The organism is Methylonatrum kenyense (assembly GCF_023195885.1).
Classification (GTDB): domain Bacteria; phylum Pseudomonadota; class Gammaproteobacteria; order Nitrococcales; family Aquisalimonadaceae; genus Methylonatrum; species Methylonatrum kenyense.
In genome coordinates this window covers 340217-396273 of the sequence record NZ_JALPKO010000001.1, presented here as the reverse complement: position 1 = coordinate 396273, position 56057 = coordinate 340217, and the positions used below count along the sequence as shown (strand labels likewise).

Annotated in this window: 54 protein-coding genes (2 of these 54 running past the window's edge); 24 read left to right on the top strand and 30 right to left on the bottom strand. The window is 63.1% G+C overall.

Features of this window, described 5'->3' with window-relative positions; genetic code table 11:
- The 3 genes from M0534_RS01835 to M0534_RS01825 all read right to left on the bottom strand — a co-directional run.
- Window positions 1-168, bottom strand: the start of a protein-coding gene (locus M0534_RS01835; RefSeq protein WP_248566697.1) for a hypothetical protein. It extends 1194 nt beyond the left edge of the window; 168 of the gene's 1362 nt are visible here — the first part of the coding sequence; its start codon is at window positions 166-168; the stop codon falls past the left edge of the window.
- A 978-nt stretch (window positions 169-1146) separates the two neighbouring features.
- Complete coding sequence (locus M0534_RS01830; RefSeq protein WP_248566696.1) at window positions 1147-1809, bottom strand: Fe2+-dependent dioxygenase; 663 nt, start codon at window positions 1807-1809, stop codon at window positions 1147-1149.
- Window positions 1810-1961: 152 nt separating this feature from the next.
- Window positions 1962-3656: an amidohydrolase gene (locus M0534_RS01825; RefSeq protein WP_248566695.1), complete on the bottom strand. Its 1695-nt coding sequence runs from the start codon at window positions 3654-3656 to the stop codon at window positions 1962-1964.
- A gap of 251 nt (window positions 3657-3907) precedes the next feature.
- On the opposite strand from M0534_RS01825, the gene M0534_RS01820 reads away from it, so the two are divergent.
- On the top strand, window positions 3908-4390 hold the full coding sequence (locus M0534_RS01820; protein WP_248566694.1) for a cupin domain-containing protein: 483 nt from the start codon (window positions 3908-3910) through the stop codon (window positions 4388-4390).
- 226 nt (window positions 4391-4616) lie between these two features.
- Here the strand turns inward: M0534_RS01820 and M0534_RS01815 are convergent, their stop codons facing one another.
- Window positions 4617-5924, bottom strand: coding sequence for an ATP-grasp domain-containing protein (locus tag M0534_RS01815; protein ID WP_248566693.1), 1308 nt, complete (start codon window positions 5922-5924; stop codon window positions 4617-4619).
- A gap of 231 nt (window positions 5925-6155) precedes the next feature.
- Entirely contained in the window at window positions 6156-7121 is a 966-nt protein-coding gene (locus M0534_RS01810) for a zinc-binding metallopeptidase family protein (RefSeq protein WP_248566692.1), read from the bottom strand.
- 376 nt (window positions 7122-7497) lie between these two features.
- On the opposite strand from M0534_RS01810, the gene M0534_RS01805 reads away from it, so the two are divergent.
- Both M0534_RS01805 and M0534_RS01800 read left to right on the top strand, forming a co-directional pair.
- Window positions 7498-8451 carry a DMT family transporter gene (locus tag M0534_RS01805; RefSeq protein WP_248566691.1) on the top strand — a complete coding sequence of 318 codons (954 nt, stop codon included), beginning with the start codon at window positions 7498-7500 and terminating at the stop codon, window positions 8449-8451.
- Between the two features lie 705 nt (window positions 8452-9156).
- On the top strand, window positions 9157-10143 hold the full coding sequence (locus M0534_RS01800) for a zinc-dependent alcohol dehydrogenase family protein (RefSeq protein ID WP_428348185.1): 987 nt from the start codon (window positions 9157-9159) through the stop codon (window positions 10141-10143).
- 30 nt (window positions 10144-10173) lie between these two features.
- Here M0534_RS01800 and M0534_RS01795 read toward each other — a convergent pair whose 3' ends face one another.
- The 7 genes from M0534_RS01795 to M0534_RS01765 all read right to left on the bottom strand — a co-directional run bounded on the left by M0534_RS01795 (window position 10174) and on the right by M0534_RS01765 (window position 15462).
- A complete protein-coding gene (locus M0534_RS01795) occupies window positions 10174-10596 on the bottom strand; it encodes a VOC family protein (protein WP_248566689.1) in 423 nt (140 codons plus the stop codon).
- 42 nt (window positions 10597-10638) lie between these two features.
- The gene (locus M0534_RS01790) at window positions 10639-11307 is read right to left on the bottom strand and encodes a dihydrofolate reductase family protein (RefSeq protein ID WP_248566776.1); all 669 of its coding nucleotides are present in this window, start codon (window positions 11305-11307) and stop codon (window positions 10639-10641) included.
- Window positions 11308-11354: 47 nt separating this feature from the next.
- Window positions 11355-11708 (bottom strand): DUF1428 domain-containing protein, encoded by a 354-nt coding sequence (locus tag M0534_RS01785; protein WP_248566688.1) that lies wholly within the window; start codon window positions 11706-11708, stop codon window positions 11355-11357.
- Between the two features lie 2 nt (window positions 11709-11710).
- Window positions 11711-12097: a YciI family protein gene (locus M0534_RS01780; RefSeq protein WP_248566687.1), complete on the bottom strand. Its 387-nt coding sequence runs from the start codon at window positions 12095-12097 to the stop codon at window positions 11711-11713.
- The gene (locus M0534_RS01775) at window positions 11997-12935 is read right to left on the bottom strand and encodes a YciI family protein (protein ID WP_248566686.1); all 939 of its coding nucleotides are present in this window, start codon (window positions 12933-12935) and stop codon (window positions 11997-11999) included. Before M0534_RS01775 ends, M0534_RS01780 begins: the two co-directional genes overlap by 101 nt.
- A gap of 77 nt (window positions 12936-13012) precedes the next feature.
- Complete coding sequence (locus tag M0534_RS01770; RefSeq protein ID WP_248566685.1) at window positions 13013-14245, bottom strand: RNA polymerase sigma factor; 1233 nt, start codon at window positions 14243-14245, stop codon at window positions 13013-13015.
- 164 nt (window positions 14246-14409) lie between these two features.
- Entirely contained in the window at window positions 14410-15462 is a 1053-nt protein-coding gene (locus M0534_RS01765) for an NAD(P)-dependent alcohol dehydrogenase (RefSeq protein WP_248566684.1), read from the bottom strand.
- Between the two features lie 40 nt (window positions 15463-15502).
- Between M0534_RS01765 and M0534_RS01760 the strand changes: the two genes are divergently transcribed.
- The 4 genes from M0534_RS01760 to M0534_RS01745 all read left to right on the top strand — a co-directional run bounded on the left by M0534_RS01760 (window position 15503) and on the right by M0534_RS01745 (window position 17925).
- Window positions 15503-15940: a GNAT family N-acetyltransferase gene (locus M0534_RS01760; RefSeq protein ID WP_248566683.1), complete on the top strand. Its 438-nt coding sequence runs from the start codon at window positions 15503-15505 to the stop codon at window positions 15938-15940.
- A gap of 222 nt (window positions 15941-16162) precedes the next feature.
- On the top strand, window positions 16163-17098 hold the full coding sequence (locus M0534_RS01755) for a pirin family protein (RefSeq protein ID WP_248566682.1): 936 nt from the start codon (window positions 16163-16165) through the stop codon (window positions 17096-17098).
- Window positions 17099-17164: 66 nt separating this feature from the next.
- Window positions 17165-17647, top strand: coding sequence for a GNAT family N-acetyltransferase (locus M0534_RS01750; RefSeq protein ID WP_248566681.1), 483 nt, complete (start codon window positions 17165-17167; stop codon window positions 17645-17647).
- Between the two features lie 38 nt (window positions 17648-17685).
- A complete protein-coding gene (locus tag M0534_RS01745) occupies window positions 17686-17925 on the top strand; it encodes a hypothetical protein (RefSeq protein WP_248566680.1) in 240 nt (79 codons plus the stop codon).
- A gap of 47 nt (window positions 17926-17972) precedes the next feature.
- Here the strand turns inward: M0534_RS01745 and M0534_RS01740 are convergent, their stop codons facing one another.
- The gene (locus M0534_RS01740) at window positions 17973-18398 is read right to left on the bottom strand and encodes a universal stress protein (protein WP_248566679.1); all 426 of its coding nucleotides are present in this window, start codon (window positions 18396-18398) and stop codon (window positions 17973-17975) included.
- A 71-nt stretch (window positions 18399-18469) separates the two neighbouring features.
- Window positions 18470-18790: a hypothetical protein gene (locus M0534_RS01735; protein WP_248566678.1), complete on the bottom strand. Its 321-nt coding sequence runs from the start codon at window positions 18788-18790 to the stop codon at window positions 18470-18472.
- A gap of 245 nt (window positions 18791-19035) precedes the next feature.
- On the opposite strand from M0534_RS01735, the gene M0534_RS01730 reads away from it, so the two are divergent.
- On the top strand, window positions 19036-20568 hold the full coding sequence (locus tag M0534_RS01730; protein WP_248566677.1) for an OmpA family protein: 1533 nt from the start codon (window positions 19036-19038) through the stop codon (window positions 20566-20568).
- A gap of 72 nt (window positions 20569-20640) precedes the next feature.
- Here the strand turns inward: M0534_RS01730 and M0534_RS01725 are convergent, their stop codons facing one another.
- Entirely contained in the window at window positions 20641-22014 is a 1374-nt protein-coding gene (locus M0534_RS01725) for an alanine/glycine:cation symporter family protein (protein ID WP_248566676.1), read from the bottom strand.
- A gap of 160 nt (window positions 22015-22174) precedes the next feature.
- Here M0534_RS01725 and M0534_RS01720 point away from each other — a divergent pair, with 160 nt between their 5' ends.
- The 8 genes from M0534_RS01720 (at window position 22175) to M0534_RS01685 (ending at window position 31658) form a co-directional block, all read left to right on the top strand.
- A complete protein-coding gene (locus M0534_RS01720; RefSeq protein ID WP_248566675.1) occupies window positions 22175-22690 on the top strand; it encodes a hypothetical protein in 516 nt (171 codons plus the stop codon).
- A gap of 83 nt (window positions 22691-22773) precedes the next feature.
- Window positions 22774-24312 carry a tetratricopeptide repeat protein gene (locus M0534_RS01715; protein ID WP_248566674.1) on the top strand — a complete coding sequence of 513 codons (1539 nt, stop codon included), beginning with the start codon at window positions 22774-22776 and terminating at the stop codon, window positions 24310-24312.
- 393 nt (window positions 24313-24705) lie between these two features.
- The gene (locus M0534_RS13755; protein WP_345894690.1) at window positions 24706-25269 is read left to right on the top strand and encodes a hypothetical protein; all 564 of its coding nucleotides are present in this window, start codon (window positions 24706-24708) and stop codon (window positions 25267-25269) included.
- A gap of 25 nt (window positions 25270-25294) precedes the next feature.
- Window positions 25295-26446 carry a hypothetical protein gene (locus tag M0534_RS01705; RefSeq protein WP_248566774.1) on the top strand — a complete coding sequence of 384 codons (1152 nt, stop codon included), beginning with the start codon at window positions 25295-25297 and terminating at the stop codon, window positions 26444-26446.
- A 12-nt stretch (window positions 26447-26458) separates the two neighbouring features.
- Window positions 26459-29320, top strand: a complete 2862-nt coding sequence (locus M0534_RS01700; RefSeq protein ID WP_248566673.1) for a bifunctional diguanylate cyclase/phosphodiesterase — start codon at window positions 26459-26461, stop codon at window positions 29318-29320.
- Window positions 29321-29731: 411 nt separating this feature from the next.
- The gene (locus M0534_RS01695) at window positions 29732-30559 is read left to right on the top strand and encodes a PEP-CTERM/exosortase system-associated acyltransferase (RefSeq protein ID WP_248566672.1); all 828 of its coding nucleotides are present in this window, start codon (window positions 29732-29734) and stop codon (window positions 30557-30559) included.
- A gap of 77 nt (window positions 30560-30636) precedes the next feature.
- Entirely contained in the window at window positions 30637-31140 is a 504-nt protein-coding gene (locus M0534_RS01690; RefSeq protein ID WP_248566671.1) for a hypothetical protein, read from the top strand.
- A gap of 131 nt (window positions 31141-31271) precedes the next feature.
- On the top strand, window positions 31272-31658 hold the full coding sequence (locus M0534_RS01685) for a CAP domain-containing protein (protein WP_248566670.1): 387 nt from the start codon (window positions 31272-31274) through the stop codon (window positions 31656-31658).
- Window positions 31659-31698: 40 nt separating this feature from the next.
- Here M0534_RS01685 and pip read toward each other — a convergent pair whose 3' ends face one another.
- Together pip and M0534_RS01675 are read right to left on the bottom strand one after the other, a co-directional pair.
- Window positions 31699-32643, bottom strand: coding sequence for a prolyl aminopeptidase (gene pip / locus M0534_RS01680; RefSeq protein WP_248566669.1), 945 nt, complete (start codon window positions 32641-32643; stop codon window positions 31699-31701).
- Between the two features lie 36 nt (window positions 32644-32679).
- On the bottom strand, window positions 32680-33402 hold the full coding sequence (locus tag M0534_RS01675; protein WP_248566668.1) for a Crp/Fnr family transcriptional regulator: 723 nt from the start codon (window positions 33400-33402) through the stop codon (window positions 32680-32682).
- 250 nt (window positions 33403-33652) lie between these two features.
- Here M0534_RS01675 and M0534_RS01670 point away from each other — a divergent pair, with 250 nt between their 5' ends.
- Window positions 33653-34183, top strand: a complete 531-nt coding sequence (locus M0534_RS01670) for a hypothetical protein (protein ID WP_248566667.1) — start codon at window positions 33653-33655, stop codon at window positions 34181-34183.
- 216 nt (window positions 34184-34399) lie between these two features.
- Here the strand turns inward: M0534_RS01670 and M0534_RS01665 are convergent, their stop codons facing one another.
- The 7 genes from M0534_RS01665 to M0534_RS01635 form a co-directional block, all read right to left on the bottom strand.
- Window positions 34400-35185 (bottom strand): GlcG/HbpS family heme-binding protein, encoded by a 786-nt coding sequence (locus tag M0534_RS01665; RefSeq protein ID WP_248566666.1) that lies wholly within the window; start codon window positions 35183-35185, stop codon window positions 34400-34402.
- Window positions 35186-35382: 197 nt separating this feature from the next.
- Entirely contained in the window at window positions 35383-36570 is a 1188-nt protein-coding gene (locus tag M0534_RS01660) for a UbiH/UbiF/VisC/COQ6 family ubiquinone biosynthesis hydroxylase (RefSeq protein WP_248566665.1), read from the bottom strand.
- Window positions 36571-36598: 28 nt separating this feature from the next.
- A complete protein-coding gene (locus tag M0534_RS01655; protein ID WP_248566664.1) occupies window positions 36599-37762 on the bottom strand; it encodes a PQQ-dependent sugar dehydrogenase in 1164 nt (387 codons plus the stop codon).
- Window positions 37763-37905: 143 nt separating this feature from the next.
- Window positions 37906-40089, bottom strand: coding sequence for a catalase/peroxidase HPI (katG, locus tag M0534_RS01650; protein ID WP_248566663.1), 2184 nt, complete (start codon window positions 40087-40089; stop codon window positions 37906-37908).
- A 365-nt stretch (window positions 40090-40454) separates the two neighbouring features.
- Window positions 40455-41672, bottom strand: coding sequence for a cytochrome c (locus M0534_RS01645; RefSeq protein ID WP_248566662.1), 1218 nt, complete (start codon window positions 41670-41672; stop codon window positions 40455-40457).
- Between the two features lies 1 nt (window position 41673).
- Complete coding sequence (locus M0534_RS01640) at window positions 41674-42405, bottom strand: c-type cytochrome (protein ID WP_248566661.1); 732 nt, start codon at window positions 42403-42405, stop codon at window positions 41674-41676.
- 153 nt (window positions 42406-42558) lie between these two features.
- Window positions 42559-42765: a hypothetical protein gene (locus M0534_RS01635; protein WP_248566660.1), complete on the bottom strand. Its 207-nt coding sequence runs from the start codon at window positions 42763-42765 to the stop codon at window positions 42559-42561.
- Window positions 42766-43000: 235 nt separating this feature from the next.
- On the opposite strand from M0534_RS01635, the gene M0534_RS01630 reads away from it, so the two are divergent.
- The 5 genes from M0534_RS01630 (at window position 43001) to M0534_RS01610 (ending at window position 45702) form a co-directional block, all read left to right on the top strand.
- Entirely contained in the window at window positions 43001-43408 is a 408-nt protein-coding gene (locus M0534_RS01630) for a CBS domain-containing protein (protein ID WP_248566659.1), read from the top strand.
- 72 nt (window positions 43409-43480) lie between these two features.
- The gene (locus M0534_RS01625) at window positions 43481-44227 is read left to right on the top strand and encodes an SDR family oxidoreductase (RefSeq protein WP_248566658.1); all 747 of its coding nucleotides are present in this window, start codon (window positions 43481-43483) and stop codon (window positions 44225-44227) included.
- A 70-nt stretch (window positions 44228-44297) separates the two neighbouring features.
- Window positions 44298-45167 (top strand): pirin family protein, encoded by an 870-nt coding sequence (locus tag M0534_RS01620; RefSeq protein WP_248566657.1) that lies wholly within the window; start codon window positions 44298-44300, stop codon window positions 45165-45167.
- Between the two features lie 86 nt (window positions 45168-45253).
- On the top strand, window positions 45254-45547 hold the full coding sequence (locus M0534_RS01615; RefSeq protein ID WP_248566656.1) for a hypothetical protein: 294 nt from the start codon (window positions 45254-45256) through the stop codon (window positions 45545-45547).
- Window positions 45547-45702, top strand: a complete 156-nt coding sequence (locus tag M0534_RS01610) for a hypothetical protein (protein ID WP_248566655.1) — start codon at window positions 45547-45549, stop codon at window positions 45700-45702. The genes M0534_RS01615 and M0534_RS01610 overlap by 1 nt, the downstream gene beginning before the upstream one ends.
- Before the next feature lie 499 nt (window positions 45703-46201).
- Here M0534_RS01610 and putA read toward each other — a convergent pair whose 3' ends face one another.
- Window positions 46202-49351, bottom strand: a complete 3150-nt coding sequence (putA, locus tag M0534_RS01605) for a bifunctional proline dehydrogenase/L-glutamate gamma-semialdehyde dehydrogenase PutA (RefSeq protein WP_248566773.1) — start codon at window positions 49349-49351, stop codon at window positions 46202-46204.
- Window positions 49351-50811, bottom strand: coding sequence for a sodium/proline symporter PutP (gene putP, locus M0534_RS01600; RefSeq protein WP_248566654.1), 1461 nt, complete (start codon window positions 50809-50811; stop codon window positions 49351-49353). The genes putA and putP overlap by 1 nt, the downstream gene beginning before the upstream one ends.
- Before the next feature lie 265 nt (window positions 50812-51076).
- On the opposite strand from putP, the gene M0534_RS01595 reads away from it, so the two are divergent.
- Both M0534_RS01595 and M0534_RS01590 read left to right on the top strand, forming a co-directional pair.
- On the top strand, window positions 51077-52027 hold the full coding sequence (locus M0534_RS01595; protein ID WP_248566653.1) for a sensor domain-containing diguanylate cyclase: 951 nt from the start codon (window positions 51077-51079) through the stop codon (window positions 52025-52027).
- A 31-nt stretch (window positions 52028-52058) separates the two neighbouring features.
- Window positions 52059-53042, top strand: coding sequence for an arsenic resistance protein (locus M0534_RS01590; RefSeq protein ID WP_248566652.1), 984 nt, complete (start codon window positions 52059-52061; stop codon window positions 53040-53042).
- A 12-nt stretch (window positions 53043-53054) separates the two neighbouring features.
- Here the strand turns inward: M0534_RS01590 and M0534_RS01585 are convergent, their stop codons facing one another.
- The 4 genes in view from M0534_RS01585 to M0534_RS01570 are tightly spaced (at most 20 nt apart) and all read right to left on the bottom strand, a layout consistent with a single transcriptional unit that may run on beyond the window.
- Window positions 53055-54005: an aldo/keto reductase gene (locus M0534_RS01585; RefSeq protein ID WP_248566651.1), complete on the bottom strand. Its 951-nt coding sequence runs from the start codon at window positions 54003-54005 to the stop codon at window positions 53055-53057.
- Entirely contained in the window at window positions 54002-55345 is a 1344-nt protein-coding gene (locus M0534_RS01580; RefSeq protein WP_248566650.1) for an NTP/NDP exchange transporter, read from the bottom strand. The genes M0534_RS01585 and M0534_RS01580 overlap by 4 nt, the downstream gene beginning before the upstream one ends.
- Window positions 55346-55957, bottom strand: coding sequence for a hypothetical protein (locus M0534_RS01575; RefSeq protein WP_248566649.1), 612 nt, complete (start codon window positions 55955-55957; stop codon window positions 55346-55348).
- A 20-nt stretch (window positions 55958-55977) separates the two neighbouring features.
- Window positions 55978-56057, bottom strand: partial view of a putative bifunctional diguanylate cyclase/phosphodiesterase gene (locus M0534_RS01570; protein WP_248566648.1) — the 3' portion only. 1573 nt of this gene lie beyond the right edge of the window; the window shows 80 of its 1653 coding nt (coding positions 1574-1653); its start codon lies beyond the right edge, outside the window; its stop codon occupies window positions 55978-55980.

Sequence of the window (56057 nt, the reverse complement as noted above, 5' to 3'; positions counted from 1 at the left end):
GCCGTGAAGCCAGTTCGCCGGTAGCGTTTTCGTCCCACCAATGGCGCGTTCAAGGGTCTCACGATCATGGGGCGTAAACAGATAGAGGGTGATCTCATACTCGCCCGCCTGCTGTAGATTTCGCTCGAGGTGGAGGGAGCGCTTTCCTTTGCGTCTTAGCGTGAACACCGCTTATATCCTCGTGGAATCTTGCCCCGTTCAGGGGAATAAAAAATCAAAAATCTAGAAAAAATCAAAAATCTAGGACACCCGCAGATTCTCGTTCGTGACCGGGTTGTCTCGATTGTCAGGATCTCACAGAGTTTATTCAGCCTTCCCCTGGAACTGCCGAACAATCATGGATACCTCTCGACTCGCCGTGCAAGGCACGAATTGGTCTTCACGTTGCTAGTTGCGGTGATGTTTGTAAGGGGCGTCCGTCGAGCGCAGTAGAAGAAGTGCAGGTGGTTATGCCGATTCTGAACCAATGTTGATGGAACTCGCCGGGGAAGCTGCCTTCGTGCGCGGCGTAGGCTATCTCCGCGACGCCCTGGTGAGCGTGTCGGAACAGTCGGAAACCGGCTTTGCGGCGCACGCTGGCGGCCCGGCTCGCTACCGGCTTTCGTGGGTTCTCCCCAGATTGGCGACCATGCACGGTGTTCAACTTTCGTCCTTTGAGCCGGAGCGGAACCTCCTACGCCTCGCCAATTGGCTGGCTCAATCTGATGTCGCCCGGTGGTGGGGCGATCGGGAACGGATACTCGAGGAATTTCGAATACACCTGGTTTCACTGAGGCGCTCATCAATCTCGATTAGCGGCCTGTCGGCTTCGTCTGCTGGCAGGTCCCGACACGACAAGAGCTGCACGAGGCAGGCCTCGTGACCTGCCTGCTGACCTCGTCGATATCGACACCAGGATCGGCGGGCCTGATGCGCTGGGTCTGGGCATCGGTCCGTCGGCGCTGGGCCAGGTCCTTGCCAGGCTCCAGGGTGAACGGGGTCGGATCGCGGGATTGGCCACGGCCACAGATAATGCCCGTGCGCTCAGGGCATTCGAAAAGGCCGGTTTTCGCCGCTTTCGTGATTTCCATGAAGTCGGTTGCGAGATGCGTTACCCCGTTCAGACGCTGGAAAATTTGAGAAACGGATGTAGTCGCGACCGCAGCGTCAGGTGTCTGACCACATCCGTAGCAGGTTCGCCAGCGCGTTGGAAACGGAGTCGAACTCACCGCTTTTTCCATCCCTCTTGAATAGGCTCCTGCGTGCCATATCCAGCTCGAAGATGAGTTCGCGGCGTGCCGCGTCACGAATGTAGCTTTGGCACCAGTTCACGGCACCGAGGCGGGTACCCCGTGTTACCGGTTCGACACGATGGAGCGTCGTTGACGGGTATATGACCATGTTTCCCGCCGCGAGCTTTGCTGAGCGCTCGTCTCCGCCCAGTTCAATAACCAGTTCACCGCCGTCGTATGAATCAGGGTCCGAGAGAAAAAGCGTCATCGAGATGTCGGAGCGAACACCTTGGCAGATTGGATCGTCCACGTGACGCCCGTAGCCCATCCCCGTTTCGTAACGGTTGAAGCGGAATGGTTGGAGAACCTTCGGCCAGGCCGCGATCTGAAAAAATGCATTGTCGAGCACGGCCTGGCGAATGCATTCGGCGAGTTCGGCGTGCAGTGCGCTCTGTTCGTCAAGTTGCAGATTGTTCTTTACGCTACCCACTTGCTCGCTTGCCGTCAGCCTGCCATCGACAAAAGGCGCGCTGGCGAGAGACTCCCGAATGCTCGCCAGGGATTCGGAAGACAGAACGTTGGGTATAGATAGGATCATGATCCGCGCCGATTCATCGTCCGCCTAAGTGCCTCAACATGACAGTAGCCCTCGCACCATCGGAAACTCCTGCGGCCATGGCGACGTATCGAAATCGAAGGAAAGCCGGTGTCTCGTGGCCGTGAATTTGCTACGGCCACGGGCGGACGACTTCACATGACAATGCGACTCAGGAATTCGAACTGCTCGTCGATGCCCGCGTACTGCGGCTCTTCCCCCTCGTGAACGATCTTGCCGTCCACGATAGTCAAAACCGACCGGATGCTTCGCATCCGCTCCTCCGGTACGGTCAGGAAGTTCTCGCTCAACACGGCCAAGTCCGCGATCTTGCCCTCGTCGAACGTGCCGAGAAGTTGATCGTCGAACGACTGGAAAGCGCTACCTTGGGTGAATAGTCGAAGCGCATCCATGCGGGATATGGTCTGGCCAGCGTTTTCGGGTTCGCCGTGTACGTTGATGCCTGTGGTCATGTAAAAAAGCATGAGCCATGGGTTGTTCGGAGCGAAGTTGCTTCCGTCCGTTCCAATGCCTATGTCGACCCCCGAATTCAGGATTTGGCGGAATGACGGGCCCGCACCGCGATTTAGCAAGTCCAGGTAACGCTCATTCTCCAGATTGACGCCGACTCCCAACTGCCTGAGTAATTCGAGTTGATCGTCTCGCGTCTCGAAAACATGGATAAGCTGCCACCGCAGATCGTCGATCTGCTGATCCATGCTGATCATCTGGAAAGCCTGAATTTGTTCGTCGACTTGTGAGAAGAAGTCGGTATGGTTTTGCATTTTCCAGCCGTGCTCGGCTATGACCCGAGCAACCGGTTCGAAGGTGGTTGGGATCTCGGAACGAACCCCGATGGTTTCGCCGAAACCGCCGGCACGGAACATTTCATCGCCCATTTCCCGGAACATGTTCTGCACACGTTCCTCCACGGTCTCCGGGGACCCTGAGGGCAAATACAGCCGATGCCGGACTTTCAGACGCCCCTGACGGTGCAGTTCTAGTGGAATCTCCCGGAAGAAGGGCTGGGTTCCGCCACCGAGTGCATCAAGCACGGTCGTAACGCCGAGGCTTAGGGTCCAGGCATTGTTGTCGAAATTTTGCCGGAGCCGTTGTTCCAGGGTCTGTTCTGCCTGTAGCGCCGAAAAGGCAGGTCCTTCGGGGAGTTCGCCCGTGACCTCGTCCACGGAGATGCCTCTGTCCGTGAAGAACGCCTGACCGAGGCTGTTCGTGACGGCGCCAGTTGGGTTGCGACCTGCGACGCCGGCGACGAACACGGGATGATCCGGTGCAGCCTCGTCCAGGTGCGCCTTGGTGGGTCGCACCGGGGGATCCCACTGGGTGTGATTCCAGCCCCGACGGCAGGTAATGAACTCTCCGGCTGGGACTGTCGGTGTCCGGCGGGAAATCTTCTCCTGAAACTCTTGCAGGGATAGAGCAGACTCGATCGTGCGAACTTCGTAGCCGGGATTGTTGCCGGCACGAATATGGTGCACGTGCCCATTGACCAAACCCGGAATCACCATGCGCCCCTGCAAGTTGATGACCTGGGCATCTGGACCTAGTGCGCGTAACTGTCCAACCTCGGTGATGCGTCCGTTCTTGATTGTCAGTGCTGAGCCCACGTGTCCGCGAGCATCGACAAAGTTGCCGTTAATCAGGCCAAGATCGCCGGTACCCTCGCCCGAACGACCCGGAGGCCCGCCGCGCTGACTACCCACAGTACGTGCGGACACGCTTGACGGGATTCCTAGTAGGGTTGCGCCTCCTGCCAATGTGGCCGCACCGGCGCCCTTGAGCAGATTGCGGCGTGAGATTCCACGACCGCGTCTTTCGTTTTCGGTGGTCATGACTTTGCCTCCCGTGACCAAGCGAAAGACGCTACCACGGTCTGCCATAGCGTTCTGTCAAAAATTTTATTTTTTTCAAAATGTTATCGTAGGTGTTGCTGTGTGGATTGCGAAGCCTGCCGCTATGCAGGTTCTCGCGGTATCGCAAATGCTTTCTGCTCGTGTCGTTTAAGGGTGTCGCGCAGCTTCGGGCGAAGCCGCGTAAGTGGTTATAAAATAAGAAAACCGCATGCAACCGGGGGAGGGCTGCCATGAAACACGTAACATTCTATGTCGCTGCGTCCGTGCTTGCGCTGGGTTTGGGTGGCGCGACAGCCGGCCACGACCATCATGACCACGGTGCCGACGGCCATGTCTTTGTCGATCCCGACGATCTGGACTGGGGTCCGGTGGCCTCGATGGGTGAGGGTGCCGAGATCGCGATGATCGAGGGTGATCTGAGCCAGGAAGAACCCTTCACATTCCGCCTGCGCCTGGCGGACGGCTATCGCATCAAGCCGCATACCCATCCGGCCTACGAACGCGGGACCGTGTTGCAGGGCACGCTGCACTTCGCCCACGGCGAGGCCTTCGATGCCGGCGAGCTGACGGCCCTGCGTGAGGGGAGCACCTTCATCATGCCGCCGGGCGTACCGATGTACGGCCAGGCCGAGGGCGAGGTGATCTTCCAATTGCATGGCACGGGCCCCTGGGGCATCGACTACGTCAATCCGGATCACGATCCGCGCAACTGAGCGGTGGCCGCATCGGCGGGGTCGATCCGTGGCGCCGCGGCCGGCGGCGGCGCAGGCAACGAGGCGTGTCCGGCGGCGCTCGGCAGCAGGGTCGGGCCCTTCGGGTTGGGCCGCACCCTTCCAGTTTCAGGGCGTGGATGAGACTCGCCGGACCTTGCGATGGCGCGGATATCAGCATGTGGTGCGTCCTAACTGATACCCGCGCCCTGAGAGTGTGAAATGCCGTCTAGACGTAGAAGTCCAGTTCTTCCATGGATTTCAGCAAATCGCGCATCGTAATGGGGTCGTCGCCAAAGAAGAAAACGAGCCCCCAATGCGTACCGAAGGCTGACCGATCAGGGACGGTCTCTTCTGCCGGCGGGACCAGTTCGTGTGACTCGAAGTACGGATGATCAACGCATTCCTTGGGCATCTCGAGCTTGCTGACAACACGGCGGCGCGGATACACGCCGAAGCACCCGGCATAGCCCTTCGCATCGGTTACTGGCTCAGGGAAGAATTGTGCCACTTCCTCCTTCGTGCTCTTGGGGTCGAACACCAGCATGGACGCCTGGTAGGCATTGAATCCGTACGCCCGTTCAATCAGCTCGAAGGCCTTGAAACCGGGCGGACGGTAGGCGATTTCACCAAAGTACATCTCACCGTCGGCAGTGACGAAGTACTCGGGGTGAATCAGGCCGAACTGGATATCGAATGTCTTGATCAGCAACTCGATCTGCTTGGTGATGGCATTGCGCCAGCTCTCGAGCTCCGCGGTCGCGGGGACGAACACCGAGTAGCCCAGCGTCACGTATTCCGAGATGTTAAGGAACTGGATCTTGCCATCGTGGATCCAGGCTTCAACGGCAAATTCCCAACCACTGAGATGGCTTTCCATCAGCAGGGGATATTCCTCGTCCGGGATGAGCTCTATTTCCTCGAGCGTGCGGATCATCCGGTGGCCGAGACAGCCGGCCTTGTCGAACGCCTTGACGTGAATCGGGTCATCCGGATCGCCATCGAGTTTGAGCAGCGTCTGGTTAACGCGCTTCATGAAGCGAACGATGTCTTCTTTCTCGTGCGCCTCCTCGAAAATCCCGACACGGATGCCGCCGAGCTGGGCGCGGCGCTTCATCAACGCCTTGTCCCGGAACAGGATTGACTGTCCGTACATGCGCGGATTGTCGAGGAGCACGGAGTTTATGGCGCCTGCCCACTCAACGGTTTCCTCGAACAACGGTATGGCGACATCAACCCCTTCCGCCTTCAGCTTTTCGGCGATCTCCATGGATCGGTCATTCAGACGAAGGAAGTCCCAGGCAATGAAGGGGATGTTGTTGGCCGTGCAGAAATCCTCCGCCCAATCGGGGGCTACCACGACATAACGGCGGTCAAACGTCTGCGCCGCCTTGATCGCATTGACGCTCCAGCCAAGAAGGGCGATGTAGCCCTTGTTCGGATCCTTGGCGGTTTCGGTCCCGTTAACCGAGGGCATTTCCGGGTCACGCCATGCTGCTACTGTTTCGGATAATTGCTTTTCGGATTTCATCGACATGCGATTTTCTCCTTTTCTGATTGACCCTGACTGATTATTCCGGACGCGGAGTCGCCGGCCAAATCGGTTCGTAACCGATGTCATGCAGAAGCGATTCAGGGCGTCAGCACTAGGGTAGGAATGAGGAGCGGAATACTTTGAGGATAGCCCCCCGAGGCGACAAATCCAGGACACGCAAGGACTCGGTGGCGGGGTGCGTAGCCGCGTTTGCGGCGTTCCATGCGGAGTTCTTCAATATCCCTGGGCGCCGCGTCGCAGCCAGTTGTGCACGAATGCCAGTTTCTGTCGGGCGAAATCCGACAGCACGAAGGGATACAGATCCGACAGACCCATCGAGCGGTTTACGTGGTTCATGCCGACCGTGAGCGAAGCAGCCGCGTGAATCAGACGCTCGGCATCTGGCTCGGCGTAGGGGTCCCAGTTGGGCCCGGGCACATGCGGTGAGGACAGGCCGGTCGCGGTGAAGCTGTCGGCGATGTCCGTCAGGTGCAACAGGTGCGCTGCAGTTTCCGCCCAATCCTCATGCGGGTGTGCCGAGGCGTAACTGGTCAGATAATAGCTTTTCCAATCCGCTGGTGGTCCGTTCTCGTAGTGGTATTGCAGGGCTGCCGGATAATCGATGCGCTCGTCCCCGAACATGGCGCGGAATGCATCAAGGAAATCCTCACGAAGACTCAAGCGCCACCAGAGCATGTGCGAAATCTCGTGGCGCATGTGGCCGATCATGGTTCGATAGGGCTCCTCCAGCGCCTCGCGACGCATCGTGAGCAGAATGGGCTCCACCTCGGCCACGCTGATGGTCACCACCCCTTCGGCATGGCCCATCGGGACCGGTGTCGGCCCCTCTGCCAGCATGTGAAACGCCGGACGCGTGCCGGGATCCTCCGGCCGGAACCAATGCCAGCGACCCAGATTATCCAGCACCCAGCGCTTGGCCGCTTCCGTCTGCGCCCAGTTGGGTATGGCGTTGTGGATGGTTGGGTCAGGCGCCAGGGTCGTCATGGCGCAGGACCGGCAGAAGGCACCTTGGCTTGGCGCTATCCAGTTACACCCGATTCGCTCCCGGTTCGCGCAGAAGGGCGGCATGGGTACGAAGGCGCGCGCCTGTGGGTCGTAGCCCACGGGCGTGCCGTCCGCTGTCGCGAGATTGTCGAACCAAAGAGAGCCGGCACCAACCGGATTGGCGAAGACGCGCATTGGAAGGGGCTCCAGAAAGACTGTCTGCAACGAACATAGTGCGCGCCCGGTCTACGGAATCATAGAGGGGCGCTGGAACGTAATACGGGCGACAAGTCTACAAACCTCATGGTTTCGTGCGCTTCCCATGCCGCCGGGCGTACCGATGTACGGCCAGGCCGAGGGCGAGGTGATCTTCCAATTGCATGGCACCGGCCCCTGGGGCATCGACTACGTCAATCCGGATCACGATCCGCGCAACTGAGCGGCAATTTGGTTCAATGGTGTACCGCTCGCATCGGCGGCGGTTGGCGTCGTGTTGCGGCCGGGGCTTGTAACACGCAGGGAATGCTGTTGCGCTAGCGTGCTATCCCAAACGACATGAAAGGACGGTTGAATGGCAACGGACGCAGCAGGTCCCGGCAGCGTGCTTTCCTTGCAGAAAACCGCCGGAGTCAGCGCCGTCCTCGTTGCCCTGGCGGCATTTTTCTGGGGCCTGTCCGGCGGAATCGGCGGCATCCTCACCGGGGATGGCTGGGATCCGATCGTGGTGTCGTTTTACCGCGGGGCGATCGGCTTTCTGTTCGTGCTGGCCTGGCTTGCAATACGGCCGGGCGGCAGCGGCCTGGGCAATCCCCGGCTCTGGTTGTGGTCCGTGGTGGCCGGTGTTGGTGTCGCCGGCAATTTCTCGCTGTACTTCCTGAGCATTGCCGAAGGTAGTGTCGCGGTGGCGGCGACGCTGATGTACTGCGCGCCGGTCTACGTCTATCTCGTGTCGTTCGCGCTCCGACTTGAACAGCCGACACTGTTCAAGTGGATTTCGATTGCGCTGGTTCTGGGGGGTGTCGTGTTGCTGACCGGCATCTACGACGTCGGCGCGGGAGATGTCTCGTTACTCGCCGCCGTTGCCGGGCTGCTCGCCGGCGTGTCCTACGCGGTGTTCATATTCGGCTTCAAGTTCGCCGCGCCGCATGGCAGCCCGCAAGCGATTCTCGTCATCGCCTTTGCGGTGATGGCGGCCATACTTTTCGGGTTGGGGGATGCGGAGCAGACGGTGGCGGTGCTGTCGACGCCGAGCTGGCCCTTGTTCTTGGTCCTGGGCGTGTTTGGTGCCGGCCTGTCCTTCATCTTCTACATTGTCGGCCTGCGGTACACGGCGCCGGCCGTCGCCTCCATCGTGGCGATGGTGGAGCCGGTGACGGCCTCTCTGTTCGGTGTGGCGTTCCTGGGTCAGGGCCTACTGCTGCCGCAGATTGCAGGCATGGCACTAATCCTGATCACGGTCACAGCGCTGAGTGTCTATTCCAGTGCGCAGAAGGGGTCAGAGCCGCCGCAACCCCGGGTGGACTGAACGAATCCGCGAACATGCAGCAGGGTTATGGCGTTCTGATCTGCTAGTTTTTTGGTGAGGTTGAACGAACAAATAACGGGGTCCAATGCCTTCGCTTAGGGGGCGGATCGTATGGCTTTTCACAACCCGGATCCGAAACTGCGTGAGGTAGAAAGGCGTAACGCGCGGCACCGAGCGGAGACGTTCGCGCGGTTGTTCGGTTTCGTTGGTTGTTGGGCTTGCGGGTTGATGCGCTTCCTGAAACCGCGGATCGGCTACAGGAGACTGCGTCGTCAGGATGGTGTTCGCGGGGGGCGGGACAGCGGCCGACGGGGGCTGTAGTTTTCAAGCAGCCAGCCTGCGGCTGCCTGTGGAACCAGATCCCGTAGAGGCTTCGGCAATCCTCCCGCTTCCGACATTTCCGAGGTTCACGACTGCCGAGGTTTTTTTCGATACAGCCTTTGAAGGTGTCGAAGGCGATAACCCGTATCCCCGGTATCCCGTGCCCATTGCAGGGTCGGGATGTTGCCGCAGCCACCAAAACCGGTCGGGCCGTTTGGGTTGGGCCGCATCTTTCACGAATGCTGTTTTGTACTGCTTGGCCGCAGGACGACTGCGGCGCGGCGCAGAGCGCCTTGCCTCGGAAGATAATGCGGACCCGACATCTCAGTAAACACTATGCTGTCTCGGAGGACATGCCGTGGATCGACACCCATGACCGAAACCATGCGGGCGATGCGACTCCACCATCCCGGAGACTCGTTGTCGCTGGATCACATCCCAAGGCCACAGCCCAGGGCCGGCGAAATGCGGGTCCGAGTCCTGGCCTGTGGCGTTTGTCGCACCGATCTGCATGTGGTGGATGGGGACCTTGCCAAGCCGAAGCTGCCGGTGATCCCGGGGCACGAGATCGTCGGCCTGGTAGACGCACTCGGCGACGGCGTCACCGGTTTCAACCACGGCGACATGGTGGGCGTGCCATGGCTGGGCTGGACCTGTGGTGAATGCGAGGATTGCGGCGCCGGTCGCGAGAATCTGTGCGCGCAAGCCGAGTTCACCGGCTACACGCGGGACGGCGGTTACGCTGAATACACCGTTGCCGATGCACGCTACTGCTTTCCGGTCAGTGGCTACGTGCCGGAAGCCGCGGCACCGCTGCTCTGTGCCGGCCTGATCGGCTATCGGGCCTGGCGCATGGCTGGCGGCGAGGGACCGCGCCGGATCGGCATCTACGGTTTCGGCGCGGCGGCGCATATTCTCGCGCAGGTGGCGGTAGCGCGCGGCCAGCAGGTCTACGCATTCACCCGACCCGGCGACACATCGGCCCAGGGTTTCGCGCTTCGGCTCGGCGCCGTATGGGCGGGCGGTGCGGATGACACCCCGCCCAAGCGACTGGATGCGGCCATCCTGTTTGCGCCGGTTGGTGATCTGGTGCCGACGGCGTTGGCACATGTTCGGCCGGGCGGCCGGGTCGTGAGCGGTGGGATTCACATGTCGGACATTCCATCCTTCCCGTACCGCCTGCTCTGGGAGGAACGCAGCCTGCATTCGGTGGCCAACCTCACCCGTCAGGACGGCGAGGAGTTCCTGGCGCTGGCACCGACGATCCCGGTCCGGACCGAAACCCGGCCCTATCCGCTGGAGCAGGCCAACCAGGCCCTGGATGATCTGCGCCACGGACGGTTTACCGGTGCCGCCGTGCTGATTCCCTGAGTGTCCGCGTGACGGTCCACGCGGACACGGTCAATCCGCCGGCAGCAGACCCGGGTTCCAGACAACCTCCCACAGGTGCTGATCGGGATCCTGGAAATAGCCGGCATAGCCGCCCCAGAAGGTGTCATGCGCCGGCTTTACGATGACGGCCCCGGCGGCCTTCGCCTGTGCCATGACCGTGTCCACCTCGGTCCGTACCGACACATTGTGGGCGAGCAGGAAATCGGTCGGCGATGGTGGCGCTTCCGGCAGTCCCGAGTCGTGGGAAATGCTGGTCCTGGGCCAGAGTGCCAGGGTGATCCCGCCGTTCAGCGGGAAGAAGGCGACCGCACCATGCGCGAATTCCTCTCCGATAATGCCATCGGTCTTCAGACCCAGGCCTTCACGGTAGAACGCAATGGCGCGTTCCAGGTCATCGACACCCAGCGTCACCATCGTGAGTCGTGGTTTCATGGATCGCTCCCCATCATGCGGCAGTGTGCGGCCGGGCTGGCGTCAGCGTTCCTCAGCGGTCATCCGTGCACGCCGTTCAAGTTCCCTCGCGCTTGGTTCGGTGCTGGCCAGTGAGCCCGGCCGGAGCGGGCCGTTCGGCGCATAGGTGCTCATGACGACGCCGGTGGTGGAGGTCTGCGTCTGCACAAGGCGCAGCGCGCATGGCGTTGCCGTGGCCTCGAACAGGCGTTTGCCGCGGCCGAGAATCACGGGGAACGTCCACACATTGTATTCATCGATCAGCGCTTCGGCCTGCAGCGACTGGATCAGGTGGCCGCTGCCGATAAGCTGCAGATCATGTCCGGGTTCGGCCTTGAGCGCCGCCACGGCCTTGGGAACATCGTTCCCGAGCAACTCCGCGTTGTGCCAGTCCAGCGTTTCCAGCGTCCGTGATGCCACGTATTTTCTGGCCGCGTTGAGTGTCTGCGCGGTGGGATCGTCGGGCGGCTGGTACGGCCAGTGGGCGGCGAAGATCTCGTAGGTCCTGCGGCCGAGTAAAAGCTCCCGGTTCGTGCCGTCGAAACCCGCCGCCGCAAGCCCCATGACTTCGTCCCAGAAGCCGAAGGTCCAGCCGCCCCGGGAAAAACTGCCCGAGCGGTCCTCCTCAGGGCCGCCGGGAGCCTGCATCACCCCGTCCAGCGAGACGAACGTCGACGCGATCAGTTTCCTCATTGGGGTTTTCTCTTCGGTCTGCACCTGCCGTTCGGGCTGCCCCGGGTTCACTGATCGACCACCACCTCGAATCCTCCGTAAATCAGTCGCTTGCCGTCAAACGGCATCGGGTTTACATCCGGCTGCAGGCGGGGGTCTTCCATGATCCTGGGCATGGCCTGATCGCGCACTTGGCGGGAGGGCCAGACCAGCCAGGAGAAGATCACGGTTTCATCATCCCGGCACTTCACGGCCATCGGGAACGAGGTCAGCTTGCCGTCCGGCACGTCGTCTCCCCAGCATTCCACGAACTGCAGCACGCCGTGTTCCTTGAACACCACGGCCGCATCACTGGCATGCCGGATATACGCCGCCTTGTTGGCAGTCGGTACCGCAGCAACGAATCCATCAACGTAGGTCATGATCAGTCTCCTTCCGAAATATCAGGGGCGGAATCCGGCGGCGGCAAGTCCCGTACAGGGCGCACCTCGATGCTGCCGAAACGTGCGGGTGGTATACGGCCGGCCAGTTGCAGTGCCTCGTTCAGATCCCGGGCTTCCAGCAGATAAAAGCCGGCGAGCTGTTCCTTGGTTTCCGCGAATGGGCCGTCGGACAGCATCACTTCACCGTCGCGAACCCGCACCGTGGTTGCCGTATCGACCGGGTGCAGCGCTTCGCCTGCCAGGTAATGGCCCTGGCCGTCGAGACGCTCAACACCCGCGACGCATTCCTGGTTCAGGTCGTGCCATTCCTTCTCGTTCATCGCATCGATGATGCGCTCCTGGTAATACACCAGGGCCACGTACTTCATGGACGCCTCCATACTCCTGCACGCACTGCTGCAATTGGCAGCTGATCATCCACTGCACGCCGAAGCGGTCCCGGGCCATGCCGAAACGGTGCGCCCAGAACGTCTCTTCGAAGGACATGATCACCTCACCGCCCTCCGCAAGAGCCGTGAACACCCGCTCCGCCTGGTCCGGGCAGTCGTACTCCAGGTGCACCTGTGCGCCACGGGGCTCCTGGTAGCAGTCTCCGGTCATGTCTGCGCCCATCAACCGACGCCCCCGCAGGTTCAGCGATGCGTGGATGATATTGCCGTGCTGTTCAGGCGGGGTTTCGGCCGCCGCCGGCGTTTCGCCGACGGTGAGTAGTGCCTCCAGGTGACCGCTTGTGACGTCTGCATAGAACTCCATGGCCTCCCGGCAGTTGCCGGCGAAACAGACATGCACGTTCATTTCCTTCGGCAGCCGTTCCTGTAGCCGATGTTTCTCCAGTGCCGGACCTGGTTCAAAGTCCTCCAGAGTGAAATAACGGCGCAGTTCCAGGCTCGCATTGCCATCGGTATCCTCCCGCGGCCACTCCCGGGCCCAGGCGATGGCCTCGTCCAGTGATTCCACGTCCAGCACGCTGTACCCGGCCAGTTGCTCGCCGACCGGCTCGAACGGGCCATGGGTGATCGTTGGCTCACCATTGCGAAACTGGATCCGGCAGCCTTCCCGCGTTGGACGTATGCCATCGCCGGTGACGAAAACGCCGGCCTGCGTCATGCGTTCGTTGTAGTCCGCCATGGCTTGCAGGACGTCTTCTGTCGGCAGCACGCCGCATTCGGTATCGGCATCGGCCTTACGCATCAATATGTATCGCACTGCGGTCTCCTCCGTCGGTGGTCTCATGAAGTTGTCGCGCAAGCGCGGCGTCAATCGACATGTGGGGAGAAAAATGTCTACCCGGACGCGTCCAGTTCGTGCAGCCGGCGTTCCAGAAAGCGCTGCTCCGGGCCCTGCGCCGCCAGTTCCAGCGCCCGTCGGTACGCGGCCCGTGCGGCGTCACGGTTGCCTGCACGGCGCTGCAGGTCGGCCCGTACGGCGTGGAATAGATGGTAGTTGAGTATTTCCTTGTGGCTGTCGAGCTCGGCCAGCAGGTGCAGGCCGGCGGCAGGGGTATCGCGCATGGCAACGGCTACCGCGTGGTTCAGCGCAATCACCGGCGATGGCTGCTGGCGGTACAGCGCCTCGTACAATCGGACGATGCGGTGCCAGTCGGTGTCTTCGGCGCGCCGGGCCTGGGCGTGCACGGCAGCGATGGATGCCTGCAAGGTGTACGGACCGACCGGTGTGCGCGCCAGCGCCTGCTCCAGCCAGAGCAGTCCTTCACGGATGCGCTCCTGATCCCAGCGACTGCGGTCCTGCTCCTCCAGGGTAACGAGTTGCCCCAGCCCGTCTTCGCGAGCGTGGCGCCGGGAGTCGTGCAACAGCATCAGTGCCAGCAGCGCGAAGACCTCGCCGTCAGGCAGGAGCCGGGCTACCTCGCGTGCAAGCCGAACGGCCTCGGCCGAAAGGCCGATATCAACCACCGTTTCGCCATCGCTGCGCGAGTAACCCTCGTTGAACACCAGGTAAATGACCTGCAGTACGCCCGGCAAGCGTTTGGGTAATTCGCGGGCCTCGGGCACTTCATAGGGAATTGCGGCACTACGGATCTTGTTCTTTGCCCGGACGATGCGCTGCGCCAGGGTCGCAGGCTTTTGCAGCAGCCCACGGGCCACCTGTTCCGTGGTCAGTCCGCACATCTCGCGCAGTGTCAGCGCGACCCGCGCACCCTGAGACAACGCCGGGTGACAGCAGGTAAACAGCAGGCGGAGCTGGTTGTCCTCGATGAACTGTTCGTCGATATCGGCGACCGCGTCATCCAGCGGTTCCAGAAGGTGGGCATACTGCCGCGCCGTTTGCTTGCGTCGAATCTGGTCGATGCCCCGGCGTTGCCCGGCGCGGATCAGCCACGCCGTGGGATTATCCGGGGTGCCGTCCATCGGCCACTGGTGTACCGCGGCGGCGAAGGCCTCCTGCATGGCATCTTCCGCCAGCGAGAAGTCTCCGAGTATGCCGATCAGCGTAGCCAGCACCTGACGAGACTGCTCCCGGTAAAGCTGTTCGATCAGCCCGGCATTGGTGCGCATGGGTTGCCTCCCATGGCCTGTCAAGGGGGTGCGATATCTGCAGCACCTGGGTCGGTACCTGGATCGCCGTACCCCGAGAGCAGCATAGGAGCTGCCGGCGGTTTTCGCCGGTAATCAGCAAACTTCAGGACGGCCTCGGGGCGCAGCGACGCTTCAGTGTCTCGCTAGCGTAATGTCGCCATGTCGATGACAAAACGGTATCGCACGTCACCTTTTTTCATCCGCTCGTAGGCCCCGTTGATGTTGCGGATGTCGAGCATTTCGACATCGCAGCTGATGCCGTGCTCGGCGCAGAAATCGAGCACCTCCTGTGTCTCCGGCATGCCGCCAATCAGTGAACCCGCCAGCACGCGCCGTTTCATCACCAGCGCGCCCGCCGCAAGCGGTGGCTCCACCGGATCCAGCAGTCCGACCAGGATATGCGTGCCGTCGTATTTCAGGCAGCTCAGGTAGGGGTTGAGGTCATGCTGGACCGGCACCGTGTCGAGGATGAAGTCCAGGCTTTCGGCGGCCGCTTCCATTTGCGCCGCGTCGGTGGAAACGATGACCTGATCCGCACCCTGCCTGCGGGCCTCGTCGACCTTGGACTCCGAGCGCGTGAACAGCGTCACCTGGGCGCCGAGCGCATTCGCGAACTTGACGCCCATGTGGCCGAGCCCGCCCATGCCCACGACGCCGACCTTGTGGCCCTCGCCGACGCCGTGATGACGCAATGGCGAATAGGTGGTGATCCCGGCACACAACAGCGGAGCCGCCTTTGCCGGATCGAGTGCCGACGGAACCTTCACAACGAACCGATCACTGACCACGACCCGGGCGGAATAACCGCCAAAGGTGATGCTCCCATCGTGCCGGTCCTCGCCGTTGTAGGTCAGGGTCGAACCTTCCAGGCAGTACTGCTCCAGGCCGGCTTCACAGGCCTCGCAACTCCGGCAACTGTCGACCATGCAGCCCACGCCGACCACGTCACCAACGCGATAACCGCTGACTTCGGGCCCGACCTCGGTCACGCGACCGATGATTTCGTGACCCGGCACCACCGGGTACTGCGTCATGCCCCAATCGTTCTGCACGAAATGGATATCGGTGTGACAGACGCCGCAGTAGTCGATATCGATGGCCACGTCGTCGGGGCGCAGGGCGCGACGTTCAATGTCGAGGGGACCGACGCCGGAGCCGGGACTGGTGGCCGCGTAGGCCTTGGTGTTATTCGGCATAATCGAACTCCTGGTCGTGGTAGACGGGCGGAGGATCAAGGTGTCAATCGAATTCAAGGTCAACCACCCTGTGGCGGTGGACGCGTTCATTGAACTGCTACGGGACTCAACGCTTGGTGAGCGCCGGCCGATTGATGACCGTGCGTGCATACAAGGCATGTTGTCCAATTCGAACCTGATTGTGAGCGCCTGGCAGCGTTCCCGGCTCGTCGGGGTCGCGCGCAGCATCACCGATTTCCATTTCGCCTGTTACCTGTCGGATCTGGCCGTCCACGTCGATTATCAGCGGTCCGGTATTGGCATCCGGCTGCAGGCCCTGACCCTGGAGCAACTCGGCCCGCGCTGCAAAATAATCCTGATTGCCGCTCCTGCCGCGGCGACCTATTACGGTCCGCTGGGCTATCGGCATAACGCCTGCTGCTGGGTGCTCGACCCCATGCTATCCTCGGTATCCAGGTTGAAAGTCGCAAAGAATTGATCCTCCATAGATTTTCTCCAGCCTGTCAGTGAGCCCGCCTCGCGCGAATGCCCGTGCTTTCCCTTGCGGCACAGCCAGCGCCGGCTAGGCTTGAAGGACCTCCACGCCCGGTCCCGGCGTCGGCGTTTTTCGGCGGCCGGCAAGGGACCCGTCTCCCGGAGTAGGCCCGGACATGCAGCAACCCGGCATGCAACAGAGTATTGACCATTTCCGGAGAGCGTCATGAGCTGGAATCCCGCGCTGGAACCGGGTTGCCCCGACGAAATCGGTGTGGATGCCATCGAGACCCTGATCGTCCCCCGGGCGCGGGACCTCGGTGGGTTCGCGGTTCGCCGGGCACTGCCGGCGCCGAAACGGCAGATGGTCGGACCCTTCATTTTCTTTGATCAGATGGGTCCGGCGGAGTTTCTCACCGGCCAGGGCATTGACGTGCGGCCGCATCCGCACATTGGTCTGGGCACGGTGACCTACCTGTACAGCGGCGACCTGCAGCACCGGGACAGTCTGGGTACTGATCTGGTGATCCGCCCCGGCGCGGTCAACTGGATGGTGGCCGGACGTGGCATCACGCACTCCGAGCGCACCTCGCAACCGGCGAGGCGAAGCGGCAGCGAGCTGTTCGGAATCCAGACCTGGATGGCGCTTCCAGAGGCGCACGAGGATGCTGCGCCGGCATTCGAGCACAATGCGGAAGACCAGCTCCCGGTCATCGAGAGTGATGGTGCCCGCGTGCAGTTGCTGCTTGGCACCGCCTATGGGGAGCGTGCCCCGGCCACGCTCTATTCCGAAACCTTCTACGCCGATGTGCAATTGCAGTCCGGCGCACGGTTTCCATTGCCGGATGATCACGAGGATCGAGGAGTCTACGTGGTCGACGGCGAAATTACCGTTGCCGGTCAGTGCTTCGGGGCCGGCCAGATGCTGGTGTTCCGACCGGGTGACCGGATTACCGTGGCAGCCGGGGATACCGGTGCCCGATTGATGATCCTGGGCGGTGAAACCCTGAACGGCCCCCGTTATATCTGGTGGAACTTTGTGGCCTCGTCCCCCGAGCGTATCGAAGAGGCGAAACGGCACTGGCGAGACGAGAAATGGGGCGTGGGGCCTTTTGACCTGCCACCCGGTGATCGCGACGAGCACATCCCGCTGCCTGACTAGGCCGGGCAGAAAAGTGCTCATTCGATCATACCGATCCGGCACAATCGGGTAGCCAAGCAACGCGTCATGTCGATTCCGCCTGGATACAACATTCACCAGCTTGGGCCTGACGATCTGCCGTTGATGGACGGTCTGCTTGACGTTTTCGGTCGGGTATTCAACGAACCGGCGACCTATAACGGCTGTCGACCCCCTCCCGAGTACACGCGGCGGCTCCTCGCCCAGGACGGGTTTATTGCCCTGGTGGCGTTGTCAGGCGGCGGGGTTGTTGGCGGACTGACCGCGTACGAACTCCGCAAGTACGAGCAGGCGCGCAGCGAAATCTACATTTACGATCTTGCGGTGGCGGCGGCACACCGGCGCCGAGGCGTTGCAACGGCGCTGATCCGTCGGGTAGGGGCACTCGGAGCGGAGCGAGGCGCACATGCCGTTTTCATCCAGGCGGACACCGGACCTGAGGATGCTGCGGCCATCGCCCTGTACCGCAAGCTTGGTCGCGAGGAGCGCGTGCTGCACTTCGGTATTCCCGTGGGTCCGGATGATCCATAGCGCAGTATATGCAGTGCTAGCGTCGCAGCAGGGCAGGAGTGACGCGCTGCTCGATATGCGAGATCGACAATGCAGTGGTTTTCATTGCCGTTAAGGAAACACTGATTTATTCGCGCGTCTGCGCCCGAGACCGGTTTTGGTCATCTGGCAAGGCACATGTCACCGATGCCGATGGCGGCGTGACTTCGGCGGACAAGGCCTGGAGGTTCGTCAAGGACGATTCCGGAGACCTGCGCATCGAGGTGCACCATTCCCCGCTGGCATACGAGGGTGCGTAGAGCGGGCACCGTGATGGTCCGGCATTACGCTGTCCGGTAATTTCGACTCAGGCCTTGCGCGGCCGGACCAGGAATACCGAAACGTCGGTCCGTTTGGCCAGTTTGCCGCCATGGGACGGCATGATGATGTCGAGATTACGCGGCGCGTGGGTCGGCATGATGACCAGGTCGGCACCGACTTCGTCAACCGCCCGAACGAGGCGGTCATCGACCTCGGCGATGGGGTCGGTGCTGACAATGTAATGGGAGGAGACGGGCTGGCCATGGACCCGATGCCGTTTCTGCGCAAAGGCCTCCAGCTTCTGTCCGAATTCCTCCGGCGTGCGTGCGACGAGGCCGGGCATACTGGAGGTTACGCCGACATAGCACACTTCTGCATCGTAATGGCGCGCCAGGTCCGCAACCACCTCAAGGCTGGGTTCGATCGTCTGGATGTGCGCCAGGTCGACGGGAACCATGATTTTCCGAAACATCGCTGCGTCTCCTTGACTGGCCGGGCTCGTGCCAATATGGCGCGAATTTCCGCACCCGTTTTTGATTTTGGTCAATCTGCCCCGAGGTTCAGTCGCAGCGAGCGCAAGCCATCAATATTGAGCTGCATGTCGTCGGTGAAAAGCGGATGGCCGTTGACCCGGACGGTAATCGAGGCCTCCGCTCCACCATAGGTCACATCAGCCGTGACCGTGGCCTCGGTACTCACCGGTGCCAGAAGCTCGAAATCGATACCGCTGATTTCCACTGCCTCAAGGCCCAAGCTGTCGAGCCGCTCAATTAGCGCCTGCTCTACGGCGTATCCATAGTAGAAGTGAATCGCGGTGTACGCGATGCCGGCTATAACGATCAGCGATAGTAGTAGACGTGCCATGCCGCTTTCCCTCCATGCGTCTGACTGATTCGGGCCTGTAAACGCAGCGATCGCTGCACCGCTTGCATGCCCTAATCTGACACGAAGCATTCATGAATAACGATGGTCTGACTTATACGGCCTGCAATTATCTGATAAGCAACGCGATGGCGGATAACAACAAGCACTAGTCGGGACACCGCAGGCAGTAAAACGGCCGGTCCTGGCCACCGTGTCCCGGGCTGATCGGTGCAAGAGGAGGATGCATGGCGAACAGGGGTGTGCTGACCGTTGGTGTCGCGGTACTGCTGGTGATCGCGATCGCCGCGGCAACCCATTTCCATCTCGCCCTTTCTGCCGCGGTGGGTGAACGCGACCAGGCAAGACAGGAGGTTTCCGCGCTGGAGGAACGTCTCGAACAGGAGACTACCGAGCGTCGGTCGCTGGAATCCAGCGTTGGGGATTTCCGCTCCCGTCTCGCGCAGCGGGAGGCGGGCGAAGGTCAACTGGCCGAGGAACTGGAGGCGCGGGACCAGCGGATCGAGGCGCTGCAGGATGAGCTTCGGGATGCACGCCATGCCGGTGAGCAGGCGGAGCGTGCGATGCAGGCCGCCGAGGCGGAACTGGAAGCCGCTCTTGCGCGAGTGGATGGGCTGGAGGCCAATCTGACCGATCGTGACGCCCGGCTGGAGGCCGCCGACAGTGAACTGGCTGCGCTTGAACTGAAACAGGAGAAACTCGGCGCTGAGCGGCAGGCTGCTCTCGCCCGCGTGGACGAATTGGAGGCGAAGACCAGCGACCAGGATGTACGGCTTGAGGCCACGAAAAGCGCGCTTGCTGCCGCTGAGCAGGTACGGGAGCAGGGCGATGCGGAGCTGGAAGCCGCGCGCGATCGGATCAAGACGATGGAATCGGAGCTTGCGGAGTTGGCAGCGCGGGCAGAGAAGGCCGAAGAGCGGTATGCCGGGACCGAGCAGGTCGTCACCGAAATCACGGCTGCCAGAGATGCCCTGGCGGCTGAGCGGGACAGGTATCGGGACCAGTTGGACGTTGTTGTCGCGGACCGCGAGCGGCTCGAGCAGGAAACCGACGGTCTCGCTACGCAGCTGGAGGATGCGGAGACTCGCCTTGCCGCAGCGGAATCGACGCTTGGCGAGCGTGAGGCGGAGCTGGCCCGGATTGCCGAGGAACGGGAAACCGTCGAGCAACGGTACCTGCAGGCGCGCCAGGAACTCGGCGCCAAGGAGGCGCGCAGCGAGAGCTACAGCCAGACCATTGCCGAGCTGTCTGCACGGCTCGACCGCGAAGGCGCCGCGATGGACACCCTGCAGAAGCAGTTGGAGTCACTCAGCGACGAGCGCGAGACCCTGGTGTCCCGGCTCGAAGACGGAACCACGGTGATCAAGCTGCCGGAGAGTATTGTATTCGGCTCGGGTTCGGCGGTAATCAGTGACGCCGGACGCGAGACGCTGCAATTCCTCGCAGAGGCCCTGGAGAGCTTCCCGGACCATCTCATCAGTGTGCAGGGCCACAGTGATAGCCAGCCGATATCGGCGCGACTGCAGGAACGTTTCCCCACCAACTGGGAGTTGTCCGCGGCCCGTGCCTCTGCCGCGGTGCAGCTGCTGATCAACGCTGGCATTGCAATGGATCGCCTGCAGGCCGTCGGTTATGCCGACAGCCGCCCGTTGGCGGAGGAAACAGATGACGAGGCGCGTCGCGCCAACCGACGGATCGAAGTACTGCTGTATCCGCGGGATTTTCAGATGCGTGAGCTGGCCGAATCGGAGTTGGAGTAAGCACCCGGGCGGCGTGGGCATCGGCAGTCCGTCGCCTGATGCCTGTCCACTGCAGGTGTGTCCGCCCGGATTTTATTCCGAATCCGTCTCCCGCGCCGCGAAATAGCGGCGGGCCTCGGCCATGACCCGCGGCGCCAGGAGCAGGCTTGCGATCATGGTCGGGATCGCCATCAGGCCGTACATGGCCGTGATCAGGTAGATCACCACCTCCAGCGAGGCCACCGCGCCAACCACGATCAGCGCCACGTAGAAGTACTTGTACCAGTGCTGGTGTTCGGCACCGATCAAAAAGCCGAGGCTCTTGGCGCCGTAGTACCAGAACGTGAACATGGTGCTGACGCTGAACACCACCACCAGCCCGGTGACAATCCAGGGACCGATGCCACCCAGCGACTCGGCGAAGGCAGCCGCGGTGAGTGCGGAGCCGGCCATGTCATCGCCAATCTGCCAGGCGCCGGTGATCAGGATGACCAGCGCGGTTGCGGTGCAGACAACCAGTGTGTCGATCACCGGCCCCATCATTGCCACCAGTCCCTCCCGTACCGGTTCCCGGGTGCGGGCGGCGCCATGGGCCATGACCTCGGTGCCGATGCCGGCCTCGTTGGAGAAGGCGCCCTGTCGCACGCCCACCATCATTGCGCCGAGTATCCCACCTGCGACCGCCGCGCCCGTGAAGGCATCCCGGACGATCATGCCCAGGTAATACGGGATGTCACCGGCGTTGAGGCTCAGGATAACCCCTGCACAAGCCAGATAGATCAGCACCAAGGCCGGTATCAGACGCGCCGCCACGTGGCCGACGCGGAGGATGCCGCCAAAGACGACGCTGGCAACCAGCGCCGCGATGGCGATGCCGAACAGCAGGTTGAACCAGCCGATGCTGTCTTCCGACAGGATCCCGCGAGGTAACAGAATGGCATCGCGCACGGCCTCGGTGAGCTGGTTGATCTGGAAGATCGGCAGCGTGCCGAACAGCGCCGCGACGCAGAAGAACATCGCCAGCGGCATCCAGCGTCGTCCCAGGCCTTCCCGGATGATGTACATCGGACCGCCCTGGAGACGGCCGAGGCTGTCCTCGCCCCGGTACAGGATGGCCAGCGTGCAGGTGAAGAACTTGGTCGCCACGCCCACCAGCGCCGTGACCCACATCCAGAAGATTGCGCCGGGGCCGCCGATCGTAATGGCGATGGCGACACCGGCTATGTTGCCCAGTCCCAGCGTACCGGACAGCGCCGCGCAAAGGGCCTGGAAGTGCGTGATGTCGCCGGGGTCATCGCTGCGATCGTACTTGCCGCGCAGGATCTGGATGGCGTGGCCGAAATGCCGATAGGGCAAGCCGCGGGAATAGACAATGAAGAACAGCCCGCCGCCGACGATCAGGGTGATCAGTGGCGGGCCCCACATGAAGTCGGAAACGGCTGCAAACAATCGTTCGAGCACATCCATCGCAGGAGAATCCTGTGGCGGTTGTTTGCCACCAGCCTAGCAACGATCTATGTCTCCGGCGCAAGCCCGGACATGCCGCCGTTCTCGCGGACAACCTTCGATGCAGTCCGGCAGGTCTTCGCCTAAGCTTCCCGGACAAGGCGATTCTAGGGGTGGGGAAATGGCGGCTTCGACAATGAACAGGCGATGGTTCGGGGTTCTGGGTGCGGCACTGCCCCTGTTGCTTGTTCCCGCGTTGGCGGGAGCGGACACCCTTGAGGGCAGCATCGATGGCGAGGAGCGGCAGTGGCACATCCTCAAGGCGGACGGCCGGTCCACGGCCGAGTTCAGCGAGCACATGCCCGGCATGCTCGGCATCTCGGTGCAGGGACATGCCGAGGAGAGCTTCGCGATGCAGGGCACCATTGCCGTGACCATCACGCTGATCGACGGCGAGCCGGTAGGTGGCCTGGAAGTGAGCTATTTCCCGGAAGACGGCATGTTCCCGATGTATACCAGCGCTGGCGAGAGTGACTGGAACCTGGATGCGGTGGAGGAGGACGGTGACACCGCGGTGGTAAGCGGTCACTTCACGGGAACGTTGCAGCGCGTGGAAAGCATGCGTGACGAGCCAGACCCCGATGACACCTTGGCCGTGGAATTGCGTTTCGATGTGACTGCAATTCGCGGCGAATAGGGGGCTGCATCGCAATGCCTTTGTAGCCCCGGGTTTGATGTGCGGACCGCCGTCGCGGCGATGCACGGGGGGAGGTGTGAGCGATGAATTTACGGCTGATTTCCGGCACCCTTGCTGCCCTGATACTGGTGAGCCCGGCCGGGGCAATGCACGATCACGCCGAGGCCGGGCACGTAAAGGACGATGAGTCGGTCGGCGTGGTCACGTTCCAGCCAGATTGCGAGGAGGCGTCAGCCCGGGCCTTCGACCGCGCTCTCGCATTCAAGCATCACATGATGTACGAACAGGCCCGCGGCCTTTTCCGGGACCTGGCCGAGACGGATCCGGCCTGCGCCATGGGGCACTGGGGCGTGGCCGCCACCTGGTTCCAGCCGCTCTGGCCCGGTCGGCCGGACCAGGAGACCCTTGAGGCGGGGCGGCAGGCCATCGAGCGCGCCCGCGAGGCCGATCCGGGAGATGCCCGGGAGCTCGCGCTGATCGACCCGGTCGCTGCGTTCTTCGAGGACGACGCCGGGCTCGGCTATCGCGACCGCATGGCAGCCTGGGCGGACGGCATGGCCGCGGCCTATGCCGCGCATCCCGATGATCTGGATGTCGCCTCGCTTTACGGTTTGTCCCGCCTTGCCCTGGCAATGGCTGCGGACACTGAGACGCGCAACCGGTTGCACGACGAAGCGGAGACTGTGCTGCGGAACGTCTGGCAGCAGGAAAACGCGCATCCCGGCGCGGTGCATTACGCGATTCACGCGACGGATGCGGATGGCCGCGCTGAAAACGCCCTGGCGATGGTGGAGTCCTACGCCGATATCGCCCCCAACGTGCCACACGCCCTGCACATGCCGTCGCATATCTACGTCCGCCTGGGCGCTTGGGATGAAGTGATCCACTGGAATCGGCGGTCCGCCGACGTGGCGATCGAGCATGATGTGAATGGCGCGGTGTCCTTCCATTACATACATGCCATGGATTACCTGGTCTACGGTTATCTCCAGCAGGGCGACGTGGAGGAGGCCTTGGCGGCCTACCGTGAAGCAATAGCGGTGGAGCGGCATCAAGCGGGTTTTGCCAGTGCCTTCCATCTTGCTGCCATGCCGGCAAGGCTGGCCGTGGAGCAGCGCGACTGGGCCGCCGCTCGGGATCTGATGGCCCGGTCGCCGGATTACCTTGCCTGGGAACAGTTTCACTGGCCGCAGGGCATGACCTGGTATGCACGCGGCCTGGGCGCCATGCACACGGGTGAGCAGGAACTGGCGGACGAAGCCGAGCAGCGCCTGGCAACGCTGCGCGAACGTGCCCGCGACGAGGGCGAGGACCGTTTTGCCACCTACATCGAGGTGGACCGATTGATTCTTGCCGGCTGGATGCAGCATGCCGCCGGTGATGCCGAGCAGGCGGTCTCCTTGATGCAGGATGCCGCAGAACTGGAAGCCACGGTGGAAAAGGATCCGATTACACCGGGTGCATTGTACCCGCCGTATGAGGCCCTGGGGGATCTGTTGTTGTTGCTGGACCGGCCCGAGGAGGCCCTGGAGGCTTATCAGTCCTCGGACGGAATTTGGCCTGGTCGCCGCAACACGCTTGCCGGCATGGAAGCCGCCCGGGAAGAAACCGCCAGCCGTTAGCTTGTGGCGATGCTCCGTGCCGACGAGCGGCTCGGAGCAGACCCTTTTGCTTGCCGCCGGCCGGTGCCTGTGCAGGCTGTTCCACCTGCTGGACCCGTGTTACTGCGATACGGCGCACGGTTTGTGCCGTTCCGAGGCGCTAACCTCACTGTAGTGTGCCGGAGGCGTCGGGCGTCTGCGGATCCGTATTGACGCGAATAACCAGGACGGCACGTATACCGGGCACCGCGGAACAGCATCAGAAGATCGTTGCTCCGGTTGTGTGTCCCCAGGGAAAATAACAAGGGCCTGCGATGGATACGGGAGACACTACCACGCGTGGAGTTTGGTCATGGCGGAAGCGGTGAAGGCATCCGTGACGCGCATGACTCCCGGCAGCGGGCGGGACTGCCGATGAGGAGGCCATTTGATGATGGCCGACTCGAACGGTGTGCCAGGATGCTGCTTGCACTGGCCGGTTTACGGCGCTCCGTGGCTCGCTGGATCCGAATTCCCTCCTGCAGAACCCTGCCTGGACCCAACCGGCTTCGGGATCTGGTTATCGCGCTCGCGCTGTGTCTGCTTTCCCCGGTTCTGTTGGCCGCCGATGCTGATGACAGCGTCGTCATGATTGCCCACCCGGGTGTGACCGTCGATCAGCTTCCGCGCAACGTGGCGCGGGCCATCTTCGGCATGCGGCAACGGACCTGGCCGGATGGAACCGCCGCGCGGGTCTTCGTTCTGCCCAACTCCCATCCGGTGCACGGCCGGTTCGTCAAGGAACGGCTTGAGATCGTTCCTCATCAATTGCAGCTCTCCTGGGATCGCATCGTTTTCTCGGGCACCGGGCAGGCGCCGGAGCGCGTACAGACACCTGGCCAGATGCTGGAACAAGTCGCAGCGACCCCGGGCGGGGTCGGTTACATGGAACAAGGAGCGGTCGATGAGCGCGTTCGCATCATCACGCTGGACCCCTAGGGTTCTGGGCGGATTACTGTCGCTGATGTCTTTCGCGGCAAGCCCGGCGGCTGCTCAGGACGTGCTCGACACCCTGCAGTTTCAGGGCTTCGTTACCCAGGGACTGGTCGTCACGGACAGGAACAACTTTTTCGGTTCCAGCAGTTCGGGTGGCGGTAGCCTCCAATTTACCGAGGTCGGCGTGAACGCCTCCATTCGGCCGAGGGAGCGGCTGCTGATCTCCGCTCAGGTGCTTGGTCGTCGCGCAGGAAGCGATGGTCGCGACGCACGGCCAAAACTCGACCATGGGGTTGTTGACTACCAGATCTTTAACAGCCAGCGGCGCAGCGTCGGCGTTCAGGCAGGGCGCTTCAAGAATCCCTTCGGGTTCTATAACCAGACCCGTGACATGTCCTTTACGCGGCCAAGCATCCTGCTCCCGCAGTCCATTTATTTCGATCGCACCCGCTCGCTTGGCCTGGCGTCCGATGGCCTGACGGTTTACGGGGAAGAGAGAATTGCCTCCGGCACCGTGCGCGCGCAGGTCGGGGTGGGTCGGCCGCAGACCAACGAGGATCTCGAGAATGCGTTGCGGCTCGACGAGCAGCCCGGCTCCCTCGACGGCCGAACTTCGGTCATCGGCCAGTTACTTTACGAACACGATGGTGGACGTTTTCTTGCGGCGTTCAGCGCTGCCCGCGTCCGCGCCCGTTTCGATTCCGGCAGCAGTGGCCCGGGCGATGCCGATTTTCGCTTCCAGCCCTGGATCCTCTCCCTGCAGTACAACGAGGAGAACTGGAGCCTCACCTCCGAGTTCGCGCTGCGGGAATCGTCGCTGCAGGGACTCGACTTCGAGCCTGCCAATTTCGACATCACCGGGGAGAGCTGGTACGTCCAGTATTCGCGGCGATTCCTGACCGATTGGCAGTGGCTGCTCCGTTACGATGTACTGTATCTGGATCGTAATGACCGCAGGGGGCGGGACTTTGAAGCCGACGGTCTCGGGCCGTCGCATTCCCGTTTCGCGCGGGACCTGACGTTCGGTTTGCAGTGGCGCCTGCATCCGCAAATCATGGTTGCCGGCGAATACCATCATGTGGACGGTACGGGCTGGCTGCCGGGAAGAGACAATCCGGACCCGGGTGACACATCACGGCGCTGGAACATGTTCCTGCTGCAGACGTCGCTGCGTTTCTAGGCGGTGGGACGTATGGATCAAGACCCTCGCCTGCCCCCGACCTTCCCCCTGCGGCGTCTGTTTCGTGGCCGCGTGCTGAGCCTTAAGTGGCGGGCCATTGCGCTCACCAGTCTGCTCCTGCTGGGGATGGCTGGCCTGTTCGCTTTTATCAGTCATCAAAACCTGACCACCCAGTTCGACCAGACCCGGGATCTGATGCATGAGCGTCAGCTGCGTGAGCTCGCGCGGACGCTGGAGCAATCCGCGGATGATCTGCGTCGGCTCGCGGACATGGCGGTCTCTGCAGCGGAGATCGGCGGCCCGCTATATCAGGGGGATGCCGAGCATGTGCAGCAGGGCTTCGAATCCCACTGGCCGATGATGCAACTTGATGCCGGCGTCGATGAGGTTCGCATCCTGACATCCGATGGCGAGGAGCTGGCGGCCTGGGGGCAGCCGCTGGGCAGACCCGATGACGCACCGTTTGCGGGCTGGGCGCAGTCCGTTGCAGCGGGTGACATGCCGGTGACGTCCCTGTTGTGCGTGGACGATTGCCGCCAGTATGTGGCGGTGCCGGTGTTGGCGGAGGGGTCCGTTGTCGGCGCCATCGTGATGTCGCGCTCGCTGGCGGATGTTGCCCGCCATGTGCAGCAGGTTTCCGGTAGCGACGTCTCACTGCTGGTTGCCGGCGATAATCGGCGCACCGAGGAGGATTCGGGCCGCTACCTGGCGGACTGGGATGCGACGGTGCGGCTCGCGACCAGGCAGTCGGAAACACTTCCGGTGCTGGAAGCTGCCGCCTCCCGCGTGGATTCGGAAGAACTGGCGGACTCGCGCCTGCAGCTGGAGTTCGAGGGGCGCCATGTGGAATTGGCTGCCCTGCCGCTGGGCGATAATCCGATCGCCGGCAATCCCGCCTATATGGTCCTGGTGTCCGACATCACCGAGGAGGTCAATGCGATCCGTTCCGATACCAGGACGATCCTACTGGTGGGGCTTTTCGGATGGCTGGCCGCCGAGTCGCTGCTGCTGGGGATTCTGTGGATGCCAATGGCTCGCCTGCGGCGCTTGGCAGATGTGCTCCCTGTCCTGGCGCGCGGCGGCTTTCATCAGGTGCGCGAGACAATCGGCGCACCTGTCGAGGGCCTGCAGGACGAGATCGACGTTCTTGATCGTTCGGCGATCGATCTTGCCAATCAGTTGGAGGGCCTGGAGGGCTCGCTGCGGGCCAGTAGCACCGAGCTCGCGGCACGGGTGCGCGAGCTCGCCCGCGAGCGCGATTTCGTCAACAGCCTGCTGGATACGGCACGGGTCATCATCGTTACCCAGAACCGGAGCGGACGAATCAGCCTGGTGAATCAGCATGCCGGTGAGATGACCGGAATCGCGGGCTCCCGATTGCTCGGCAGGTCTTTCATCGAAACGTTTCTGCCGCAACAGGCGGATCGTCCGGAGACGAACGGCCGCCGGCCGCCCCAGGAGGAGGGGGTGATGACGGACGCCGGCGGGGAGCAGCGCACGATCGCCTGGTATCACGCGCCGATTTCCAGGCAGGACGAAGAGGATGGCGCGCTGATCAGCGTCGGCCTCGACATCACGGACCGAAAGCGGGCCGAGGATCGGCTCGCCTGGCTTGCCAATCGTGATCCACTGACCGATCTCTACAACAGGCGATATTTTCAGACCCGCCTTCAGCAGGTGCTGGCCGATGGTGGTCATGGCGCCATGCTGTTCATGGATCTTGATCAGTTCCGGGACGTCAACGAACTGAGCGGCCACCACTCGGGTGATCAGCTTCTGCGCCTGGTGGCTGAACGGCTGGACGAGGAACTGGGTGGCGAGGGTCTCGTCGCCCGTCTGGGAGGCGACGAATTTGCGGTGCTGCTGCAGAATGCCAGTGCCGAGGAAGCCGAATCGGTGGCCGCGCGTATCGCCCGCGTGCTCGAGGGCATTAACTTCTCGGCAGGCGGACGGCGTCATCGTGCCGTTGCCAGTATCGGGATCGCACTCTACCCCCGGCATGGCACCGACCCGGCCGACCTCATGGCAAGCGCGGACCTGGCCATGTACAAGGCCAAGGAAACCGGTGCCGAATGCTGGCACCTGCTCTCCACCTCGACCGGGCCACGCGAAGAGCTGAGTCGCCGCGTGTACTGGATCGACAGGATTCGTGACGCCCAGAAGAATGATCGATTCGAGTTGATGGGGCAGCCAATCGTGCAGATTACCGATGGCAGCACCAGTCACTACGAGATGCTGGTCCGCATGCACGGCGAGGACGGCAATCTGGTGCCGCCCTCGGCGTTCGTCCCGGTCGCGGAACGTAGCGGTCAGATCGTGGATCTTGATCGCTGGGTGCTTCGTGCAAGTCTTCGCTTGCTGAGGGATCTGCAGGAGGACGGTTTGAAGGTGTCAGTAAACCTGTCGGCCCAATCGCTTCGCGATACCCGATTGCCTGCCTTTCTGGAGGCGGAATTCAATGCCTCCGGTGCGGATCCGAGTCGTCTGGTACTGGAAGTCACAGAGACCGCGGCGGTGACTGACTTCGCCACTGCCCGAGGCTTGATGGAGGTCATTCGTGATCTCGGCTGCCACTTTGCCCTGGACGATTTCGGCGTCGGCTTCAGCAGCTTCCATTATCTGGGGCAATTACCGGCTGAATACATAAAGATTGACGGCTCCTTCATTCGAAATCTCCCCCACAGTGTCGAAAACCGTCTTATCGTCCGTGCAATTGCGGATATCGCCGCGGGTTTTGGCAAGAAAACCGTTGCCGAATTCGTTGATGACGAGGGGATTCTTCCGTTTCTGCGGGAATATGGTGTCGATTACGCGCAGGGTTACCATCTTGGTCGTCCGTTGCCGGTCAAGGAAATAATGGCCGGACGCGGATAGGACGCACCGGGCACCCTTCCGCGGCGCGGGTATCGTTGTACCGTATCGACGGAAACGTGATCCATGTCACGAAACGATCCAGAGGCTGATGGAACGCTCGAAAAGCACCGGATTACTACGTGGAAGTGCGCAACCCACGTCGACGTTTTTTATCACGCTTTGCCGGTGAAAGTGCGCGGGCAACGACTCGGCGAAAAATAAAATGGAACACGAAGGGAAACACTGGTTTATTCCCGCCTTAGCGTTCGACACCGGATCTAGTCATCTGGCAAGGGACGGTACCGATTCGGTAGCCGTCGCTAGCGGGCAGGTGCCGCAAGGCTGTCAGGGGCCAAAAGCGGTCGGGGTCTTGGGCAAGCGCGCGAATAAATCTTTCTTTTCCAAGGGCGTCAGTCAATGAAGGAACATCTGATGGATGTCTTGACGCAGGTGGATCGGCATTTCCGGTTCACTCTCGCCTTGAGTCGAAGCGATTTGCAGAAGGCGTTCGCCTTGCGTTACCAGGTTTACTGTCAGGAATTCCGGTTCGAGAAGGAAGAGGACTGCTGCGGCGGCCTGGAAACGGATTGCTTCGACAGCAGCTCGGTTCATTGTCTGCTTGAGCACCGGGGATCGGGTCAGGTGGCGGGCTGCGTACGAATGGTGTTGCCGGTGATGGATTCGTCCGGTTCGCTCGATGCCCTTCCCCTGGAGCGTCATTGCGTCGAGAGCCTGAGTCACCGCCACTTGCATCCCGCCCGGTTGCCCAGGCAGAGCATCTGCGAGATCTCTCGCCTGGCCGTATCGCGGGTGTTTCGCCGCCGCCAGGGGGAGGGTCGATCGGAGATGGGAAATATCCATGGCCTGGTGCCTACCGACGAGATGTTGCGAACAGCACCTGTTATCGGCCTGTCACTGTTCCTTGCCGCTACGGCCATGGTCGGCATGGCAGGTCGACACCATGTGTTTGCGATGATGGAACCGCGCCTGGTCCGGTTACTGTCGGTTTCAGGATTTCGCTTCTTTCGCGTTGGCGAGTTCGTGGACTATCACGGGCAACGGGCAGCGTACTATACGGACCAAAGGCAGGTCGTGCTTGAGATGCAGGAGGCCTTGCGCGGCATCTATCACAGTATCCAGCAACAGATTTTTCCGGGGTTTGAACAACTCGCGGCCGATGCGGCGACGGCATCGCGGTTGATGCTCGAGCCGGTTGCAGTTGGTTCGGCAAGCATGCCCTTTATCCGTCGCTCTTCGTGAGGCGGGTGTCATCCGGTCAGTGATGCGCCGCATAAAAAGCGCATAATCTGCTCCCGAACGCATTGGTCGGAGGTGTCATGCGACCCGCATTTTCCCTGATCATCATGTTTTTCTGTTTCTGGGCCTCGCCGGCATCCGCAGCGTGGCTCTGTGATACCGAACACGGAGAACAGATCCTGTTACTGGAGAAACCGGCCGGGATTTACTGCGAGCCTATCGGTGAACCGAATGCCCGACCCCGCGACGAGGCTGCCGAGGCCGAGGAGAGTTGCCGTCGTTCCTTGCGCTGCTGGTTGCGCCGGCATGACATGGCGGCCGCAAAGCACTGCTCCCGCGCCGTGCAGGAACTCGCCGAGCACGGTTTCAACTGGACCGATGGGCTCGTCTACTCACGCTTTGATGCACGCTCCTGGCACGATCGCTTCGCCGCCACTATCAGTTTCGCCGGTGATCAGATCGAGTTTCGTGATCGCGACGGCACCATGACCCGGCAGATGTACCGCTGCGTCTACGATCCGATGCGGCGTCGGGTTACAGAGGTCGATGCAGTACCGGTCAGCGCGCAGCGGAACGTTCCGTGATGGTTTGTCGGTGGTTGCTCGGCCTCGCTTTGGTTAGTCTGGTCGGATGTGCGGCAGGGGGCGTGGCGCCGATCGATCGGCATACCAGCGCCCCTGCACCTCAGGCAGAGGAGGCCGTCTGGGAATCCTTGTTGAATGATGCCCGACGCAGTCCCCGGCGATGCGGTAGTGAGGCATTTGACGCGGCACCGGCATTGGTCAGCGATGACGCGCTGGACGAGGCCGCCAGGCAGCACAGCCGTGATATGGCAGATTCAGGCGAGTTGGGTCACACCGGCAGCCGGGGCGAGGACCTGTCGGATCGGATCGCAGCGGCTGGGGTGAGTGCCAGGGCCTGGGCCGAAAACGTCGCCGCCGGACAACCCGACGCGCAGGCCGCAATTACATCCTGGCTGGCAAGCTCGGGACACTGCAGAAACCTGATGACGCCCGAGTTCGAGGCCTATGGTGCCGCCGTGGCCCATGCCGAGGACGGCACCCCATTCTGGACGCTGATCCTGGTTGCCCCTGCCGATTAGGGCAACACTGATTCACTCCCGCGGGACCGGGGATTAGGGGTTATTCCGAGGCGAAGGTGTCGGCCGCTGCGACGAGGGCCTCGCGGATACCGGGTTCGCTGGCGGAATGGCCGGCATTGTCGATCCACTGCAGTTCGGATCGGGGCCAGGCCTGGTGCAACGTCAGGGCCTGGTCCGGGGCGCAGATCATGTCGTAACGACCATGGATGATGACGCCTGGCAGGTCGCGGAGGCGGTCGGCATGGTCGAGGATCTGGTTGTCGGTCAGGAACAGGCGGTTGGCCATGTAGTGTGCGCAGATCCGGGCGAAGCGCCAGGCCTGATCCGGGTCCAGGAAGCCACGAAGGTAGGCGGGATCCGGATTCAGGGTTGCGCAGGCACCTTCGTAACGGCTCCACGCCAGCGCGGCGCGCCTTGCCAGTTCGCTATCCGGTCCGTTGATAATGCGGTGGCAGGCAAGCGGCAGGTCCTGCAGATCGGCTTCCGCAAACAGTACGGCAAGGGCCTGCCAGTACTCCGGGTAGACGCGTCGCGTGCCATCGCGGTAGAACCAGTCAATATCCTGCGGGCGCCCCAGGAAGACACCGCGCAGAATCAGGCCCCGGCTGCGTTCCGGATGCGCCTGCGCATAGAGCAATGCCAGGGTCGTGCCCCAGGAGCCGCCGAACAGTAGCCAGCGCTCGATACCAAGATGCGCGCGCAGTTGCTCCATGTCGGCGACCAGGCGCGCTGAGTCGTTATGCCGGATCTCGGCCTCGGGCCGTGATTTGCCGGCACCGCGTTGATCGAACAGCACAACGCGGTAGCGATCCGGATCAAAGTAGCGACGGCTGTCCGGGCTGCAGCCACTGCCGGGACCACCATGAACGAACACAACCGGCACGCCATCCGGTGTGCCTGATTCTTCCCAGTAGACGGCATGGCCGTCGCCGACATCGAGATGGCCGCTGCGCCGAGGATCAGTGGCAGGGTAGAGCGTGCTCATCAGGGCTCCTGGAGCGCGAGGTGTCAGCCAATCGGGTTAGTCCAGGCCAGGGTCCGGTACCAGGCGCTCGCATTCCCGTTTAACCACCTCGTAGCATTCGCAGCAGACGGCTTCCAGGCCCAGCCGATCAAGGATCGTGATACGGCCCCGACGGTAGCGGATCAGCCCCAGCGCCTGCAAACGGCCCGCGGCCTCGGTCACACCCTCGCGGCGCACGCCCAGCATGTTCGCGATCAATTCATGGGTCATGCACAACTCCTCCCCGGACAGCAGGTCGGTGCTCATCAACAGCCACCGGCAGAGTTGTTGGCGTACCGTGTGGTGGCGATTACAGACCGCGGTCTGGGCCATTTGGGTCAGCAGAGCCTGCGTGTAACGCAGTAGCAGGCGCTGGACGGGCGTCGAGCGGCTGAATTCCTTCTTCAGCAAATGGCCCGCAAGGCGATAGGCCAGGCCGGCGCTCTGCACGACTGCCCGGTTGGTTGTCGTCTCGCCGCCCATGTACAGGGCGACTCCGACGAGGCCGTCATTGCCGACGATTGCGATTTCGGCCGAGGCACCGCTGCGCGTGACATACAGCTTGGAGACGATGGCGCTGATCGGGAAGTAGACATGTTCCATCCGCACACCCTGCTCATGCAGGACGCTGCCGAGAGCCAGATCCACCCGCTCCAGTTTCGGTCGCAGGCGATGCCGGACGTCGTCCGGCAGATTGCGGAACAGCAGGTTTCTGCGCGGGTCATCGGTGGCTGACGTCATTGCCCACATCCCTGTGCCGTGTTGTCAGGGTCGGCCACCGTGACGGCTGGGCCGGTGGTGTTATTACACAAGTATGGTCGACATCGCGCGTATGTGGCTTGGCGAACAGACGTTGCCATCCGAAAGCCGGACATTGGCCGTTCGATAGCAAGGTTGGTTCGATAACAAGATTGGGTGGCCGCACAGGCCGCCAGGGGTGGGATGCGGAAGCAATTTCACACATCGATTTTTTGTATCGAGGCAGAATACGATGAAGACAGCGACAAATACGCCGCTCGAGGCGCCTTTCCCGTTATTTACCAGCATGAACCGGTCGATGGAGAAGCTGTGGGGAATCTGGCGACAGGGCGGCGACAATGCGGAGTTGAATCCCAACGAGGCGGCAAAGGAATTCGACCGCACGTTCCAGCAGGGACTGAGGATGGCGCACACGATGGTGCAGGATAGCCTGCTTCTGCAGAAGCGGTGGGTGGAAGGCTGCTGCAAGCTGACCTCGGACATGAAGACGGCGCCGCCGGAACTTCAGCGGACGGCCGAACAGTTGAATGAAACCCTGTCAACGATGATCGATGTTCGTGCGAGTCTCTGGGAGCAGTGGTTTGACGGTGTGCGTGGGCTCGAGAACGGTACCATGCCCGCCCTGATGAAGGTGCTGAGCGGCATGGAACAGGCTATCGGCGACGGTGCCATGCCGTCCGCCGACGGCTCGACCAAGCCGGAATCGGATACGTCCAGCCCGACTGTGCGGCGCGGTGACGGCCAATCACGCAAGGCGGGGTAGCCCGGTGCTGACGCCGTAAACCATGCCGTCGACCAGCAGTAGGGCTCCAGGGCACGTCACAAGCAACGCCGGATGCAGATGAGCCGACGTGGTTCTTTGGTCGACGGATAGATGCAGCGGGTTGGGTTAAGATGAAAAACGGGTCGCCGATTCGCATTCGGCGGCCCGTTTTTTCCGCTCCAGTTCGATCGGTGCATCCCGGCTATTGCGTGCGCGTCAATCCGGGTCCGAATTGACAGGCGGGAGGCCGGTCACGTTTAGATCTGTGTTCAGGCATTCAGGGTGTCCGAACCCGCCGGCACTGGTTCCATTCATGATGTCATAGATAATGTTATCCGGCCGCTCGGGGTCGCCGCTCACACCGCCGGTCGTGCCAAGCTGGTCGAGTCCCAGGTTGTTTCTCAATCGCCAGGCAACCATATGGTCCGCGCAAGACGTATCGCCACTGACGCCAACACCGCCAACAATACTTCCTTCCCGATACAGACCCAGGCCTCCGCCGAAGACGTTTACGCCCCCGATCTTGCCGCCAACCATCGGGTCGTTGGATTGCCCGTAATTGCGGGAATTCCCCATGTAGGCAATCAGGACGTCCACGGGATTGCTGTGCTGCAGTCCGTAGAGACTGCCGCCCGGTTGCACGGCCGAGTACAGATTGGCTGTTGACAGAGCCAGGCGATCCAGGCCGAAGGCATTGGCCGTATTGGCCTTTTGAGCGGAAATGACCCGGCTGCCCGGCCATTGCGCACCGCGATCACCGCCCGAGAAGGCCACGGCGCAGACGATTCCGTCGCGGTTCACGACAGTCGCCCACATGTCGAAATCGAGGCCGCTGCTCTCGGCGGCGACCGCGTCGGCCAACGCCGCGTTGAGCGTGGAGTGATTCGGCAGACCCTGACAGGCGGCTCCACTGCCACCGCCTTGCGATTGGGCGAGGGCAGTGCCGGAAAATGCCGCTGCGATAATGCTGATGCCGAGTGTAATTAAACCTGTCCTGGCCATGAGTATTCCCCCTCTGTTGCGTGAAGCCGTTGTGACCAAACGCACCGCGGTTTTCCGCGGAAAGAGGAGGAATTGCAATTAAAGAGCCAGCGTTGAGATTAGCTAATGGTTTTTGAAAGTTAGGATGAATTCATCCTAACGTTTATGAATGGTGTTCCCGGGAAATGTAAGGGATTTCGACATTGGTCCGTGTTTCCTTACCCCGGAGACAGCCCCAGTGCGATGCGCATCATCAGCCGTTTTCCCGGCGTGACGCGGTTGGCCAGACCGAGGGCGGCATTGCCCACCATGCGCAGTGGCGCGGGGCCTGTGAACAAATGGTGGAAACCCTCGGTGGCGGCGATCATGGCCAGCACCTGGGGCCGGCGGCGCCGTGCGTAGCGCGCCAGGACCTGCCGCTCGCCGGGATCGCCGCTGCGGGTGGTGGTGGCGATCAGTTCACTGGCCAGGGTGGCTGCATCCTGCAGGCCCAGGTTGAGTCCCTGGCCGGCAAGCGGATGGATAACGTGAGCGGCGTCCCCGACCAGGACCGTGCGATCCGTGCTGTATTGCCGCGCGTGGCGACGCCGGATCGGAAAGCTGGCACGACCCAGGACCGCCTCGACGCCGCCAAGCCGTGTCGGGAATTCCCTGTCGATGGTGTCCCTCAGGGTCTCGTCGTCGAGCTGTTCCCGTTCGCGGGTGCGTTCCGGATTGCCGTACCAGACCAGCGAGGCCCGGTGGCCCGGAAGCGGCAGCATGGCCTGCGGACCGTCCGGCGTAAATCGCTGCCAGCTGACGTCCTGCTGCGGCAGGCGGGTTGCGACATTGATGATCAGGGCGCGTTGCTGATAGCCGTGGTCGACGGTGGTGATCCGGGCCAGATCCCGGATGGTCGAGCTGGCGCCATCGGCGCCGACGACCAGACTGGCCGTCAGTGTCTTGCCCGATGCCAGTTCCAGTTCGGCTTGGTCGCCGTTGTGCCGCAAGGCCTGCGGAGCCGTCCGGGTATGGAGCGTCACCGCGGGCAGCGCCTTCAGCCGTTGCCAGACGGCATGGCAAAGCAGCCGGTTCTCGACGAAATAGCCGAATTCGGGCAGGTCCAGCGCATCGGCGTCAAAGGTGATGCCGCGGCTGTCATGTTCGTCCCAGGCCTCGATGCGGCGGAACCGGCAGCGGCGCGCATCCGGGATCAGCGGCCAGGCGCGGATATCTTCAAGCAGCCGTACCGCCGCCAGGTTCAGCGAGGAAATGCGCAGCCCGAATTCGGCTTCGGCGGCAACGGCCTCGGGCGCGTCGCCGTTCTCGATCACCGCAACCCGGAGGTTGGCCTGACCCAGCGCGGCGGCCAGACTCGCGCCGACCATGCCGCCGCCGACAATGATTACGTCATGGTTGTTGCTCATCGGTTCGGATTTCCTGCTTGCCGTTTCCTCATTTCGGCTCGATACGATACAAGCCGCCGTCCGATTCGTGGTCGGTCAGCACGTAGAGCTTGCCATCCGGGCCCTGCTGAACGACGCGAATGCGACCGATCTCGTGGAGCAGGAGCTCCTCGCTGTGCACCACGGCCTGGTCCTCGATCACCAGCCGCCAGATACGCTGACCAGCCAGCGCGCCGGCCAGCAGATTCCCCTCCCATTCGGGGAACGTGTCGCCGCTGACCACGGTGAGTCCGGACGGTGCCATCGTACCCATGAACTCCAGCTTCGGGTCCACCATGCCCTCGCGATGCCGGGTCTCGGAATCCGGGAATTCCTCTTCGGTCAGATAGGCCCGACCCAGCGTTGCTATCGGCCAGCCATAGTTCCTGCCCGGCTCGATCAGGTTCAGTTCATCGCCGCCGCGGGGCCCGTGTTCGGTGGACCAGATTTCGCCGGTGGCCGGGACCTGGATCAGCCCCTGGATATTGCGGTGACCGATACTGAAGAGTTCCGGCTCAGTGCGGTCCTGGTTAAGGAACGGGTTGTCGTCCGGCACGCTGCCGTCAGCATGCAGGCGGATGATGCTGCCGGAGTGATCCCAGGTTTTCTGCGCCCGTGGCGGGTAGCTGCCGCGGTCGCCGATGCTCATCAGCAGGGTGCCATCATCCAGGAAGGCGATCCGGCCGCCGTAATGCCGGCCCGGATAATTCGGTGCGTTGGAGACGAAGATCTCCTCCATGTCGGTCAGGGAGTTTCCGTCCAGCCGCGCCCGCAGCAGCACCGGCACCGTGTCCAGATCCTCGCCATCGGCCAGTCGTGAACGGCTGAAATAGATCCAGCCGTTATCCTCGAACTCCGGATGCACGGCAACGTCCAGCAGGCCGCCCTCGGTGTAGGCATCTTCGGCATAGACATCGAGGTCCGGCAGGCCGTCGACCGGAATCAGCTCGCCGTCGTCGATGATCGACATGCCGCCGGTACGTTCGGTAATCAGCTTGCGGCCATCGGGCAGGAAGCTCAGGCCCCAGGGGTGCTGCAGGCCGCCCTGGAGTTTCACCACCTGGATGGAGGCGTACTGCGTCTTCTGTTCGGCGACGATTTCGCCGGCCGGCAGGCCGGTCGCGGCCAGGATCAGGGCCAGGCCGCGACCGGCCAGGTATCTGCGACGGGGCATCCGGGTCTCCCTTGCTGTGTCTTTACGGGGATTTATAACTCACCACAGGACCACCGAGGGTGAAAGGGCCGGCGAAAAAAAGGCCGCACCCGGGAACCGGGAGCGGCCTTGGCGCCTACGGCACGGTCATGTCAGCGGACGGATCAGGCGAGATCGAAGCGATCCGCATTCATCACCTTGGTCCACGCCGCGACGAAGTCCTTGATGAACTTCTCCTTGGCATCGTCCTGCGCATAGGCCTCGGAGATCGCGCGGAGCTGCGAGTTGGAACCGAATACCAGGTCGACCCGGGTACCGGTCCACTTCACCTGCCCGGACTCGCGATCACGGCTCTCGAACACATCGGGATCCGCGTCGGTGGGCTGCCAGACGGTGTTCATGTCCACCAGGTTGACGAAGAAGTCATTGCTCAACGTCCCGACCTTGTCGGTGAACACGCCGTGGCCGGAATCGCCGTGATTCGCACCCAGGACACGCATGCCACCTACCAGCACCGTCATCTCCGGCGCGCTCAGGGCCAGCAACTGCGCCCGGTCGACCAGCAGTTCCTCCTCGGCCACCGTGAACTTGGTCCGGCGGTAGTTGCGGAAGCCGTCGGCCTCCGGCATCAGCGGCTCGAACGACTCGGCATCGGTCTGCTCCTCGGTGGCATCGGTGCGACCCGGAGCGAACGGTACCTGCACGTCATGGCCGGCATCACTGGCTGCCTTTTCAACGGCAGCACTGCCGCCAAGCACGATCAGGTCGGCCAGAGAGACCTTCTTGTTGCCGGACTGGGCGCCGTTGAACTCTGCCTGAATGCCTTCCAGCGTCTTCAGCACCTTGGCCAGCACCTCGGGTTCGTTGGCTTCCCAGTCCTTCTGCGGGGCCAGGCGAACACGGGCGCCGTTGGCACCGCCGCGCTTGTCCGAATCCCGATAGGTGGAGGCCGAGGCCCAGGCGGCCTTGACCAGTTCCGAAACCGAGAGGCCGGAGCCCAGGATCTTATCCTTCAGCGCCTTGACGTCGGCATCGTTGACCAACTCGTGATCTACCGCCGGGACCGGATCCTGCCAGATCAGGTCTTCCGCCGGCACGTCCTGACCCAAATAGCGGACCTTCGGCCCCATGTCGCGGTGGGTCAGCTTGAACCAGGCGCGGGCAAAGGCATCGGCAAACTCTTCCGGGTTCTTGTGGAAGTGCTCGGAAATCCTCCGGTATTCCGGGTCCTCGCGCATGGCCATGTCGGCCGTGGTCATGGTGATGCTGACCTTGCGTGAGGCGTCCTCGGCGTCCGGCGCGTGATCGGCATCCTTCAGGTTTTTCGGATACCACTGCCAGCCACCACCGGAGCCCTTGCCGAGCTCCCACTCGTAACCCAGCAGGACGTCGAAGTAGCCCATGTCCCATTCGGTCGGTTTCGCCGTCCAGGCGCCTTCCAGGCCACTGGTAATCGCGTCGCGACCGACTCCCTTGCCGTGGCTGTTGCGCCAGCCAAGGCCCATTTCCTCCAGCGGTGCGGCTTCCGGCTCCGGCCCCAGGTGCGAGTCCGGTGCGGCGCCATGCATCTTGCCGAAGGTATGGCCACCGGCGGTCAGGGCCACCGTTTCGTAATCGTTCATGGCCATGCGGGCGAAGGTTTCGCGGATATCCTGGGCCGAGGCCAGTGGATCCGGGTTGCCGTCCGGGCCTTCCGGGTTGACGTAGATCAGGCCCATCTGCACCGCGGCGAGCGGATGTTCCAGCTCGCGATCGCCGGTGTAGCGGCTCTTGGGGTTGTCACTGGTGGCCAGCCATTCGTCCTCGGCACCCCAGTAAATGTCTTCCTCGGGTGCCCAGATGTCTTCCCGGCCGCCGCCGAAACCGAAGGTCTTGAAACCCATGCTGTCCAGGGCGACGTTGCCGGCCAGGATGTAGAGATCGGCCCAGGACAGCTTGTTGCCGTACTTCTGCTTGATCGGCCACAGCAGACGGCGGGCCTTGTCCAGGTTGCCGTTGTCCGGCCAGCTGTTGATCGGCGCGAAGCGCTGGTTGCCGGTGGAGGCGCCACCGCGGCCATCGGCGGTACGGTAGGTGCCGGCAGCATGCCAGGCCATGCGGATCATGAACGGACCGTAGTGGCCGTAGTCTGCGGGCCACCACTCCTGCGACTCGGTCATCAGCGCCGTCAGATCCTTCTTCACCGCGTCCAGATCGAGTTTCCTGAACTCTTCGGCGTAGACGAAATCACCACCCATCGGGTCGGATTTCGGATGGTGCTGGTGCAGAATGCCGAGATTCAGCTGATTGGGCCACCAGTCATGGGTACCGGTACCCTGGCTACCCTTTTTGGTGCGGCTGCCGTGCATGATTGGGCACTTCCCACCACCGGTTCCAACATCATCTGCGTCCATTTCACTGACTCCTGTTTTCCGCGTTGATCAAACTCGAACACAATACGCCGATCGCGTTTTCGCCGCCCAATCGAGTGGCTATGGCGATAGTCCTGCGGTCCTGATGACCGTGCTTACATTGGAAGTATTTCATTGTAGCAGGATTCCGACGCTTTCTCTTGTCGGTTTCGCCTACAAGGCGAAGGAGAGCCTTGCCGTTCGCCGCGCATGACTTTCTGACCGGTACCGCGTTGCCGCCGCCAGCCGATAGCCCGGCCCGCAAGGAAGGGGATCTGGGTCTGCGAGCCCGCGGCCGACTCGGGAATAGATTCAGTGTTTCCCTAACGGCTGCGTTCCACTGTGGATCGTGATACCGGGCTCGCTTCGTTGCCCCAGCTGCGCCGGATGTAGGTGGCCACCGCAGCGATATCGGCATCGTTCAGATCCGGAAACGGCGGCATGCCGAAGGGCCGCCGGTTGCCGGCAGTGCTTGGCGCATAGCCGCCGCGGCGGATCACCTGAATGACGTTGGTGGGGTCGTTCAGCATGACCGCGCGGTTGCCCGCCAGCGCTCCGGCGGCCTCGCTTCCTTCGCCTGAACGGCCATGGCAGTCCATGCAGCGGTTCTCGTAGATCTCGCTGCCCCGACTGAGCATGCCATCGTAACGCTGTTGCGTCATGCCGGGCTGGTGCCGCGCCGGCTCGGGATCGCGGTCCGGCAGTGATTGGAGGTAATGCACCATGGCCCGGATGTCGTCCTCGCCCAGGTGCTGCAGGCTGTCGTACACCACATCCGCCATCGGGCCGGTCACCACCCCGCCGTCCGATTTGCCGACGCGCAGCAGGGTAACGGCATCCTCCTCGGGCCAGTCCTGCAAGCCGGCTTCCCGGCTGGAATACAGGGATGGTGCATACCAGCCCTGCACGTGGCCGCCACGGGGGCTTTCGGTTCGGGCAGAGCCGAAGCGGTCGCGGTCGGCATGGCAGGCCATGCAGTGTGCCGGACCGCGCACCAGGAAAGCGCCGCGGTTCCAGGTGTCACTGCGCTCCGGGTCGGCCTCGAATTCACCGGCATCGAAGTAGAGACGCTGCCAGGCACGCTGCAGCGGTCGGGCCGAGGCCGGAAAGCTCAGACTGTGTTCGCGGATTTCGTTCCGTACCGCCGGCAGCGAGGCGAGGTAGGCGTGGATCGCGTCGATTTTCTCGTCGTTCATCCGGGTAAAGCTGGTATAGGGGCAGGCCGGGTAGAGCGCCGAGCCGTCCGGCCGACGGCCGTGGCGCATGGCCTTGCGAAACTCCTGCCGGGTCCAGTCGCCGATACCGGTGTCCGCGTCCGGTGTGATATTCGGCGTGAAGAAGGTACCGAAATCGGTCCCCAGGCGGTGACCGCCGGCGAAGTCCTCGCCGCCGCGGGCGGTATGGCAGCCCATGCAGTTGGCGGCGCGGGCCAGGTACTTGCCCTCTGCAATCACTTCGGCATCGGTTTCGGCGGTGCCTGCCATCGGTAGCAGCAGGGCGGCCAGCCCCAGCAGGCTGGTGGCAAGGTGACGAAACGGCATCTCAGGACTCCGGCATCGGCACACTGCCGCAATCCATCGGCAGATCGCCAAGCGGTTCGGATTCGGGCTCTCGATTCGACGGCACATCCTGCGCGGCAAGCGCGCGGGCCAGCGCATAAATGTCTTCCGAGCTCAGGCGTTCGGCGATCGTGTGCATGCAGTCCGGCTCGGCCGCCTGCCGCTGACCGGAGCGCCAGGACGTCATCTGTGCCGCCACGTAATGGCTGGGCAGAGCCAGCAGGCTCGGCGTATTCGGTTCCGCGCCGGTCAGGCGCGCGCCATGGCAGGCAATGCAGGCCGGCACATCACGCTCGGGATCGCCGCGGGTAATCAGCGCATCGGCGCGATCCCGCATTGCCGCACTGGACGGCTCCGCGGCCGGTTCCGGGTATTCACCCTCCAGGCCGGCAAAGTATTCGGCGATCTCCCGCAGATAATCCGGTGACAGGTTGCGCACCATGTACTCCATGGCGCGATGGTCCCGCCGTCCATCCCGGTAGTTCATCAACTGATTGAACAGATAGCCGGCCGGTTTGCCGTGCAGACTGGGAACGAAGCCAGCCTGCAGGTCGATGCCCTTTTCCGCATGGCAGGCCATGCAGGGCTGGATGCGCTGCTCCATGGTGTCTATCGACACCTCGTCGGCTGCAAGCGAATGGCCGCTGGGGGCGAGGCCAAGCAGGGCGGCGACCACGAGTATCGTTCGGCAATAGCGTGTCGTCACACGGAGCATGACCAATACGTGTTGTTTCGTTGCGGAAGGTGCCACGGCCATCGCCGTAGCGCGCCTCGCAGGCTACCACCGGTTTGCTTGATTGCGTAGCAGAAAAAACGCGGGACCGGTAAACCGGGCCCGCGCCTGATTACAAAATGGGTGGTCACCGGGTTATTCGGCAGCCCGGTCGCCATAGCCCTGCGGGTTGGCAGGGTCCTTCTCGTAGTCATCCGCTTCGCTCGGATGCGCACCGTCCTCGTAGTCCGGATCCTTCTCGTCGCCGTGATGTTCGGCGATGGCCATGCCGGCGGAGCCGGCGGTCAGACCGAATGCAACGAGAAAGGTCATCAGTGCATTGCGCAATGTCATCCAGGTCATGAAATACCTCCTGGTTTCGAAATGTCCGGTAGCCGCCGCGCGTGTTGCCACGCCCGACCGGCGCCTGGTGCACGACGTTGCGATGCAGCGAACGAAGTTCAACTCCCCCCGTCGACGATTGCTACCGGTCCAGTGGATCGATCTGCACCGGCCTTCTGCCGATGTTCCGGAAGCCGCTCGGGTGCGGCCGTCTATAGTTGGGGTGTGCGGCGTAGCTACTCGCGACGGGGGAACGATGAGCAGCCTGTTGGTACGCGATGTCATGGCCCGGCACCCATTTGCGATTACGCTGGGGACGGGGCTGGATGATGTGGTCGAGTCCCTGGTCGGCCACCATCTGACCGGCTTGCCGGTGATCGATACGGCCGGACACGTGGTGGGTTTTGTTTCCGAACAGGACTGTCTGAAGGCCCTGCTGGTCTCCAACTATCACGCCGAGGGCGCGCCGAAGGTCGAGGACGTCATGCGCCGCGATCTGGTCACTGCGCAGCCAGGCGATGCGGTCGTGGACATCGCCGAACACATGCTCCACCAGAAGCCCAAGGTCTACCCGGTGCTGGATGATACCGGCCGCCTGGTCGGCACCCTGTCCCGCACCCAGGTGTTGCGTGCGATGATGAAAAATCACCAACTGGCAGATTAGGGAAGCACTCATCTATTCGCACGCCTGCGCCCGCTCCTGCACTGCGGTTTCGTATTGACCGAGGGACCGTCGATGAATCCAGTCCTGCTGATCACCGGTGGTGGCCGCGGTATCGGTGCTGCCACGGCGCGGCTTGCCGCATCGCGTGGTTACGCGGTGTGCGTGAATTATCGAGTGGATGCGGAGAGTGCGAACCGGCTCGTGCAGGAGATTGTGGAGGCTGGCGGACAGGCCGTCGCGGCGCAGGCGGATGTCTCCAGCGAGGTATCGGTGCGGCGGCTGTTCGATGTCTGCGAGCAGGCGCTCGGCCCGCTTTCGGCGCTGGTCAACAATGCGGGTGTAATTGATCGGATTCGCCGGGTCGAGAACATGACCGAGGCGCGGCTGCAGCGCATGTTCGCGACCAATGTAACCAGCGCTTTTCTCTGCGCCGGTGCTGCCATCCGCCGATTGTCGACGCGGCATGGTGGTCCCGGCGGCGCCATCGTCAATGTGTCCTCGGGCGCCGCCAGGCACGGCTCCGCGCACGAATATGTGGACTACGCGGCATCCAAGGCGGCGCTGGAGGCGCTGACCCGGGGCCTGGCCCTGGAAGTCGCCGAGGAGGGGATCAGGGTCAATACGGTACGCCCGGGTTTTATCGACACGGATCTGCACAATGCCTCCGGCGTGGCCGACCGCCGTCAACAGGTGCGCGAGCGGATCCCGGTGGGCCGGTTGGGCATGCCGGAGGAGGTGGCCGAGGCCATCCTCTGGTTACTGTCGGACGCTGCCTCCTATGTGTCCGGTGCATCGCTCGATGTCGCTGGTGGCCGTTGATCCGTGCCAGGGTAGTTTTCCGTGCGTTCGCCCCAACATCTTTGAACCCAAATAAATATCCGAGGTGGCCATGAAAGCGATTCAGGCAGTGTACGGTGCACCCGCCGGACACTGGGTCGGTGACGGATTCCCGGTCCGGTCATTGTTGTCCTATGACCGCATGGGCGCGGCGCGGATCAGTCCGTTCCTGATGCTGGATCATGCCGGTCCCGTCCACTTTCCGCCCGCTGACCGGCCCCGCGGCGTGGGGCAGCATCCGCACCGTGGCTTCGAAACCGTCACCATCGTCTACCAGGGCGAGCTGGAACATCGCGATTCCACCGGCGCCGGCGGCCGCATCGGTCCGGGTGATGTGCAGTGGATGACCGCCGGCGCCGGCATCGTGCACGAGGAATTCCACTCGCGGAATTTCACCGCCAAGGGCGGCACCCTGGAAATGGCGCAGCTCTGGGTCAACCTGCCGGCCCGTGACAAATCGGCACCGGCGGCCTACCAGACGCTGCTGACCAGCGAAATCCCTGATGTCGCATTACCGGATGACGCCGGCCGACTGCGCGTCATTGCCGGTCAGTACCTGGAAAACCAGGGCCCGGCCAGCACATTCAGCCCGATGAATGTCTGGGATGTGCGCCTGCGCGCCGGAGCCGCGGTGGACCTGCCCGCCCCGGAAGGGCACAACACCCTGCTGGTGGTGCTCGACGGCACCGTGCAGCTCAACCAACGCGAAGCCCTGCGCAAGGGCGCCGTCGCCGCGCTGCCGGCGGAAGGCGAGGGGCTGCGCGTCGAGGCGAATTCCGAAGCCAGTCTGCTGCTGCTCAGCGGCGAGCCGCTGGACGAGCCGGTGGCCGGCTACGGTCCGTTCGTGATGAACAGCCGCGAGGAAATCGAACAGGCCTTCGCCGATTTCCGTTCCGGCAAGTATGGCGCCGTTGCAGACTGAACGATGCGCTGGTCCGTTCGTCGCTGACCACCGTGGGCCGCGTCCGGTACACTGCCCGGCTTCGTTCATCCGTACAGGATCTCAGCATGTTGATAACAGGCGTCCTGCTGCCGATATTCCTGATCCATCTGGTCGTCTTCGCGATACTCGGGCTGAAGCGCCGGCAACCCTATTACCTGGCGCTGGTGGTGACTTTTTCCGTGCTCAGTGCTGCCATGCTCGTGCGCCTGTTTTGGCCGGAAGCGCAGCTAGCCAACGGCATGGCGGTCGATCAGGCGCTCCGCTGGGCCGCCTGGCCGGTTGCTGCGGTGTCCATTACCTGGACGGTTGTGCGCGCCGTCAACCGCCGCCGCGGCCACGCGGGCATGGAGGCTGACTGATGCGCCGAATCCAGAGTGCAGGGCTGCTGTTGCTGGCCATCTGGCTGATCCTGCACGGGCTTACGACTCTGGTCGGTCTGAGCTTTGACGGCTTAGGCACCCTGATGGCGATTCTCGCTATCGCAGCCGGCGGTCTCCTGCTGGTTGGTCGCTGATGGCGGTGGTTCGCCACAGGTGTCGTGCGTTGGGGCTCCGAGCCCGAGGGCGGCAGACGCAGTCGCGGGACCGCCGTGAACGCATCCATCGAGCGCGTCCGGTTTTGGTCATCTGGCACGGCGCGGTGCCGGTTCGGCAGCCCCCCGACCCACGGCAACCTGCTTCTAGCCTGAGGCGTAGGGCGGGTCAAGCGCAGCGGACCCGCGCGGTGTGATCCGTTATCGAACTGGCCTGGCCGGCCGGTCTGCCTGGGTTTCCCGTTGCCTTACTTTTTCTGGGAGGACCTGCTGCACCGGTCTGCCTGACACTGAAGATGGGAACAACGTCTCCGGTTCGACCAAGCGCGAGGTCGGGGTGACAGGCATTCCATGGAGGAACGTCGGCCGCAGGGAAGCGGCCGTCGAGCGCCCACGGACGGGTGCATCGCGTTTCCGGAGTGGAATGCCTGTCGCCCTCGACCGGATCGAAGGCAACACGGGGTCCGAGCCTACTGGCGCGTCAGCTCTCCTCGTCTTCAGTCATCGCGAACAGTGAGGCATTGCCGCCGGCGGCGGTGGTGTCGATGGTCAGCACGCGTTCGCTGGCAAAGCGGTGCAGGTAGCGCGGTCCGCCGGCCTTCGGGCCGGTGCCGGACAGGCCCTCGCCGCCGAACGGTTGCACGCCCACCACGGCCCCGATCTGGTTGCGGTTGACGTAGCAGTTGCCAACATGCACACGGTGGGCGATGTACTCGGCCAGCGAATCGATGCGGGTGTGAATGCCCAGGGTCAGGCCGAAGCCGGTGGCATTGATGGCCTCGATCACGCCGTCGATGTCCTTCGCCTTGTAGCGCACGACATGCAGTACCGGGCCGAAGACCTCCTGTTCCAGCTCATTGATGCCGCCGATCTCGAAGGCGATCGGCGCGACGAAGGTGCCGTGCCCGGTGTTCGGCCCGAGCCTGGCCTCGGCAATGACGCGTTTCGCGCGCTTGCGCATGCCGTCGATATGCCGTTGCAGCATGGCCTGCGCGTCGGCGTCGATGACCGGCCCGACATCGGTGGCCAGCCAGGCCGGATCGTCGACCACCAGATCATCCATGGCGCCGGCCAGCATCTCCAGCGTGTGGTCGGCGACCTCCTCCTGCAGGTAGAGCACGCGCTGGGCCGAGCAACGCTGGCCGGCACTCTGGAAGGCGGAGGCAATCACGTCGACCACCAGCTGCTCAGGCAGCGCCGTGGAGTCGGCGATCATCGCATTCTGGCCGCCGGTCTCGGCGATCAGCGGGATGATCGGCCCGTCGCGCCGGGCCAGCGTCTGGTTGATGCGCCGCGCGGTTTCCACCGATCCGGTGAAGGCGACGCCGTCGATGGATTCGCTCTCCACCAGGGCCGCCCCGACCGCGCCGTCGCCGGGCAGCAGTTGCAGGACATCGGTCGGGATACCCGCCTCGTGCAGCAGTTGCACGGCGCGGAAGCCGATCAGGGTGGTCTGTTCGGCCGGTTTGGCCAGCACCGCGTTGCCCGCGGCCAGGGCCGCGGTGACCTCGCCGCAGAAAATCGCCAGCGGGAAGTTCCACGGGCTGATGCAGACGAACACGCCGCGGCCCTGCAGCCGGATTTCGTTGCGCTCGCCGGTGGGGCCGGGCAGGGCCATCGGTCCCGCGAAATCCGCCCGCGCACGGTTTGCGTAATAGCGACAGAAGTCCACCGCCTCGCGCACCTCCGCCACGGCGTCCGGAATGCCCTTGCCGGCCTCGCGCACGCACAGCGCCATCAACTCGGCCATGTTGGCTTCCATCAGATTGGCCATGCGGTCCAGGCAGGCCGCCCGTTCTTCGGCAGGGGTGGCATCCCAGCGCGGTGCGGCCTTGCGGGCCACGGTCAGGGCCAGCTTGACCTGTTCGGGGGTGGCCCAGATCGCCGAGCCGACCTCGCGCCGGCGATCCGCTGGGTCGCTGACGGTGCGCGGCGCGCCGCGCATGGTCTTGCCTTCAATCAACGGTGCGGCATGCCAGCCGGATTCCAGGGCCTTCTCCATGGCGCGGCGCAGGGATTCCAATTCAAGGGTGTCACTGAGATCGATTCCCGCCGAATTCTTCCGGTCCGGCCCGTACAGGTCTGCCGGCAGCGGGATGCGCGGGTGCCGGATGCCGGAGAGCTGGCGGATCTGCAGCACCGGATCGGCAATCATTTCCTCAATTGGCAGCTTCTCGTCCTGAATGCGATTGACGAAGGAGGTGTTGGCACCGTTCTCCAGCAGCCGCCGCACCAGGTAGGGCAGCAGTTCCTCGTGGCTGCCCACCGGCGCATAGATACGGCACGGCACCGAGCCGCCACCCGGCCGGGTGACCGTGTCGTAAAGGGCCTCGCCCATGCCATGCAGGCGCTGGAACTCGTAACGCGCGTCCCCGGCAATCTCCCGTACCCAGGCAACGCTGTGCGCATTGTGGGTCGCAAACTGCGGATAGATGCAGTCCTGGGCTTCCAGCAGGCGGCGGGCGCAAGCCAGGTAGGAGACATCGGTATTCACCTTGCGCGTGAACACCGGATAGTCACGGTAGCCGCCCTCCTGGCTGTCCTTGACCTCGGTATCCCAGTAGGCGCCCTTGACCAGTCGCACCATCAGTACGCGCTTGTGGCGCCGCGCCATGTCGGCCAGCCAGTCCACCAGATCGATGCAGCGTTTCTGGTAGGCCTGGATCGCCAGGCCGAAGCCGTTCCAGCCCTGCAGTTCATCGCTGGCCGACACGGCTTCGATAATGTCCAGCGAGATATCGAGCCGGTTGGCTTCCTCGGCATCGACGCACAGGCCGATGCCCGCCTGTCGCGCCTCGACCGCCAGCGCCGTGAGCCGCTGCACCAGGACCGGATGGCATTCGGCCTGCTGCGCAAACTCGTAGCGTGGATGCAGCGCCGAGAGCTTGACCGAGATCCCCGGCGAGGCGAGTTCGTCCTTGCCCTTGCTGGCCGTGCCGATGGCATGGATCGCGTTCTGGTAGGACGCGTAGTAACGGTCGGCGTCGGCCTGGGTTCGGGCCGCCTCGCCGAGCATGTCGAAGGAATGGGTGTAGCCTTGTTCGACGTCTTCGCGGGCCCGTTTCAGGGCCTCGTCAATGGTGCGGCCGATGACGAACTGCCGGCCCATGATGCGCATCGCCTGACGGATCGCCTGGCGGATCACCGGTTCGCCGCTGCGTTGAACCAGACGTTTCATCACCCGGCTCAGCGTTCGCGCGCCAGGCTCACCGACCTTGACCACACGGCCGGTCAGCATCAGGCCCCAGGTGGACGCGTTGACGAACAACGACTCGCTGCGCCCGAGGTGCGAACCCCAGTCGCCACTGCTGATCTTGTCCTGGATCAGGCGGTCGGCGGTGTCGGCGTCCGGCACCCGCATCAACGCCTCGGCCAGGCACATCAGCACCACGCCTTCCTTGCTGGACAGGTCGTATTCGTGCAGCAGCGCATCCACGCCGCCGTAGGAGACGCGCTCGCTGCGCACGGCGTGGACCAGGGCGGTGGCGGCCTCGCCGATGCGGGAGCGGCGCGGTTCGCCCACATCCGCCAGATCCGCGAGCCGCTGTACCAGCTCGGCTTCATCGCAGCGATAGGCTTCGCGCAGGGCCTTGCGCAGCGGACTCGGGGCGGCCGGTTTGTTGAACAGCATCATGCGTCTCCCTGAACATCGAATGATCGGGTCACGCGCTCACCCGGTGCCTTGTCCAGCAGACTGCCGATGACCACGGCGACCGTGCAGAAGACGAATCCGGGCACGATCTCGTAGAGATCGAACAGACCGCCGTCGAACTGCTCCCAGACAATGACCGTGACCGCACCGACAACCATGCCGCCCAGGGCCCCGATGCGGGTCATGCGGCGCCAGAACAGCGACAAGATGATCACCGGGCCGAAGGCGGCACCGAAGCCTGCCCAGGCGTAGGCCACCAGTTGCAGTACGCCGGCATCCGGGTCCAGCGCCAGCAGGGTGGCCAGTACCGCCACCAGGATAACCGCGCCGCGGGTGACCCAGACCAGTTCGCTTTCCGTGGCATCGGGGCGCAGCATGCCCTTGTAGAAATCGTTGGTCAGCGAGCTGGAGGACACCAGCAACTGGGAGTCGATGGTGCTCATGATGGCAGCGAGGATCGCGGCCAGCAGAATGCCCGCCACCCAGGGGTTGAACAGCGCCTGGATCAGCATGATCAAGACGGTTTCGCCGTCGTCCAGCGGCGCATCGGCGAAGAAGGCGATACCGATGTAACCGGTGGCCACTGCACCGACCAGGGCCAGTATCATCCAGGTCATGCCGATGGTCATTGCCCGCGGCACGTCATTTTCGGAACGGATTGCCATGAACCGGGCCAGGATGTGCGGCTGGCCGAAGTAACCGAGGCCCCAGGCCAGCAGCGAGATCATGCCCAGCACCGTCATGCCCTCCAGCAAGGTGCTGTAGCTGGGGTCGATGGCATGCACCTCGTCACCCACCTCACCGAGGCCGCCGACGATGACCACCGCCATCATCGGCACGACAAGCAGTGTGGCAAACATCAGAATGCCCTGGAAAAAGTCGGTCCAGCTGACCGCCAGGAAACCGCCCAGGAATGTGTAGGAAATGATGACGACGGCGCCGATCAGCATGGCCGTGGTGTAGTCCATGCCGAACGTGCTCTGGAACAGCAGTCCGCCGCCGACCAGGCCGGCCGAAATATAGAGTGTGAAGAAGATCAGGATCACCAGGGCCGAGATCGTGCGCAGCGCCCGCGAGGTATCGCCAAACCGATGCTCCAGGTAATCCGGAATGGTCAGCGCATCGTCGGCCAATGCCGTGAACCGGCGCAGCCTTCGCGCGACGAACAGCCAGTTGAGCCAGGCGCCGGCAACCAGGCCCACGCCAATCCACAGCTCACCCAGGCCGGCCGCATACACGGCACCTGGCAGGCCCAGCAGCAGCCAGCCGCTCATGTCCGAGGCACCGGCGCTGAGTGCCGTGACGCCAGGGCCGAGGCTGCGACCCCCGAGGATGTAGTCGGACAGGTCGGTGGTGATGCGGTAGGCCACAAAGCCGAAGGCCAGCATGGCAATCAGGTAGGCACCGAAGGTCAGTAGCGTCGGCGTATCGATATCCATTTGCGGCGTTCCTTCTCTGTTGTTTTGCGTGCCGGTCGGCGCGGCAGAGGATCGTTCGCGGAGGCGTGCTTTGATATCGCTTCAAAGTCGCGTTTGGCCATCGAAAATTTTGGACGGCCTCAGGCAGCATAGACGCCCATGCTTCGGGCGTCGCTGCATGGAGCAACGGATGACCCGAAGATCGTGAACTGGTCGTGGCCTTCCCCGAATGCCATGGGTGTACGATTCCTGGTGTGAATCGGCCGAGTGTGGAGTGGAACTGAAGATGAACCGGCAAGTGCACGGCATGGAACCGGACGCCGCTGTCTACAAGACGCTGCTGGAGTCAACCAGAGCGATACCGTGGCGCATCGATTGGGAGACCATGCGGTTCAGCTATATCGGTCCACAGATCGAGGATCTACTGGGCTGGACGCCCGACAGCTGGCAGAGCATCGATGACTGGGTGGAGCGCATGCACCCGGAGGATCGCGACCGCGTGGTCAACTATTGCGTCAGTCAGTCCCGCTGCGGCATCGACCACGAGGCCGATTACCGGGCCTTGACCCGCGACGGAGACTACGTCTGGATTCGTGACGTGGTGCATGTTGTGCGTCGGGATGGCGAGGTGGAAGCCTTGGTCGGTTTCATGTTCGACATCAGCGAGCGCAAGGCCCGCGAGGACGAGCTGCTGCGTCTTAAACTGGAGCTTGAGGCACTGTCCTATCAGGACGGTCTGACGGGCGTCGCGAACCGACGCCATTTCGACAATGTCCTCGAGCGGGAATGGGCCAGTGCCATGCGCAGTGGAACGCCGCTGGCGATCGTCATGCTTGATCTCGACCATTTCAAGGATTTCAACGACCTGATGGGGCATCCCGCCGGGGATGACTGTCTGCGTCGGGTCGCCTCCGAACTCGGCAAGGTGTCGCGCAGACCGCGGGATTTGCTGGCCCGGATCGGCGGTGAGGAGTTCATTCTGGTGCTGCCCGAGACCGACGCCGAGGCGGCCCGCGTCATCGCGGATCGCTGCCGTCAACTGGTGCGGTCGGCGGAGATCCCGCATTCCGGCAGTCCAGAAGGGTTTCTGACCGTCAGCGTTGGCGTTTGCAGCATGGTGCCGGCTGAGGGCCAGACTCAAACGGTGTTGCTGGAGGCCGTGGATCGCCAGCTCTACAGTGCCAAGCGCCAGGGGCGAAACCGCGTTGTCGTGGCGGAAAACCGGCCGGCAGCCTGAACTCCGGTATCCGGTCCGTGGCGTGACAGCAATGCATGCGCAGTTGGAACGGCATCAAGTCTGGATTTACCTCCTTGCGGTACTTGCTGGCCTTGGTTTCGGAGCGGGCTCGCCGGATGCGGCAGCGCTCCTGGATGTCTCTGTCTGGCCATTGCTGGCACTGCTGCTGTTTGCGACCTTTACCCAGATACCCCTGGTGCGGCTGCGCGGGGCTGCCTGCGACACGCGTTTCATCACCGCGCTATGCCTTGGCAACTTTCTGATCCTGCCCCTGCTGGTTGGCTCGGTCCTGCTGATCCTGCCACTGGAGCCGGCAGTCAGGCTGGGTATCCTGCTGGTGCTTCTGGTGCCGTGCACCGACTGGTTCATCAGCTTCACCCACCTGGGGCGTGGTGATGCAGCGCGGGCGGTGGCGGTCACGCCGCTGATCCTGTTGCTGCAACTGGCTGCACTGCCGTTCTACCTCTGGCTTTTTCTCGGCGATGTGGTGGTCGATCCGGTGGTGGTCCGGCCCCTCCTGACCGCCCTGGTGCTGCTGATCGGGCTGCCGCTGTTGCTGGCGGTGCTGTTGCAACGCCGGATAGCCGGCGGCGGCAGCGGCCAGGTGCTGCTTTCCACGCTGGCGTTGTTTCCCGTGCCGCTGCTGGCCCTGGTCGTCTTCTCCATCGCCGCCTCGCAGTCGCCGGCCGTGCTGGGCATGCTCGGCACGCTTTGGTTGCCGGCCTTGCTGTTCGCGGCGTTTGCGGTTGCCGGGGTCTTCCTTGGCAAGCTGCTGGCCCGGGCGTTCCGCTTACCGGCAGAGCCAGGCCGCACACTGGCCTTCAGTTTCGCCACCCGTAACTCCTTCGTGGTCCTGCCGCTGGCGCTGGCCCTGCCGGCGGGCTGGGAGGCTGCAGCACTTGTCATCGTGCTGCAGTCCCTGGTGGAACTGCTGGCCATGAGCCTGTTCGTGCGCTGGGTGCCCCGGCGTTTGATTCGATCCGCCGGGACCGCACGGCGGTCGCATGGCCCTTGACTACCGTGGTTCCTACAGGCGCTCGATATGGGCGATCATCCGGCGTCGCATCTCGTCGTCGGGCAGGCCTCCCAGGGCCGCACCCATATTGTCCAGCATGTGGCGGGCGCGACTGGTGGCCGGGGTGGCGGCAGTCACCACGGGGTGCGAGAGCACGAACTTGAGGAAGAACTGGGCCCAGGAATGGGCATCGAATTCCGCCGCCCAGTCCGGTACATCGTGCCCGCTGACCCGGTCCCAGAGGCGGGTGCGGCCGAACGGCGCATACACCAGTACCGCGATGCCACGGTCCTCGGCCAGCGGCAGGATCCGTTCCTCCATGGTCAGGTTGTCGACCGCGTAATCGATGCCGATGAAGTCCAGCGGTTCGCGCTTCATGACCTCTTCCAGCTCTTCGTATTGCCGCGGGAAGGTGGTGGTGACGCCGATGTAACGCACCCGTCCCTGCGCCTTCAGGTCCTTCAGGATCCCGAACTGGGTCGGTACGTCGCCCAGGTTATGTACCTGGATCAGGTCGATCGGATCCTTGCCGATCCGTTCGAACGACGTTTCGATCTGCGTCCGCGCGGCGTCAGGGTCGGCACTGCCGCCATTACGCCCGGCCACGTTCACCTTGGTCGCCCAGAACAGTGTTTCTTCCAGGTCCATGGCCTGGGCCAGGTCGCCGGCCACCTCTTCCGAGGCGCCGTAGCTTGGCGCGGTATCGAATACGGTGCCGCCATTATCGACCAGGGTGCGCAGCACCTCGCCGAGCGCCTCGGCCTCATCGCTCCCCGCAGTGGCCGAAAAGGTCGCCGAACTGCCCAGGCCGATTGCCGGAATGCGCTCGCCGGAGGCGGGAATCGCCCGCGTGATCAGGTCGAGCTGTCGATCACCGTTGGTGCCGAGCAGCAGCGACGGCTTGACGGTCAACGCCACGCCGGCTGCCGCCATGAGCTTGAGATAGTCGCGACGGGATATCATGTGCTTGTCCTCGGAGTGGTTTCGCGGAATTCGTGGACCGGGTGCGGCGTTGCCTGATTGGCCAGACGTTGCTGGGCCCGGCCAAGCCAGATTCCGAGTGCTGCCCAGACCAGAGCCAGCGGAATCGCGACGCTGGCGATGCCCGCCAGGCCCATGCCGAGCCGACCCAGCAGGCCTTCCGTCTGCGCGCCCACGACATCACCGGAACGATAGACGAAGGTGTCGATGAAGGCCTTGGACTTGTATTTGTCCTCGCGGCTGGTGACCGTGTAAAGCGTTTCCCGCGCCGGCCGCATCAGTGCCCGCTGCACGGCCCGGAATGCCGCCTCGAAGACGATCAGCGCAGCCAGTGAGCCAACGATCGCCAGACCGAGGAAGCCCAGCGTGACGGTGATCGGCAGCAGAGCCAGCGTGAATGCCACGCCCAGGCGCTTCATCAGGTGCCCGGCGATAAAGGCCTGCAGCACCAGCGTTGTTATCTGCGTGATCAGGTCGATGCGGGCAAAAACCGTTGTCCGCATGTCCGTGTCCTCGCCCAGCGCGGCCACCATCTGCAGCCGGGTGAAGTAGATGAAGGTGGCCATGATCGCAAGAATGACCACGTAGGCGGCGATCCCCATCAGATAGCGCGACTGGAACACGGCGCGGAAGCCTTGCCAGGCGCTGCCGCCGATTCGGGCGTGTTCGTCCACGGCGGGCGGCGCCTCCGGGTCATCCTCGCGATCGGCTCGCCGTTGGGGCTGCAGCCAGGCGAGCAGCCAGGCGGCAAGCAGGGCGAGCACCAGGAACGCTACCGCGACCAGCAGAAGGGCGGCGGTACCCAGCGGTTCCGCCAGCAAGCTTGCCAGCCAGGGTCCGAAGATCGCGCCACAAGTGCCGCCCACCGCGATCAGGGCAAAGAACCGCTTGCTCTGTTCCAGCGAGAAACGGTCCGCCATCAGCGCCCAGAACACCATCGTGACGAACAGGTTGAAGACGCTGAACCAGACATAGAACACCTGGCCACTGGTCACGCCGATGGCTTCCGGCGCGAACACCATGACCAGGTAGAACACCACAAGACTCAGGGCGAAGAAGAGATAGGTGGCGGAGATGAAGGCCAGTCGCGGCAAGCGGCTGACCAGCAGCCCGAACACCGGATTGACCAGCAGCGTGATCACGGCCGTGCCCATGAACAGCCAGCGTACGGTCTCGATGCCGCTCTGCATGCCCAGCGCCTCGCGCGCGGGCCGCAGCACCATGAGCGCCGTCAGCACGGAGAAGAAGAACAGCGCCGCCAGCAGCACCGGAAGGAGTTCCTCCCGACGGACGTTGAAATACTGCTGCAGTCGATCCGACATTTAACAGCGCTCGATGGAGCCGTCGATCGGCTTCACCAGCCGGCAGTCGCCGTCCACCAGGACACGGAGGGCGGCATCCTGCCATTCCCCGATCTCCACGCTGGTACTCGCTTCGGTGTCCAGCGGCGTGATGCCCGTGCTTGCCGCGTCTTCGCCGGGGGCCTCGGTGTCGGCGAGGACAAGCATATGGCCGGAAGCCGGCGTATGCCGCAGGAATACGGCGAAACGGCCGGAATCATCCCAGGGGCCGGTGCTGACGCTGCCGCCGTACTGGAAAGCGGCGGGGTAGATGGTTTCGTCATCCAGGGATACCAGCCAGCCGCCGCCGTGTGCCGCTCCACTGCTGGTCACGGCCAGCCAGTTGCCATCGGGGCTCAGGCTGGCGTCGGTGAATCGGTCCGAGGCGCCGAATCGGTTCTTCTCGTCGGCGGCGATCTGTGCGGGTAACTGGTCGATGTCGAGAACCGTTGCACCATCCGCATCGATGATCCGCTCCGCTTCCACCTGCACCTCGGCTGCGCCGCTGGCATCCGTCGGGTCGGTGTCGCAGGCGGTAACGCCAAGCATGCTGCCTGCAAGCAGGAGGATCTGGAATCGGCGGTGCGTGCTCATTCGGTTTGGACCGTAGTCGATCAAGGACGGCTCGCGGCTGCCCCGGGGTAGCTGATCCAGCGCCTGGTTTCCGGGTCAAGATGCTGCTCGAGGAACTCGT

What these genes read in the sequence shown, in the direction of transcription:
- M0534_RS01595 (WP_248566653.1), top strand. Translation starts at nt 51,077, where the DNA reads ATGAACCGGCAAGTGCACGGCATGGAACCGGACGCCGCTGTCTACAAG.
- M0534_RS01705 (WP_248566774.1), top strand. Translation starts at nt 25,295, where the DNA reads ATGTCTTTCGCGGCAAGCCCGGCGGCTGCTCAGGACGTGCTCGACACC.
- M0534_RS01720 (WP_248566675.1), top strand. Translation starts at nt 22,175, where the DNA reads ATGGCGGCTTCGACAATGAACAGGCGATGGTTCGGGGTTCTGGGTGCG.
- katG (WP_248566663.1), bottom strand. Translation starts at nt 40,089, where the DNA reads ATGCACGGCAGCCGCACCAAAAAGGGTAGCCAGGGTACCGGTACCCAT.
- M0534_RS01825 (WP_248566695.1), bottom strand. Translation starts at nt 3,656, where the DNA reads ATGACCACCGAAAACGAAAGACGCGGTCGTGGAATCTCACGCCGCAAT.
- M0534_RS01575 (WP_248566649.1), bottom strand. Translation starts at nt 55,957, where the DNA reads ATGAGCACGCACCGCCGATTCCAGATCCTCCTGCTTGCAGGCAGCATG.
- M0534_RS01795 (WP_248566689.1), bottom strand. Translation starts at nt 10,596, where the DNA reads ATGAAACCACGACTCACGATGGTGACGCTGGGTGTCGATGACCTGGAA.
- M0534_RS13755 (WP_345894690.1), top strand. Translation starts at nt 24,706, where the DNA reads ATGAGGAGGCCATTTGATGATGGCCGACTCGAACGGTGTGCCAGGATG.
- M0534_RS01700 (WP_248566673.1), top strand. Translation starts at nt 26,459, where the DNA reads ATGGATCAAGACCCTCGCCTGCCCCCGACCTTCCCCCTGCGGCGTCTG.
- M0534_RS01755 (WP_248566682.1), top strand. Translation starts at nt 16,163, where the DNA reads ATGAGCTGGAATCCCGCGCTGGAACCGGGTTGCCCCGACGAAATCGGT.
- M0534_RS01655 (WP_248566664.1), bottom strand. Translation starts at nt 37,762, where the DNA reads ATGCCCCGTCGCAGATACCTGGCCGGTCGCGGCCTGGCCCTGATCCTG.
- M0534_RS01580 (WP_248566650.1), bottom strand. Translation starts at nt 55,345, where the DNA reads ATGTCGGATCGACTGCAGCAGTATTTCAACGTCCGTCGGGAGGAACTC.
- M0534_RS01585 (WP_248566651.1), bottom strand. Translation starts at nt 54,005, where the DNA reads ATGATATCCCGTCGCGACTATCTCAAGCTCATGGCGGCAGCCGGCGTG.
- M0534_RS01750 (WP_248566681.1), top strand. Translation starts at nt 17,165, where the DNA reads ATGTCGATTCCGCCTGGATACAACATTCACCAGCTTGGGCCTGACGAT.
- M0534_RS01640 (WP_248566661.1), bottom strand. Translation starts at nt 42,405, where the DNA reads ATGCTCCGTGTGACGACACGCTATTGCCGAACGATACTCGTGGTCGCC.
- M0534_RS01820 (WP_248566694.1), top strand. Translation starts at nt 3,908, where the DNA reads ATGAAACACGTAACATTCTATGTCGCTGCGTCCGTGCTTGCGCTGGGT.
- M0534_RS01670 (WP_248566667.1), top strand. Translation starts at nt 33,653, where the DNA reads ATGAAGACAGCGACAAATACGCCGCTCGAGGCGCCTTTCCCGTTATTT.
- M0534_RS01660 (WP_248566665.1), bottom strand. Translation starts at nt 36,570, where the DNA reads ATGAGCAACAACCATGACGTAATCATTGTCGGCGGCGGCATGGTCGGC.
- M0534_RS01695 (WP_248566672.1), top strand. Translation starts at nt 29,732, where the DNA reads ATGGATGTCTTGACGCAGGTGGATCGGCATTTCCGGTTCACTCTCGCC.
- M0534_RS01780 (WP_248566687.1), bottom strand. Translation starts at nt 12,097, where the DNA reads ATGAAGTACGTGGCCCTGGTGTATTACCAGGAGCGCATCATCGATGCG.
- M0534_RS01665 (WP_248566666.1), bottom strand. Translation starts at nt 35,185, where the DNA reads ATGGCCAGGACAGGTTTAATTACACTCGGCATCAGCATTATCGCAGCG.
- putP (WP_248566654.1), bottom strand. Translation starts at nt 50,811, where the DNA reads ATGGATATCGATACGCCGACGCTACTGACCTTCGGTGCCTACCTGATT.
- M0534_RS01800 (WP_428348185.1), top strand. Translation starts at nt 9,157, where the DNA reads ATGCGGGCGATGCGACTCCACCATCCCGGAGACTCGTTGTCGCTGGAT.
- putA (WP_248566773.1), bottom strand. Translation starts at nt 49,351, where the DNA reads ATGCTGTTCAACAAACCGGCCGCCCCGAGTCCGCTGCGCAAGGCCCTG.
- M0534_RS01770 (WP_248566685.1), bottom strand. Translation starts at nt 14,245, where the DNA reads ATGCGCACCAATGCCGGGCTGATCGAACAGCTTTACCGGGAGCAGTCT.
- M0534_RS01815 (WP_248566693.1), bottom strand. Translation starts at nt 5,924, where the DNA reads ATGTCGATGAAATCCGAAAAGCAATTATCCGAAACAGTAGCAGCATGG.
- M0534_RS01805 (WP_248566691.1), top strand. Translation starts at nt 7,498, where the DNA reads ATGGCAACGGACGCAGCAGGTCCCGGCAGCGTGCTTTCCTTGCAGAAA.
- M0534_RS01630 (WP_248566659.1), top strand. Translation starts at nt 43,001, where the DNA reads ATGAGCAGCCTGTTGGTACGCGATGTCATGGCCCGGCACCCATTTGCG.
- M0534_RS01610 (WP_248566655.1), top strand. Translation starts at nt 45,547, where the DNA reads ATGCGCCGAATCCAGAGTGCAGGGCTGCTGTTGCTGGCCATCTGGCTG.
- M0534_RS01620 (WP_248566657.1), top strand. Translation starts at nt 44,298, where the DNA reads ATGAAAGCGATTCAGGCAGTGTACGGTGCACCCGCCGGACACTGGGTC.
- M0534_RS01690 (WP_248566671.1), top strand. Translation starts at nt 30,637, where the DNA reads ATGCGACCCGCATTTTCCCTGATCATCATGTTTTTCTGTTTCTGGGCC.
- M0534_RS01625 (WP_248566658.1), top strand. Translation starts at nt 43,481, where the DNA reads ATGAATCCAGTCCTGCTGATCACCGGTGGTGGCCGCGGTATCGGTGCT.
- M0534_RS01730 (WP_248566677.1), top strand. Translation starts at nt 19,036, where the DNA reads ATGGCGAACAGGGGTGTGCTGACCGTTGGTGTCGCGGTACTGCTGGTG.
- M0534_RS01790 (WP_248566776.1), bottom strand. Translation starts at nt 11,307, where the DNA reads ATGAGGAAACTGATCGCGTCGACGTTCGTCTCGCTGGACGGGGTGATG.
- M0534_RS01635 (WP_248566660.1), bottom strand. Translation starts at nt 42,765, where the DNA reads ATGACCTGGATGACATTGCGCAATGCACTGATGACCTTTCTCGTTGCA.
- M0534_RS01590 (WP_248566652.1), top strand. Translation starts at nt 52,059, where the DNA reads ATGCATGCGCAGTTGGAACGGCATCAAGTCTGGATTTACCTCCTTGCG.
- M0534_RS01675 (WP_248566668.1), bottom strand. Translation starts at nt 33,402, where the DNA reads ATGACGTCAGCCACCGATGACCCGCGCAGAAACCTGCTGTTCCGCAAT.
- M0534_RS01810 (WP_248566692.1), bottom strand. Translation starts at nt 7,121, where the DNA reads ATGCGCGTCTTCGCCAATCCGGTTGGTGCCGGCTCTCTTTGGTTCGAC.
- M0534_RS01735 (WP_248566678.1), bottom strand. Translation starts at nt 18,790, where the DNA reads ATGGCACGTCTACTACTATCGCTGATCGTTATAGCCGGCATCGCGTAC.
- M0534_RS01740 (WP_248566679.1), bottom strand. Translation starts at nt 18,398, where the DNA reads ATGTTTCGGAAAATCATGGTTCCCGTCGACCTGGCGCACATCCAGACG.
- M0534_RS01725 (WP_248566676.1), bottom strand. Translation starts at nt 22,014, where the DNA reads ATGGATGTGCTCGAACGATTGTTTGCAGCCGTTTCCGACTTCATGTGG.
- pip (WP_248566669.1), bottom strand. Translation starts at nt 32,643, where the DNA reads ATGAGCACGCTCTACCCTGCCACTGATCCTCGGCGCAGCGGCCATCTC.
- M0534_RS01615 (WP_248566656.1), top strand. Translation starts at nt 45,254, where the DNA reads ATGTTGATAACAGGCGTCCTGCTGCCGATATTCCTGATCCATCTGGTC.
- M0534_RS01715 (WP_248566674.1), top strand. Translation starts at nt 22,774, where the DNA reads ATGAATTTACGGCTGATTTCCGGCACCCTTGCTGCCCTGATACTGGTG.
- M0534_RS01785 (WP_248566688.1), bottom strand. Translation starts at nt 11,708, where the DNA reads ATGACCTACGTTGATGGATTCGTTGCTGCGGTACCGACTGCCAACAAG.
- M0534_RS01645 (WP_248566662.1), bottom strand. Translation starts at nt 41,672, where the DNA reads ATGCCGTTTCGTCACCTTGCCACCAGCCTGCTGGGGCTGGCCGCCCTG.
- M0534_RS01830 (WP_248566696.1), bottom strand. Translation starts at nt 1,809, where the DNA reads ATGATCCTATCTATACCCAACGTTCTGTCTTCCGAATCCCTGGCGAGC.
- M0534_RS01765 (WP_248566684.1), bottom strand. Translation starts at nt 15,462, where the DNA reads ATGCCGAATAACACCAAGGCCTACGCGGCCACCAGTCCCGGCTCCGGC.